The sequence below is a fragment of the Buchananella sp. 103232 genome (genome assembly GCF_058725725.1).
Genome location: NZ_JBZXJM010000010.1, coordinates 1 through 48,231, shown reverse-complemented (window position 1 = coordinate 48,231; position 48,231 = coordinate 1). Strand labels below are relative to the sequence as shown.

Annotated in this window: 34 protein-coding genes and 1 pseudogene; 13 read left to right on the top strand and 22 right to left on the bottom strand. The window is 67.7% G+C overall.

The genetic code is table 11. From position 1 onward, the window contains the following. Positions 1-90: 90 nt before the first annotated feature. Together AC4PWQ_RS01585 and AC4PWQ_RS01580 are read left to right on the top strand one after the other, a co-directional pair. A complete protein-coding gene (locus AC4PWQ_RS01585; RefSeq protein WP_492089579.1) occupies positions 91-1,938 on the top strand; it encodes an ABC transporter transmembrane domain-containing protein in 1,848 nt (615 codons plus the stop codon). After that, entirely contained in the window at positions 1,935-3,671 is a 1,737-nt protein-coding gene (locus AC4PWQ_RS01580) for an ABC transporter ATP-binding protein (protein WP_492089578.1), read from the top strand. The genes AC4PWQ_RS01585 and AC4PWQ_RS01580 overlap by 4 nt, the downstream gene beginning before the upstream one ends. Positions 3,672-4,001: 330 nt before the next feature. Here the strand turns inward: AC4PWQ_RS01580 and AC4PWQ_RS01575 are convergent, their stop codons facing one another. The 4 genes from AC4PWQ_RS01575 to AC4PWQ_RS01560 form a co-directional block, all read right to left on the bottom strand. Beyond that, positions 4,002-5,732, bottom strand: coding sequence for a Cys-Gln thioester bond-forming surface protein (locus AC4PWQ_RS01575; protein ID WP_492089577.1), 1,731 nt, complete (start codon positions 5,730-5,732; stop codon positions 4,002-4,004). A gap of 620 nt (positions 5,733-6,352) precedes the next feature. Beyond that, the gene (locus AC4PWQ_RS01570; protein ID WP_371163819.1) at positions 6,353-7,537 is read right to left on the bottom strand and encodes an acetate/propionate family kinase; all 1,185 of its coding nucleotides are present in this window, start codon (positions 7,535-7,537) and stop codon (positions 6,353-6,355) included. A gap of 57 nt (positions 7,538-7,594) precedes the next feature. Next, positions 7,595-9,652: a phosphate acetyltransferase gene (pta, locus tag AC4PWQ_RS01565; RefSeq protein WP_492089576.1), complete on the bottom strand. Its 2,058-nt coding sequence runs from the start codon at positions 9,650-9,652 to the stop codon at positions 7,595-7,597. A 313-nt stretch (positions 9,653-9,965) separates the two neighbouring features. Further along, positions 9,966-11,354, bottom strand: coding sequence for a class II fumarate hydratase (locus AC4PWQ_RS01560; RefSeq protein ID WP_492089575.1), 1,389 nt, complete (start codon positions 11,352-11,354; stop codon positions 9,966-9,968). A gap of 330 nt (positions 11,355-11,684) precedes the next feature. Here AC4PWQ_RS01560 and AC4PWQ_RS01555 point away from each other — a divergent pair, with 330 nt between their 5' ends. Continuing rightward, on the top strand, positions 11,685-13,382 hold the full coding sequence (locus AC4PWQ_RS01555; RefSeq protein WP_492089574.1) for a fumarate hydratase: 1,698 nt from the start codon (positions 11,685-11,687) through the stop codon (positions 13,380-13,382). A gap of 117 nt (positions 13,383-13,499) precedes the next feature. Here the strand turns inward: AC4PWQ_RS01555 and AC4PWQ_RS01550 are convergent, their stop codons facing one another. After that, positions 13,500-13,766 carry an HPr family phosphocarrier protein gene (locus AC4PWQ_RS01550; protein ID WP_371163823.1) on the bottom strand — a complete coding sequence of 89 codons (267 nt, stop codon included), beginning with the start codon at positions 13,764-13,766 and terminating at the stop codon, positions 13,500-13,502. Positions 13,767-13,836: 70 nt separating this feature from the next. Further along, positions 13,837-14,958: a GuaB3 family IMP dehydrogenase-related protein gene (locus AC4PWQ_RS01545; protein ID WP_371152687.1), complete on the bottom strand. Its 1,122-nt coding sequence runs from the start codon at positions 14,956-14,958 to the stop codon at positions 13,837-13,839. A gap of 69 nt (positions 14,959-15,027) precedes the next feature. Here AC4PWQ_RS01545 and AC4PWQ_RS01540 point away from each other — a divergent pair, with 69 nt between their 5' ends. Beyond that, positions 15,028-15,723, top strand: a complete 696-nt coding sequence (locus AC4PWQ_RS01540) for an exonuclease domain-containing protein (protein ID WP_492089573.1) — start codon at positions 15,028-15,030, stop codon at positions 15,721-15,723. A 127-nt stretch (positions 15,724-15,850) separates the two neighbouring features. Here AC4PWQ_RS01540 and guaB read toward each other — a convergent pair whose 3' ends face one another. Then, entirely contained in the window at positions 15,851-17,365 is a 1,515-nt protein-coding gene (guaB, locus tag AC4PWQ_RS01535; RefSeq protein WP_371173838.1) for an IMP dehydrogenase, read from the bottom strand. A gap of 212 nt (positions 17,366-17,577) precedes the next feature. On the opposite strand from guaB, the gene AC4PWQ_RS01530 reads away from it, so the two are divergent. Beyond that, complete coding sequence (locus tag AC4PWQ_RS01530; RefSeq protein WP_371152698.1) at positions 17,578-17,868, top strand: WhiB family transcriptional regulator; 291 nt, start codon at positions 17,578-17,580, stop codon at positions 17,866-17,868. Positions 17,869-18,005: 137 nt separating this feature from the next. Here the strand turns inward: AC4PWQ_RS01530 and groES are convergent, their stop codons facing one another. Next, positions 18,006-18,302: a co-chaperone GroES gene (gene groES, locus AC4PWQ_RS01525; protein WP_371152700.1), complete on the bottom strand. Its 297-nt coding sequence runs from the start codon at positions 18,300-18,302 to the stop codon at positions 18,006-18,008. A gap of 217 nt (positions 18,303-18,519) precedes the next feature. Between groES and AC4PWQ_RS01520 the strand changes: the two genes are divergently transcribed. Next, a complete protein-coding gene (locus tag AC4PWQ_RS01520) occupies positions 18,520-19,878 on the top strand; it encodes a THUMP-like domain-containing protein (RefSeq protein ID WP_492089572.1) in 1,359 nt (452 codons plus the stop codon). A 31-nt stretch (positions 19,879-19,909) separates the two neighbouring features. Here the strand turns inward: AC4PWQ_RS01520 and AC4PWQ_RS01515 are convergent, their stop codons facing one another. Both AC4PWQ_RS01515 and AC4PWQ_RS01510 read right to left on the bottom strand, forming a co-directional pair. Then, entirely contained in the window at positions 19,910-20,290 is a 381-nt protein-coding gene (locus AC4PWQ_RS01515) for a hypothetical protein (RefSeq protein WP_492089571.1), read from the bottom strand. Continuing rightward, complete coding sequence (locus tag AC4PWQ_RS01510; protein ID WP_492089570.1) at positions 20,287-20,430, bottom strand: hypothetical protein; 144 nt, start codon at positions 20,428-20,430, stop codon at positions 20,287-20,289. Before AC4PWQ_RS01510 ends, AC4PWQ_RS01515 begins: the two co-directional genes overlap by 4 nt. A gap of 113 nt (positions 20,431-20,543) precedes the next feature. Between AC4PWQ_RS01510 and AC4PWQ_RS01505 the strand changes: the two genes are divergently transcribed. From AC4PWQ_RS01505 to AC4PWQ_RS01490, 4 genes are all read left to right on the top strand, one after another. Continuing rightward, positions 20,544-21,962: an alpha/beta hydrolase gene (locus AC4PWQ_RS01505; RefSeq protein WP_492089569.1), complete on the top strand. Its 1,419-nt coding sequence runs from the start codon at positions 20,544-20,546 to the stop codon at positions 21,960-21,962. Positions 21,963-22,258: 296 nt separating this feature from the next. Then, positions 22,259-27,703: a tetratricopeptide repeat protein gene (locus AC4PWQ_RS01500; protein ID WP_492089568.1), complete on the top strand. Its 5,445-nt coding sequence runs from the start codon at positions 22,259-22,261 to the stop codon at positions 27,701-27,703. Positions 27,704-27,947: 244 nt separating this feature from the next. Then, positions 27,948-29,258 (top strand): lipase family protein, encoded by a 1,311-nt coding sequence (locus AC4PWQ_RS01495; RefSeq protein ID WP_492089567.1) that lies wholly within the window; start codon positions 27,948-27,950, stop codon positions 29,256-29,258. Beyond that, on the top strand, positions 29,255-34,783 hold the full coding sequence (locus tag AC4PWQ_RS01490; RefSeq protein WP_492089566.1) for a tetratricopeptide repeat protein: 5,529 nt from the start codon (positions 29,255-29,257) through the stop codon (positions 34,781-34,783). The genes AC4PWQ_RS01495 and AC4PWQ_RS01490 overlap by 4 nt, the downstream gene beginning before the upstream one ends. A gap of 65 nt (positions 34,784-34,848) precedes the next feature. Here AC4PWQ_RS01490 and tsaD read toward each other — a convergent pair whose 3' ends face one another. The 12 genes from tsaD to AC4PWQ_RS01430 all read right to left on the bottom strand — a co-directional run bounded on the left by tsaD (position 34,849) and on the right by AC4PWQ_RS01430 (position 46,407). Beyond that, positions 34,849-35,895, bottom strand: coding sequence for a tRNA (adenosine(37)-N6)-threonylcarbamoyltransferase complex transferase subunit TsaD (gene tsaD / locus AC4PWQ_RS01485; protein ID WP_492089565.1), 1,047 nt, complete (start codon positions 35,893-35,895; stop codon positions 34,849-34,851). Positions 35,896-35,990: 95 nt separating this feature from the next. Next, the gene (locus AC4PWQ_RS01480) at positions 35,991-36,740 is read right to left on the bottom strand and encodes a succinate dehydrogenase/fumarate reductase iron-sulfur subunit (RefSeq protein ID WP_492089564.1); all 750 of its coding nucleotides are present in this window, start codon (positions 36,738-36,740) and stop codon (positions 35,991-35,993) included. Beyond that, positions 36,737-38,695 (bottom strand): fumarate reductase/succinate dehydrogenase flavoprotein subunit, encoded by a 1,959-nt coding sequence (locus tag AC4PWQ_RS01475; RefSeq protein WP_492089563.1) that lies wholly within the window; start codon positions 38,693-38,695, stop codon positions 36,737-36,739. Before AC4PWQ_RS01475 ends, AC4PWQ_RS01480 begins: the two co-directional genes overlap by 4 nt. An 8-nt stretch (positions 38,696-38,703) precedes the next feature. Further along, entirely contained in the window at positions 38,704-39,417 is a 714-nt protein-coding gene (locus AC4PWQ_RS01470) for a succinate dehydrogenase cytochrome b subunit (RefSeq protein WP_371163836.1), read from the bottom strand. A 345-nt stretch (positions 39,418-39,762) separates the two neighbouring features. Further along, positions 39,763-40,959: a glycine C-acetyltransferase gene (locus AC4PWQ_RS01465; RefSeq protein ID WP_492089562.1), complete on the bottom strand. Its 1,197-nt coding sequence runs from the start codon at positions 40,957-40,959 to the stop codon at positions 39,763-39,765. Positions 40,960-41,030: 71 nt separating this feature from the next. Then, positions 41,031-42,089: an L-threonine 3-dehydrogenase gene (gene tdh / locus AC4PWQ_RS01460; protein ID WP_371152711.1), complete on the bottom strand. Its 1,059-nt coding sequence runs from the start codon at positions 42,087-42,089 to the stop codon at positions 41,031-41,033. A gap of 306 nt (positions 42,090-42,395) precedes the next feature. Continuing rightward, positions 42,396-42,842: a ribosomal protein S18-alanine N-acetyltransferase gene (gene rimI, locus AC4PWQ_RS01455; RefSeq protein ID WP_371152712.1), complete on the bottom strand. Its 447-nt coding sequence runs from the start codon at positions 42,840-42,842 to the stop codon at positions 42,396-42,398. Then, on the bottom strand, positions 42,839-43,507 hold the full coding sequence (tsaB, locus tag AC4PWQ_RS01450) for a tRNA (adenosine(37)-N6)-threonylcarbamoyltransferase complex dimerization subunit type 1 TsaB (RefSeq protein ID WP_492089561.1): 669 nt from the start codon (positions 43,505-43,507) through the stop codon (positions 42,839-42,841). The genes rimI and tsaB overlap by 4 nt, the downstream gene beginning before the upstream one ends. After that, the gene (gene tsaE, locus AC4PWQ_RS01445) at positions 43,507-44,085 is read right to left on the bottom strand and encodes a tRNA (adenosine(37)-N6)-threonylcarbamoyltransferase complex ATPase subunit type 1 TsaE (protein ID WP_492089560.1); all 579 of its coding nucleotides are present in this window, start codon (positions 44,083-44,085) and stop codon (positions 43,507-43,509) included. Before tsaE ends, tsaB begins: the two co-directional genes overlap by 1 nt. Continuing rightward, a complete protein-coding gene (locus AC4PWQ_RS01440; RefSeq protein WP_492089559.1) occupies positions 44,082-45,329 on the bottom strand; it encodes an alanine racemase in 1,248 nt (415 codons plus the stop codon). The genes tsaE and AC4PWQ_RS01440 overlap by 4 nt, the downstream gene beginning before the upstream one ends. Next, positions 45,326-45,805, bottom strand: coding sequence for a hypothetical protein (locus tag AC4PWQ_RS01435; protein ID WP_492089580.1), 480 nt, complete (start codon positions 45,803-45,805; stop codon positions 45,326-45,328). The genes AC4PWQ_RS01440 and AC4PWQ_RS01435 overlap by 4 nt, the downstream gene beginning before the upstream one ends. After that, the gene (locus AC4PWQ_RS01430; RefSeq protein ID WP_492089558.1) at positions 45,730-46,407 is read right to left on the bottom strand and encodes an NAD(P)H-hydrate dehydratase; all 678 of its coding nucleotides are present in this window, start codon (positions 46,405-46,407) and stop codon (positions 45,730-45,732) included. The genes AC4PWQ_RS01435 and AC4PWQ_RS01430 overlap by 76 nt, the downstream gene beginning before the upstream one ends. 33 nt (positions 46,408-46,440) lie before the next feature. Here AC4PWQ_RS01430 and AC4PWQ_RS01425 point away from each other — a divergent pair, with 33 nt between their 5' ends. The 3 genes and pseudogenes from AC4PWQ_RS01425 (at position 46,441) to AC4PWQ_RS01415 (ending at position 48,166) form a co-directional block, all read left to right on the top strand. Next, a complete protein-coding gene (locus AC4PWQ_RS01425) occupies positions 46,441-46,566 on the top strand; it encodes a hypothetical protein (protein ID WP_492089557.1) in 126 nt (41 codons plus the stop codon). Between the two features lie 663 nt (positions 46,567-47,229). Further along, a pseudogene (locus AC4PWQ_RS01420) lies at positions 47,230-47,925 on the top strand (alanine racemase); the annotation flags it as partial. Further along, a complete protein-coding gene (locus tag AC4PWQ_RS01415; RefSeq protein WP_492089556.1) occupies positions 47,888-48,166 on the top strand; it encodes an alanine racemase C-terminal domain-containing protein in 279 nt (92 codons plus the stop codon). The pseudogene AC4PWQ_RS01420 and the gene AC4PWQ_RS01415, both read left to right, overlap by 38 nt. The last annotated feature ends 65 nt before the right edge of the window (positions 48,167-48,231 follow it).

Sequence of the window (48,231 nt, the reverse complement as noted above, 5' to 3'; positions counted from 1 at the left end):
GTTTATGCATAGCCTGAACTTCATATGCGGCCGATATTGGCAAATCGCCTACCGTGACAACGAGTCTCTTGGGACCCATAGACGTTTTTCGTGCGCCGCTTCAGCGAGGTCACCACCACGGTCTCCTCCGACGTCAACCGGCTGGCCGATTTCGTCAGCGCCATCCCGAACCTGATCGGTGTCAACGCGGTGGCCGTGCTGGTGACGGTGTTGATGTTCCGCGATTCGCCGCAGCTGGCTCTGCTGGTGGCGATTGGGCTGCCCACGCAGATGGCGGTGTTGGCGCTGCTCTCCAAGCCGCTGCAGAGCCGCCAGGAGTTGCAGCGCAAGGCCGACGGTGACCTGACCACGCTGGCCACTGACACGGTGGCTGGTTTGCGGATCCTGCGCGGTATTGGCGGCGAGGAGATGTTCTCTGCCGGCTACCGCGCCCAGTCGCAGAAGGTGCGCCAGGCTGGCGTGAAGGTGGCCGCCCCGTTCTCCCTGCTGGTTTCGTTGCAGACGCTGCTGCCGGGCCTGTTCACGGCGCTGGTGATCTGGCGGGCCGCCCACTTGGCGGTGGCAGGGCAGCTGACGGTGGGGCAGCTGATCACGTTCGTTGGCTTCACGGTCTACCTTGCCTTCCCGCTGCAGCAGACCTCTCAGTTCGTCCGGTCCGCCACGCGCGGCTGGGTGGCCGCTAAGCGCGTGGCCGCGATCATGGCGGTCGAGCCGCTGGCGGGCAACCTGGCGGAGCGCAGCGCGATGTCCGTTGCCCCGACCGCCGCGCTGGGCGCCCAGATGGACGACGTTCCGCCCGCCGCGCCCGCGCAGTCAGCCGCCCCCTTGGCTGGCCCGAGCGACGACGCCGTGCGCGATGGATCCACCGGCACGGCACACGCTGCCGGGACGGGCGAACCTGCGCCTGCGCCGGCTGCGGGACCTCACGCAGCGGGAACGGCCAACCCCAATGGGGTGGGCGCGGTGACACACCACTTGGCGGGCATCGGCGGCGAGCTGGTGGATCACCGCACCGGGGTGCGCATCCAGCCCGGCAAGCTGACCGTGGTGGTGAGCCCCGATCCGTCCGCGAGCGCCGCGCTGGCCGCGCGCCTGGCCCGCCTGGATGACTCCCAGGGGCCGGTGACGCTGAACGGCACCGACCTGCGTGAGCTTTCGCTGCCGGCAGTGCGTGCGGCGATCGTGCACTCGCACGCCACCGCGCAGCTCTTTGCCGGCTCGCTGCGCTCCAACCTGGACGCCAGCTTCGCCGACGTCGCCCCCTACCAGACTGCGGAGTTGGTGGAGGTGGAGCGGGAGGCCGAGCACAGCGGCGAGGTCTCGCGCGACCGCGTCCAGCCCGAGCACCTGCCGGTGGACGCGGCGTTGGACGACGCCCTGGCCGCCGCCGACGCGCACGACGTGCGCTCCTCCCTGCCGCGCGGCCTGGGCGGCACGATCACCGAGAAGGGACGCTCCCTTTCCGGTGGTCAACGCCAGCGCGTAGCCCTGGCCCGCACCCTGGCCACCAACGCCCCGGTGCTGATCCTGGTGGAGCCCACTTCCGCCGTGGACGCGCACACCGAGATGCGCATCGCCGCCGCCCTGCGCTCCGAGCGTGCCGGGCGCACCACCGTGGTGATCTCCGCCTCTCCCCTGGTGCTGGAGCAGGCCGAGCAGGTGATCTTCCTGCCCGCCACCGCGCTGGCCGCCGCCGCGGAGAACGGACAAGCCGACTCTGAGCCGGCCGAGGTTTCGCAGGCCGGGGTGGAGCGGGCGCCGGCGGGAACGTCGGCCACTCCGGTGGTATCCACCCACCGCGAACTGCTAGCTGCGGCCCGGCGCGGGGAGGCCGACGGCCTGGCCTACCGCGACGTGGTCTCCAGAAGCGCGGGCGACGCCCCGGAGGGCAGCGCCACACCTGACCAGGCCGGACTGAAGAAGGGAGAAGAGCGATGAGCCAGCTACCCGTTGCAAGCAGCAAGCGTGTGCGCAAGAACGTCTCCGCGCTCCTTACCCAGTACCGGGGCAGCCTGACCCTGGTCACCGCGCTACAGATCTCGGTGGCGCTGGCGGGCCTGGCCACCCCGTTCCTGCTCGGCAGGCTGGTGGACCACGTAAGTGCCGGCGGCGATGGCGCGTTCGTGGACAGCGCCGCCCTCGCAGCGGCCGGCGCCGTCACCCTGCAGGCACTGCTGGCATTCTTCGCCAGCCGGATGGCCATGATCATGGGCGAAAGCGTCTTCGCTACCGTCCGCGAACGCCTGCTCCACGCCGTGGCGCACCTGCCGTTGTCTGAGGTGGAGAAGGCCGGCACGGGCGACCTGCTTGGCCGCGCCACCAACGACGTAGGACGAATCCAGTGGGTGGTGCGCTTCGGACTGCCGCGCGTGCTGGTGATCGCCGTGACCGTGATCTTCACCTTCGCCGCCACCATCCTGATCAGCCCGCTGCTCTCCCTGGCGATGCTGGTGGGACTGCCCGCCATTTGGGTAGTGATGCGCTGGTATCTGCGCCGCGCCGTGGTGGCCTACCGTGCCACGTCGGCCGCCTACTCCCGCATGGCCGGGGTGGTTACCGAAAGCGTGGAGCACGCCGACACCATCGACGCCCTTGGCATCGCCGGGGTGCGCCGCGACCTGACCGACCGCTCCATCACCGAGATGTGGCGCCTGGAGGTCTACACCTCCTACCTGCGCATCGGGATCATCACCTCCGTCAGCTTTTGGCTCTACGTCCCGGTCGCGGCCGTGGTGCTGTGGGGGGCGTTCCTGCTGGATCAGGGCGTGACCACCATCGGTGCGATCACCACCGTGGCGATGTACGCCAACCAGCTGCGCAGCCCCCTCGGGGAGCTGTCGTTCTGGATCGACGAGATTCAGACCTCCACCGCATCCCTCTCCCGCATCTACGGCGTGGAGGACGTGCCCGCCGACCGCACCCCGACCGGCCAGAAGCCCACCGGCTCTGAGCTGAGTATCAGGGACGTCACCTACGAGTACGTGCCGGGCCGCCCGGTGCTGCACGGGGTCAGCCTCGACCTGCGCCCCGGCGAGCGTCTGGCGGTGGTGGGGCCCTCCGGCTCCGGGAAGTCCACGCTGGGCCGCATGCTGGCCGGCATCCACGGCCCCACCACCGGTTCCGTGCGGGTCGGTGGGGTGGAGCTCACCGACCTCACCGAGGCCGAGCTGCGCAAGAACGTCGCCCTGGTCACCCAGGAGCACCACGTTTTCGTGGGCACGATCGCAGACAACCTGCGTCTGGCGAAGGCCGACGCGACCGATGAGGAGATCGAGCGCGCCCTGCGCGTGGTCGGTTCCTGGGAGTGGGTCAGCGCCCTGGAGGACGGCATGTTCACCAAGGTGGGCTCCGGCGCCAAGGAGCTGGACCCCGCCAAGGCGCAGGAGATCGCCCTGGCCCGCTTGTTGCTGCTGGACCCGCACACGCTGATCCTGGACGAGGCCACCAGCCTGCTCGACCCGCGCGCGGCCCGCTCGCTGGAGGCGTCCCTGAACGCGGTCCTGACGGGCCGGACCGTGGTGGCGATCGCCCACCGCCTGCACACGGCGCACGACGCCGATCGCGTGGCGGTGGTGATCGACGGGCGGATCGCGGAGCTGGGCTCCCACGAAGAGCTCGTGGCCGCAGGGGGCGAGTACGCCTCCCTGTGGGCGTCCTGGCAGCACGAGTAACGCAATCGGGCTGGTCGCCGCCCAGGGCCGTCGTGGGGTCCCATAGGCCCTGGGCGGTAGGTTCCCGAGACACCAGTCGGCCCCGGTCTGCACCCTTTCGGGGTGCGGACCGGGGCCTAGGCGGCGGCGCCTGCGGCGCCGCCGTTTTTCCTTCCCAGACCTGGGGAGCTAAACGGGAGAGAAAAGCTCCCCAGGTCTCCACTGGCTGCCCACTTCCGCTGCGGCCACCGCGTGAACGCGGTGTTCCGCTGGCTTCTGCACCAAATGCACCCTTCCCTTATCCTCGTGCACCCGGTGCGGGGCAGCCAGTGAAGTTCTTAGGTCCGCGCGTTAGGCGGAGCGGCGGCGGATTACCAGCCAGGCACCAGCGGTGGCTACCAGGCCAGCGGCCAGCAGCGTCTGAGACACCGCACCACCGGTCTTGGCCAGCGCCGGCGGAGCCGGCGGCGGCGGAACGGTCGGGGGCACCGACGGCGGCACGCTAGTAGACGGGGTCGGCGTGGGAGTCGGGGTCGGCGTGGGAGTCGGCGTGGGAGTCGGCGTAGGCGTCGGAGTCGGGCTCGGCTGCACGTTCGGTCCAGGCGGCGTCGGCGTGGGAGTCGGAGTCGGAGTCAGAGTTGGCGTCGGGGTCGGTGTCGGGGTCGGCGTCGGGGTCGGCGTGGGAGTCGGCGTCGGAGTCGGGGTCGGCGTCGGCGTCGGCGTCGGAGTGGGAGTCGGCGTCGGGGTCGGCGTCGGGGTCGGGGTCGGGGTCGGGGTCGGGGTCGGCGTCGGGGTCGGGGTCGGCGTCGGCGTCGGAGTGGGCGTGGGAGTCGGGGTCGGCTCCTCGCAGAAAGGCGGCGGGGTCTCCCCCGGGCCAGCCCAGTTGATGTTCAGCAGCGAGGGCTGGCCGGTCTGCGGGGCGAAGTCGGCCACGACCAGGCTCTGGTGGCCCGCCTGCACCAGCACGGTGCCGATGGAGGCATCCACGGAGAACGGCGCGGCATTCACGCCGACGTTCACGGACGCGGGCCGTCCGGCCACACCGGGGGCAACGGCCACGTAGAACGGGGCACGGTAGTTCACAGCCGCGTCGATCTTGGGCAGGTGGTTCGGCTCGGACCCACCGGCGGGGATGATCGAACCGGGCACGTCCGGGCCTTGCAGGTCGCCGAGAACGGGGGACTCCGTCTCGGGGGTGATTACCTCGTCCTGGCCGGGCTGGGTGGAGAAGATTGCCAGGCCCGATGCGGTGACGTGGACGCCGTTGGTGTCGTCCGCCAGGAGGGCAGCGGCCGCATCCGCCTCCTGCGCGCCCTCGGACTGGGCCACGTGGAACGGGCCGACCACCCAGTAGTCACCGACCCGGATGGGCTCCGCAGTCTGCGGCCCGTACACGCGGGCGCTGGCCGGCGGCGTCGTGGGGTTGTTCAGCGCGTCGTCGATCAGCAACGCGGAGAGGGTGCTGACGTACTGCTCCTGATCTGCGGGCAGCGAGGAGTCCACTCCCCCGTAACGGAAGCCGTGGGCGAAGTTCCAGATGGCCACCTGGGTAGCGGTGGCGGTCAGGGCGGCCAGCTGCTCCGGGCTCGCAGCAGGCAGTGACACGCCGTACAGGCCGGCCACCTGGCTCGGGCTCAGGTGGGGGTAGGAACGCTCCAGGATCGTGCGGACCTGCGGACCGTACTGGTTCATCACCTGGCTGCCGTCAATGGCCACCTCGTAGGTGGTGCCGAGCCAGGCGGTGACGTCCACGCAGTACGCCTTGAGGACCTCGCCGTCGGGGCCGGCCAGGCTAATGAGACCGGCCTGCACCAGGCCATTGTTGGGGAAGTTGATCTTCACTCCCTCGATCCCGTTGATGACGGTGTAGTTTTGCGCCGCGTTGGCGGAACCAGAGGAACCCGGAAGGTATGCCAGGACCAGCAGGAGGGCCGCCAACACGGCGGTGAGGCTTCCTCCCCACTTCGCGCCGGCCCGCTTGAACCACGGCGGCTTGGGACGCTGGTCGCCGTGACGCCCCGGGGCGGGGCCGCTAAAGCGTGAGGTTTGTTCTGGCGTTAGCGCGTTTGGGGAGGACAGCATTACGCAACCTTTCTGTGAGCCACCCCCAACTCTTTTACTTTGTCAAGACGCCCGCAAACACACCCAACTAAACCTGGGGAAAACTGTTTTCCACACGATTTGCCGCCCCCACTCGATACAGGTCTGCATCGACATGGGTGGTCGACTTTCCCGCGTCTTTCCAATGAGTAGGTCCGGAACAACCGCGAGGCGGCGGCTTGGTGCCCGGGCTCGCCCGCCATGCCGCCATGCGGGGCCGGTACTCCTCCGTGCTGCCTGAACGCAGCTCTACGGGGCCCGGCCCCGCTAATCCAATCTCGACGAAAGCAGCTTCAACTCGACGAAGGGGGCCCAATTTCGACGTTAACCGGGCCCGGAACGTCGAGTCGAAGACCAAAACGTCGAGTCGAGGAGCAAAACGTCGAGCTACAACAACGCGACGTTAAGCCGAACCCCAAAGCCTCCGATTGCAGCCCACAGCCCCCAGCGGACCACCGCCGCCCACTAACGCCCAGCGCCATCCCCCACCAGCCCCCAGCGGACCACCGCCGCGCAGCCCTCACCAGCGCCCGCCACCAATAGAGAAGGCCTCGGGGGCTGCTGCCCTTTGCAGCAGCCCCCGAGGCTTGAGTCGCGCCGCGTTACAGCAGCGTCAAGGCCTGGCGAGCGATGGCCAGCTCCTCGTTGGTGGGCACCGCCAGCACGGTCACCTTGGAGGACGGCGTGGAGATGACGCGAGCCCCCCTGCCGTGGTCCTGGTTGGCGGCCTCGTCGATCTCGATACCCATGAAGGCCAAGCGCTCGCACACCTCGGCGCGGATGCGAGCGTCGTTCTCACCAATTCCCGCAGTGAAGGTCAGCGCGTCCAGGCCTCCCATTACGGCGGTGTAGCCGCCGATGTACTTCAGCAGGCGGTGGATGTAGACGTCCATGGCGCTGCGGGCATTGGCATCGCCTTCGTTGATCATGCGCCACACCTGACGCATGTCGTTCTCCCCAGTCATGCCCTTCATGCCAGAGGAGCGGTTGAACAGGTGGTCGATCTCGTCGATGCTCATGCCCGCCACGCGGTAGAGGTGGAACACGGCGGCCGGGTCGATGTCGCCGGTGCGCCCACCCATCACCAGACCCTCCAGCGGGGTCAAACCCATCGAGGTGTCCACGGCGTGGCCCGCCACCACGGCGGAGGCGGAGGCGCCGTTGCCCATGTGCAGCACAACCTGCTTCAGGTCATCACGGCCCAGCAGCTCAGACACGGCGCTGGAGACGAACTGGTGGGAGGTGCCGTGGGCGCCGTAGCGGCGAATCTCGTACTTCTCCGCCACCTCGTTGTCCAGGGCGTAGCGGGCAGAAGCGTCCGGCAGGGACTGGAAGAAGGCCGTGTCAAAGACGGCGACGTGCGGAACGTCGGCCATCAAAGAGCGCGCCACCTCGATGCCCTTCAGGTGGCCGGGGTTGTGCAGCGGCCCCAGCGGGATCAGCTCCTCGATCTTGGCCACCACCTCATCGGTCACCAGCGCCGGACCGGAGAAGTGCTTGCCACCCTGCACCACGCGGTGGCCCACAGCCACGATGCCGGCCTCCTGCAGGTTCGGGCCCTCGGTGGAGAACAGCCGCAGGACCTCAGACAAGCCCACGCCGTGGTCCGGCACGCGCTCCTCGATCTCGATGGTGTCCTCTCCGTGCTTGTGGATGATCCGGCTGATGGACTCGCCAATGCGCTCCACCAGACCGGAGGCCAGCGCCACCCCGGCATCCGGGTCTACCAGCTGGTACTTGATGGAGGAGGAGCCGGTGTTAATCACCAGTACGGTGCGCTCGGTCATTACTTTCCTTTGCGAATTGCGGTTGGGGTACGACGCTGCCCGCGCCGCCTGGATTTACTAGTTGCGCTGCGCCTGAACGGCGGTGATCACGACGGTGTTGATGATGTCTTCCACCAGGGCGCCGCGGGAGAGGTCGTTGACGGGCTTGTTCAGGCCCTGCAGCACCGGGCCCACGGCCACGGCGCCGGAGGATCGCTGGACGGCCTTGTAACCGATGTTGCCGGTGTTGAGGTCGGGGAAGATGAACACGGTGGCGCGGCCGGCCACCTCAGAGTCCGGCAGCTTTACCTTGGCCACTGCGGAGTCCACGGCGGCGTCGTATTGGATCGGGCCCTCCACGCTCAGCTCGGGGGCGCGCTCGCGCACGATCCGCGTGGCCTCGCGGACCTTGTCCACGTCGGCGCCGGAGCCGGAGGTGCCGGTGGAGTATGACAGCATCGCCACGCGCGGCTCCACCCCGAACAGGGCGGCAGTCTGCGCGGAGGAGATGGCGATGTCGGCCAGCTGCTCCGGGGTGGGCTCTGGGTTGACGGCGCAGTCACCGTAAACCAGCACGCGGTCCTCCATGAGCATCAGGAACACGGAGGACACGATGGAGGTGCCCGGTCGGGTCTTGATGATCTGGAAGGACGGCACGATGGTGTGAGCGGTGGTGTGGGCTGCACCGCTCACCATGCCGTCGGCATCTCCCATGTGCACCATCATGGTGCCGAAGTAGCTGACGTCCTGCACCTTCTCCCTGGCCTGCTCTAGGGTGACCCCCTTCTTGGCGCGCAGGCGGGCAAACTCCTCGGCGTAGCGCCCCAGGTAGGCCTCGTCCTGCGGGGAGACCACGGTGGCGGAGCTGATGTCTAGGCCTAGTTCGGCGGCGCGGGCGCGCACGGTGGCCTCGTCTCCCAGCAGGATCAGGTCGGCAACCTTGCGGGCCAGCAGGGCGGAGGCGGCGCGCAAAACGCGGTCGTCGTCCGGTTCCGGCAGCACGATGCGCTTACGGTCGGCGCGGGCCTGGTCCACTAGGCGGGCCTGGAACATGAGCGGAGTGATGACCTCGCGGTGAGGAATGTCCAGGGCGGCAACGATCTTGTCCAGGGAGATGTTTTCTTCCACCGTAGCCACCGCAAGGTCGATCTTGCGCTGCGAGCCGCGAGAGATCGGGCCGTGCAGGCGCATGAGCTTGTCTGCGGTCTGGTAGGTGTCCCGGGCGGTGGCGATCACGGGCAGATTGGAACCAAAGCCACGAATCAGCTTGGACATCTGCTCCTCGGGGAGCATGCCGCCGTTGAGGACCAGGCCGGCCAGGGAGGGGAAGTTGTCTGCCTGGTGGGCCATGAATAGCGCCGGCACTAGGGAAGAACGGTCGCCGGCCAACACCGCTACCTGACCGTCCTGGAGGTGGCGAAGCACGTTCTCGGTGGTCATGCCGCAGATCAGCACGGAGGTGGCCTCGCGGGAGAGCAGCTCTTCGTCGCCGTAGATCAGCTCTCCGTCCAGGGCGGTCAGGACGTCGTGCATCGTGGGGGCGCTCAGCAGCGGCAGGTCTGGCAGGGTGACCACGAAGGTGCCCAGTCCGGCCAGGGCGGCGCGAACGTCGTCCGCCTGCCCCTCGGCGGTGCGGTTGACGATGATGGCGGCCGTGAAGGCGTGCTCCTGGGAGATCTCTGCAATGGAGAGCTCTGCGGAGGCGGCCACCTGCTCGGCGGTGCGCTCGTGGGCGGTGAGCACCAGCACCACGGGGGCGCCCAGGTTGGCTGCGACGCGGGCGTTGAAGGAGTGCTCGTCGCCGCCGGGGACGTCGGTGTAGTCGGAGCCGTCCACGACCACGACGTCGCACTGGCGCTCCAGGTCGCGGAAGCGGTCGATGATGCGGGCCAGCGCGCCCTCGGGGTCGGCGCGTAGCTCGTCGTAGGTGACGCCGACGCACTGGTCGTATTCGAGGGTGCCGCCGGTCTGGCGGATGAGCAGGTCGGTGGTTTCGTCGGCCTCGATGGACTTCACGACGGGCCGGAAGATGCCCACCTTGGCGACCTCGCGGGCCAGGAGTGTCACCAGTCCTAGCGCCACGGTCGACTTGCCGGTGCTGCCCTCTGGTGAGGTGATGTAGATACTCCTGGCCACTACTAAGTCCTTTCTTCGCCTACCGGGCGTCTTTGCCTACCGGGCGATTGTCCCACCCGCGCCCGGCGTTTGGGACCCTGGCTCCGCTCCGGGCGCACTTCGGTGGCGCGATTCACGCACAGGCAGCCCACGCCGCCAGTTTCTTTGCTTGCTGCAGGACATTTTGTGACTCCCGCTTGGCTACTTACTCATTCGCCGACGTTCCGCCGGCCGCCCCGCGAGCGCGCCGGGCCCCTTGTTCAGTCCGGGCAAAACAAAGGCGAGCCCCCGCCTGCGTCCCGATGGGGCGCAGGCGGGGGCAAGGGGAGGAGGCTCAGTAGTCGCCGGTCATGCTGCGCACGTCCAGAGCGGCGTCCAGCTGCTCCAGGGTGACCTCGCCGCGCTCCACGAAGCCCAGGTCGATCACGGCCTCGCGCACCGTCAGGTCCGCCTTGACGGAGTGCTTGGCGATCTTGGCGGCGGCCTCGTAACCGATCAGGCGGTTGAGCGGGGTGACGATGGACGGGGAGGACTGCGCCAGGCGCAGGCAGCGCTCCTCGTTGGCGGTGATGCCGTCCACGCAGCGCTGGGCCAGCACGCGGCTGACGTTGCCCAGGATCGTGGCGGACTGCAGCAGGTTCTGGGCCATGACGGGCAGCATGACCAGCAGGTCAAAGTTGCCCTGCGCGCCAGCGAAAGCAATCGCGGCGTCGTTGCCGATCACCTGGGCGGCGACCATGACGGTGGCCTCCGGCAGCACGGGGTTGACCTTGCCCGGCATGATCGAGGAGCCCGGCTGCAGGTCGGGCAGGTTGACCTCGCCCAGGCCGGTGCGCGGGCCGGAGCCCATCCAGCGCAGATCGTTGGCGATCTTGACCAGGGAGACGGCCACGGTGCGCATGGCGCCGGAGAACTCCACCAGGGAGTCCTGGGCGGCCTGGGCCTCGAAGTGGTTGTCGGCCTCACGCAGCGGCAGCCCAGTGTGCTCGGCAATCAACTCAATCACGCGCGCGCTAAACCCGGCCGGGGTGTTGATGCCCGTGCCGACGGCGGTGCCGCCCAACGGCAGCTCGGCCAGGCGCGGCAGGGCGGCCTCCACACGCTCGATGCCCTTGGATACCTGGGCGGCGTAACCGGAGAACTCCTGCCCCAGGGTGATCGGGGTAGCGTCCATGAGGTGGGTGCGGCCGGACTTCACCACGCCCGCGAACTCCTTGGCCTTGGCGTCCAGGGAGGCGTACAGGGTCTTCAGCCCGGGCAGCAGCACCTCCACCGCAGCCTGGTAGGCGGCGATGTGAATGGAGGACGGGAAGACGTCGTTAGAGGACTGCGAGGCGTTGACGTGGTCATTGGGGTGAACCTCGAGCCCGGAGGCGCGGGTGGCCAGGGTGGCGATGACCTCGTTGGTGTTCATGTTGGAGGAGGTGCCTGAGCCGGTCTGGAACACGTCGATCGGGAAGTGCTCATCGACCTCCCCGGCGATCACCTGGTCCGCAGCGGCGACGATCGCCTTGCCCACCTCGGCAGAGATCACGCCCAGCTCGGCGTTGGCCAGCGCGGCGGCGCGCTTGATGTGCCCCAAGGCGGCGATGTGGTGCGGGGTCAAGCCCTGACCGGAGATCGGGAAGTTCTCAACCGCGCGCTGGGTCTGGGCACGGTAGAGGGCGTCCACGGGGACGCGCACTTCACCCATCGTGTCGTGTTCAATCCGGTACTCAGTCATGGCTTCTCCTAGCTGCATTGATGGCGAGATCAATTCTCACCGCACACCACCCTAGGTTAGGACAACCAAAGTCCCAGATTTTGGAAAGGGGGACGACGCCCATTTAGGCCGCCTCTTACTCCCGCCGCCCTGCCGCAAAGAGGCGAGGCGGCAACGTCGTCCCCCAGCAAGGCAAGGCACACCTTGCCAACCCTTTTGGTGGTTATTTCGGCGTTTTACCGCCCTCACGCGCGCCGGGACACGCCACCCCTCACCGGGCCGGGACTGCGGTCCCCTCCCCTGCCTCCCTGCGTCCGTAGCTTGGGCCCGAATGCCAACAAAGGAGTAGAGATGGCCGAATTCCTGTACGAGGACATGCTGCCGATCGGCGAGGACACCACGCCTTACCGCTGCCTAACCACCGAGGGCGTGAGCGTGGTGGAAGGCCCAGACGGGCGCAAGTTCCTCCAGGTAGCCCCAGAGGCCCTACAAATGCTGGCCACCGAGGCCATCCACGACATCTCCCACTACCTGCGCCCCGGCCACCTGCAGCAGCTGCGCAACATTCTTGAGGACGACGAGGCCAGCGACAACGACAAGTTCGTGGCCCTAGACCTACTCAAGAACGCCCACATCGCCGCCGCCGGCGTGCTGCCCATGTGCCAAGACACCGGCACCGCCATCATCATGGGCAAGCGCGGCCAGCAGGTCCTCACCGAGGGCCCCGACGAGCTGCACCTGTCCAAGGGCATCATGGACGCCTACACCAACCTCAACCTGCGCTACTCCCAAAACGCCCCCATCACCATGTGGGACGAGCGCAACACCGGCACCAACCTGCCCGCCCAGATCGAGCTGTACGCGGACACCGCGCCCGGGCACGAGCTGGCCTACAAGTTCCTGTTCATGGCCAAGGGCGGCGGCAGTGCCAACAAGTCCTACCTGTTCCAGGAGACCAAGGCGATCTTGAACCCCGACTCCATGATGCAGTTCCTGGAGGCCAAGATCCGCTCCCTGGGCACGGCGGCCTGCCCGCCCTACCACCTGGCCATCGTGGTGGGTGGCACGTCCGCTGAGTTCGCGCTCAAGACCGCCAAGTACGCCTCCGCCCGCTACCTGGACTCCCTGCCCACTGAAGGCTCCATGGCCGGCCACGGCTTCCGCGACCTCGAGCTGGAGGAGCGCGTGCTGGACCTGACCCGCAAGATCGGCATCGGCGCCCAGTTCGGCGGCAAGTACTTCTGCCACGACGTGCGCGTGATCCGCCTGCCGCGCCACGGCGCCTCCCTGCCCGTGGCGATCGCCGTGTCCTGCTCCGCAGACCGCCAGGCCAAGGCCAAGATCACCCCCGAGGGCGTGTTCCTGGAGCAGCTCGAGTTCGACCCGGGCCGCTTCCTGCCCGAGACCACCGACGCGGAGCTGGACGCCGCCACCGACGGCGTGAGCGGCACCGGCAAGGGCGCTGCCGTCAAGATCGACCTGAGCCGCCCGATGGACGAGATCCGCGCCGAGCTGTCCAAGTACCCGATCAAGACGCGCCTGTCCCTGACCGGCACGCTGATCGTGGCCCGGGACATCGCGCACGCCAAGATCCGCGAGCGCCTGGAGGCCGGCGAGGAGATGCCGCAGTACCTGAAGGACCACCCGGTCTACTACGCGGGCCCGGCCAAGACCCCGCAGGGCATGCCCTCCGGCTCGTTCGGCCCCACCACCGCCGGGCGCATGGACGCCTACGTGGACCAGTTCCAGGCCGCCGGCGGCTCCATGGTGATGCTCGCCAAGGGCAACCGCTCCCAGGCCGTCACCGACGCGTGCGCCAAGCACGGCGGCTTCTACCTGGGCTCCATCGGCGGCCCGGCCGCCCGCCTGGCCCAGGACTGCATCAAGAAGGTGGAGCTGCTGGAGTACCCCGAGCTGGGTATGGAGGCAATCTGGAAGATCGAGGTGGAGGACTTCCCGGCGTTCATCGTGGTAGACGACAAGGGCAATGACTTCTTTGCCCACACCGGCGAGGTCACCCTGACCATCGGCAAGCGGCCGTCCTGCTGAGGTAGTCCAAAACAAGGGGTTGGGGCGGTGACTTTCCAGTCACCGCCCCAACCCTCTGTCTTGGTCGTTGCGTCCCGCGTTGCCGCCGCTGAGGCACTAGCGGGGCTGTGCCGCTACTCAGGCGTCCAGGTCGGTCTCCAGCAGGGCCACCAGCTCGTCCAGCACCGGCTCGGCGCCCTCGTCGTCGCTGGAGAGCACAACCACGTCACCGAAACCGGCACCCAGGGTCATGACGCCCAGGATCGAGGAGGCGTCCACGGGCTCGCCGCCCTCCAGGGCGATCTCGATGTCAAAGTCGTGCTCGTTTACGGCGGCGACGAACGTGGCGGCCGGACGGGCGTGCAGGCCAACCTTGGACCCAATCTTGGCGGTGCGCTGTGCCATATCTGCTCCTATCGAAGGGGGCGGGCACGTTCGGATGCACCCGCGAGCGTTGGAAAGAGTCTAACCGCCGTTACCCGGCCCGGTAGGGCGCAACGACAACATCAATTCGCTGCAATTCCTTCAGGTCGCTATAACCGGTGGTCGCCATGGTCTGGCGCAGGGCGCCCGTCAGGTTTAACGAGCCGTCCGGCTGCGTGGCCGGACCCAGCAGGATCTCCCGCATGCTGCCCACCGTGCCCACGTGCACGCGCTCGCCGCGCGGCAGCCGCTTGTGGTGCGCCTCGGCACCCCAGTGCCAGCCCCGCCCCGGCGCCTCGGTCGCCTTGGCCAGAGCGGAACCGAGCATCACCGCATCGGCGCCACAAGCAAAAGCCTTCACCAGGTCACCGGAGCGTCCCACCGCACCGTCGGCCACGATGTGAACGTAGCGGCCACCCGACTCATCCAAGTAATCGCGGCGGGCGGCGGCAACGTCGGCGATAGCGGTAGCCATCGGCACGTGAATACCAAGCGCGCGGCGGGTGGTGTGCGCAGCACCGCCCCCGAATCCCACCAACACGGCCGCAGCGCCGGTGCGCATGAGGTGCAGCGCGGCGGTATAGGTGGCAACGCCACCCACCACCACCGGCACGTCCAGCTCATAGATGAAGCGCTTGAGGTTGAGCGGTTCCGCGCGGGAAGAGACGTGCTCCGCGCTCACGGTGGTGCCGCGGATGACAAACAGATCCACGCCCGCGTCCACCACTGCCTGCCCGTAGCGTTGGGTGTGCTGCGGAGAGAGCTTTCCCGCCACAGGCACACCAGCCGCGCGCACCTCTGCCAGACGCGCAGCGATCAGCTCCTTCTTGATCGGCTCCGAGTAGATCTGCTGCAGGCGCCGCGTGACCTGCTCCTGCGGCAGGTCCGCGATCTCCGCGAAGAACGGGGTGGGGTCCTCGTAACGCGTCCAGAGCCCGTCCAGGTCTAGCACCCCGATGCCGCCCAGGCGGCCAAGCTCGATAGCCGTCGATGGGCTCATCACGGAGTCCATCGGGGCCGCCATGATCGGCAGCTCCACGTGGTAGGCGTCGATCTGCCAGGAAATCGACACGTCCTGCGGGTCCCGGGTGCGCCTGGAAGGAACCACCGCGATGTCGTCGAAGGAAAACGCCCGCCGCCCGCGCTTACCGCGGCCAATCTCAATCTCGTTCACGCCTCCAGCCTAGCGGGGGCCAGAAATGTGGGTTGCAGGTGGCACCATTGGGGGCGGAAAGGGGAGGCAATGGACTTTCAGGGCGTACTGGTTGGCTTCGACACGGAGACCACCGGCGTGGATACAGGTAGCGACCGAATTGTCACCGCCGCCGTGGTGGTGCGTAGCCCGGGGCGGCCTGACGAGGTGCTTACCTGGCTCGCTGACCCCGGCGTGGAGATCCCGCAGGCGGCCTCCGACGTCCACGGCATCACCACCGAGTACGCGCGCGCCCACGGCCGGCCCGCCGCAGAGGTGCTGGACGAGATCGCCTCCACCCTGGCCGCCCTGGTGAGCACCGGCGGCACCGTGGTGGCCTTCAACGCCTCCTTCGACCTGGCGATCCTGCGCGCCGAGCTGGTCCGCTACGGCCTGCCCACCCTGGAGGAGCGCCTGGGCGGGGAACTGCGCGCCGTGCTGGACCCGCTGGTGATCGACCGGGCCGTGGACCGCTGGCGCAAGGGCAAGCGCACCCTGGGCTCCCTGGTGGAGCACTACGGGATCGCCGCCCCGCAGGGGGACCTGCACACGGCCGACGTTGACGTGGCCGCCACTCTGGACGTGCTGGGGGCGATCCTTGCCCGCCACCCGGAGGTGGGCGCGCTCAGCGAGGCCGAGCGCTTCGAGTGGCAGCGCCAGGCCCACCGCAAGTGGGCCGAGAGCTTCAACAACTGGCTGCGCCGCCAGGGGCGAGGCAACAACCTGGCCTCCACGCAGTGGCCCTGACGCCTGCGGGCGCAGGGCGCTAGGAGGCGGGCGCAGGGCGCTAGGCCACGCTCTGGAAAACAGAGGCGGTGGCCGGGCAGTTGAACTGCCTGGCCACCGCCTCTATCTGCTACCAGCTCAGCCCTGTTCAGGAACGCCCGGTGTAGTTGGGGGCCTCCACGGTGATCTGGACGTCGTGCGGGTGGCTTTCCTTCAGTCCAGCTGCCGTGATGCGCACAAAGCGACCGTTGTTCTTCAGCTCGGTGATGGTGCGCGCGCCGGTGTAGAACATCGACTGCTGCAGGCCGCCGACCAGCTGGTTCATCACGGCGCTGAGGGAGCCGGAGTAGGGCACCTGGCCCTCGATGCCCTCGGGCACGATCTTGTCGTCGCTGTCCACGTCGGCCTGGAAGTAGCGGTCCTTGGAGTAGGACTTGCGGCCGCGCGAGCTCATGGCGCCAAGCGATCCCATGCCGCGGTACTGCTTGTACTGCTTGCCGTTGGTGAACACGAGCTGGCCCGGGGACTCCTCGCAGCCGGCCAGCAGGGAACCGACCATGACGGCGTCGGCGCCGGCCACCAGGGCCTTGGCGATGTCGCCGGAGTACTGCAGGCCACCGTCGGCGATCAAGGGCACGCCGGCGGGCTTGCAGGCCATGGCGGCCAGCTGGATGGCGGTGATCTGCGGGACGCCCACGCCAGCCACCACGCGGGTGGTGCAGATGGAGCCCGGGCCCACGCCCACCTTCACGCCGTCGGCGCCGGCGTCGATGAGGGCCTGCGCGCCCTCGGTGGTGGCGACGTTGCCGCCGATCACCTGCACGCCCGCGAACTCCGGGTCTGCCTTGATGCGGGAGATCATCTCCAGGGCCAGCTTGGCGCCGCCGTTGGCGGTGTCCACCACCAGCACGTCCACTCCGGCCTCACGCAGGGCGGTGGCGCGCTCCCAGGTGTCGCCCCAGTAGCCCACCGCGGCGCCCACGAGCAGGCGGCCGTCGGCGTCCTTGGAGGCGTTGGGGTACTGCTCGGTCTTAACGAAGTCCTTGACGGTAATCAGGCCCTGTAGGTGGCCATCGTCGTCCACGATAGGCAGCTTCTCCACGCGGTTCTTAGCCAGCAGCTGCTTGGCCTCCTCGCGGTCGATGCCAACGTGGCCGGTCACCAGCGGCATGGGGGTCATGCACTCGCGCACCTGCGTGGTGCCCCAGGTCTCCGGCGGCACGAAGCGCAGATCGCGGTTGGTGATGATGCCAACCAGGATGCCCGACTCGTCCACGACCGGCAGGCCGGAGACGCGGTAGTGCCCGCACAGGGCGTCCAGCTCGGCGATTGATGCCTCCGGCCGCACCGTGACGGGGTCGTTGACCATGCCGGACTCCGAGCGCTTGACCTGGCGCACCTGCTGGGCCTGCTCCTCGATGGAGAGGTTGCGGTGCAGAATGCCGATGCCGCCCTGGCGGGCCATGGCGATTGCCATGCGGGCTTCGGTCACGGTGTCCATCGCTGCGGAGAGCATGGGAATGTTGAGTTCGATCTCCCGGGTCAGCCGCGTGCGCGTGGAGACCTCAGAGGGGATCACATCGGTGAGCTCCGGCAGGAGCAGGACGTCGTCATACGTTAGGCCAGTTAGCGGCTCCAGGGCCGCACGGAAATCGATGCTCACCACAGCGATTCTAGCGCCGCCCTCCCGCCCCAATCGCCCGCTGCGGGCGTGGCAATCGGCACGTATGGCCGCCCGGCGGGGGCGGCTTTTTTCGCTATATCACGCGGTTCCTGGAAGCAGCCTGGGAAGAACTTGCAACTTTGCTGCAATTTTGAAATTACGGCGATTTCGTTGGTAAGTTCGAGGCAGTGAATCTGTCGATTGGAGTGAATATGGCTGAGTTGACCCGCCTGCCTGGTCCCGCCCTGGACGCCTGGGACTGGCAATTCGAAGGAGCCTGCCAAGGTATGGACTCCTCCCTGTTTTTCCACCCGGACGGCGAGCGCGGCATGTCCCGCCGCCGCCGCATCGCCGGCGCCAAGGCGATCTGCGGCACCTGCCCCGTGATGATGGAATGCCGCGAGCACTCCATCCAGGCCCGCGAGCCCTACGGGGTGTGGGGCGGCCTGTCTGAGGACGAGCGCGCCCTGCTGATCTCCCAGCGCCAGCGCCGCAGCGCCTGATAGGGGGACGACGCTCCGCCAGCCGCGCGCTACCGCTTGGCCGCCCGGCGCACCGGCCCAAGCGGGCGGGAAGCACAAAAGGTTGTGGCGGGCACCTAGAAGGTGCCCGCCACAACCTTTATCTATGAGCCGTTGGCTCAGCGCTCCACGACGGCCAGCAGGTCGCGGACGGAGATGATCAGGTACTCCTCACCGCCGTACTTGACCTCGGTGCCGCCGTACTTGGAGTAGATGACCAGGTCACCAACGGCGACGTCGACGGGAACGCGGTTGCCCTTGTCGTCAACGCGACCCGGGCCCACGGCCACGACCTCGCCCTCCTGGGGCTTCTCCTTGGCGGTGTCCGGGATGTGCAGACCGGAGGCGGTGGTCTGCTCAGCAGCGTGGGCCTTGATGACCACGCGGTCCTCGAGCGGCTTCAAAGTAACCGACATGCAGGTTCTCCTAGCTTGAGTGATCTACAAAGTCTGTAGGCCGCCGTCGCGGGGGCCGGCCTGCACGCAGCGCCTAGGCGCCACGGACTCAGATTAGGGCGGGGCTGGCACTCGGTCAAGGTGAGTGCCAACCGGGCGGCGCCAATGCGCTCTCAGCGCATTTTGCGGGGGCCCACTCAGCCACCGGCGCGCCGCGCCGCTCTGAAAGAATGTCGCCATGGTTGAGCTTCATCCCGCGCTTTTCACCGCCACCGGCCAGGCCCTGCTGGCGCAGCTGCCGCAGTACACGGGGGCCGGCGCGGCGGGGTTGAACAAGAAGTTGCGCGAGCGCGGCCTGGAGCCGGCCCTGGTGGCGAGCCTGCTCACCCAGTCGCGCCTGCGGGCGGCGGCGGCCACCAAGTTCGGCCCGTTTGCAGATCGCCTGCTGCTGACCTCGGACGCCCTGCAGCAGGCCACGCGCCTGAGCGTGGCCGCGCACCACGCGCAGCGCTTCGCCGCCGCCGGCGCCACGCACGTGGCGGACCTGGGCTGTGGCATCGGGGCCGACTCCCTGGCTCTGGCCGCCCGGGGGCTGCAGGTGACCGCGGTGGAGCGCGATGAGGTCACCGCCGCCTGCGCCACGGTGAACCTGGCCCTGTTCCCGTCGGCCCGGGTGCTGCACGCGGACGCCACCGCACTGGACCTGGCCGCGCTGGGGGCGGACGCGCTCTTTGCCGACCCGGCCCGCCGCCGGCCAGGCGGCGGGCGCCTGAGCCGCCCCGAGGACTGGTCCCCCTCCCTATCCACCGTGTTTTCGTGGCGCCGGCACGTCCCGGCCCTGGGCGTGAAGGTGGCCCCCGGCATAGACCTATCCCTGCTGCCCGCCGACTCCCACGTGCAGTGGGCCAGCGTGGACGGCGAGGTGGTGGAGGCCGCCATCTGGTGCGGCCCCCTGGCCCTGGAAGGCCCCGGCCGCAGCGCGCTGGTGATCCGGGACGGCGCCGCCCACGTGCTCAGCGAGGCCGGCGACCCCAGCCGCCCCCACGAGCAGCTAGAGCCCACCGCGCTCGGCGAGTACCTGTTCGAGCCCGACGGCGCCGTCATCCGCGCCGGCCTGATCCCCCAGATCGCCGCCAGCCTGGACGCCGCCCCCATCTCCCCCGCCATCGCCTACCTGACCGGCCCCAGCCTCCCGGCCGGAGTGGACGACGCTGCCGCCCCGCCCCCGGCCCCCGCAGGCCGCAGCGAGGAGCGGGCCGAGGAGAAGGAACGTGGGGCGGCGACGTCGGCCACCCGAAGCGCGCCGGAGGGCGGCGCGGAGAAGGCTGCGGAGGGGGCGGCGGCGCAGGGGGCGTCGGCCAGCCCGTTCTACCGCTCCTACCGGGTGCTGGAGGTGCTGCCGCTCAAAGCGGCGGCGATCTCCAAGTGGGCCAAGGCAAACGATGTTGGCGCGCTGGAGATCAAGAAGCGCGGCGCGGACCTGGACCCGGCCACGCTGCGGGCGGCGGCCAAGCTGCGCGGGTCCGGGGCTGCCACGCTCATCGCTACGCGCGTGGAGGGGCGCCACCGGGCCATCGTGGTGGAACCGCTCGGCTAGGGGCGGCTAGCGCGGCTGCGGCCAAATCTGGCTAGCGCGGCTGCGGATTAGGGCGGGTGAGGCGGCGCACCAGCTGGCCGGCCCCCTCCCCCACCAACGCCGGGGCAAGAAAACCGGCGGCGTAGACCGCGACGGCGTCGGGCTGGTCCAGCAGGAAGCCGTAAACCGCAGCCACCGTCACCGACAAGGCCACGGCCGCCACGATCGGGCGCAGCACGCCCCAACCGAAGCGGTAGGACTCCACCAGGCAGCACAGGAACGCGGCCAGCGGGGCGGCGGCCAACAGGGCGGACAGGCCCTTGGAGTCACCGACCATCTGAGCGAACCCGTCCACCCAGCGCAGCGCGGCGGTGTAGGCGGCAACGAACACGACGGCCGCCAGCAGGGCGGGCCAGGACCGGGCGGCGCTCACGACGCGCCCCAGACAGCCCGGCTCCACAAGGAGAGGGCAAGGACGAACAGGGCGGGGATGCCCACCCCGAACAGCACCAGCAGCGCCACGGCCCTCGGAGTGAAGGGGCGCGGCTCAACAGACCGAGACGAAGTGACCATGGTCACATTCAATCATGCTTGGGGTGGGGCGGGGGGACGGCTTGCCGCGCGCCAACCCGCGCGAGTGCGCCGACGAATAAACTCCAAGCAAGGCCCACACCAAGGAGGTCCCCATGGCCCGACTCTTTGGCTCCAAGCACTCGTCCAAGCGGCAAACGCGCCCGCTCGTGGTGGTGATCCCGGGCATCGGAGGTAGCGTCCTATCCGACGAACACGGGGAACCTATCTATCGGCCAACGTGCCGAACACTGCGCGCTCGAAACAATGAACCCAGCAAAAGACTGGCAATAGATAACTGCCTCCAGCCCACAGCGCTAATCAGCAGAACGCGCATTTGCTTCTGTCACCTCGTTCCTGGTTACGACCGCCTACTTGCCTCACTGCGCAATGCGCTGGGAATCAGCGAACGCGACACGGTTACTGCGGGGCCGGACCTGCCGCGCCCCGACGCCTCCCTCGTGGCGTTCCCGTACGACTTCCGCCAGTCCGTGGACGTGATCGCCCGGCACCTGGACGCGGAGATTCGCGCGCGGGTGCAGGGGCGGCCGGTGGTGCTCGTGGCCCACTCGATGGGCGGCCTGGTGGCGGCGCACTGGTGGGCCTTCCTCAGCGAGGGCATCGAGGTCAAGGAGATCATCACCCTTGGCACGCCCTACCGGGGCGCCACTGCGGCGCTGGACAAGCTGGTCAACGGCGTGAGCGTGGCCGGGTTCACCCTGGACGGGCTGAGCGAGGTGCTTCGCGGCTGGGACTCCGGCTTCGAGCTGCTGCCGCACTGGCAGGCGGTGGAGGCAGACGGGCAGGACACCTACCCGCACCAGCTCCCGCCCGAGCTGACCGCCGCCACCCCGGACTTCGCGGCCCGCGCGCATCGCTCCTACCGGGCCAACGTGGAGCTCTCCGAGCGCGTGGCGGCGATGGTGGAGCAGACGGGACGCAACCCGTTCTCCGTCTACTACTCCCAGGGGCGCACCACCCTCTCGCGCGCCAGCCTGAGCGGAGGCCGGCTGCGCGTGTTCAAGGAGGACCCCGCCTGGCTGCCGGAGGGCTGGGTGGCCGGCGACGGCACCGTCCCCATGCTCTCCGCGATCCCGCCCTTCCTGGAGGAGGACCGCCGGTTCTGGCACCGCCTGACCCGCTCCCACCAGGAGCTGGTGGAGGAGAGCCCGGTGACGGGGCACGTGGCCGGCTACGGGGCCGAGCCGCTGCCGGAGGCCGCGCGCGGGCCGGTGCAGGACTCTACGGGGCCCTACCTGCGGCTCGATCTGGACGACGTTCTGCCCGCCCTCACCCCCACCACCGGCCGCATCGAGGTGGTGGTGGGGGACGCCACCGACCTGGAGGTACGCGCCATGGGCGGCTCCATCGGCAACCAGCGCGTGAGCGCCGAGAGGGACGGCGAGCGGTGGGTGTTCCAGCTGCCCGGCCTGCCGAAGGGGCTGCACGATCTCAAGCTGACCGCAGACACCGGGCAGGACAGCGACCCGGTCACGCTCGCCGCCAGGATCGGCGCGGTGGAGCTGGCCGGCTAGGGGCGGCGGGCTACGGGTTACGGGTTACGGCTGCATGCTGTCCTGAGAGAGCGGTAAGGAGGAGTCGGGAGCGAAGTCGGCCGGGCTGGGCAAGCGCTACGTATCTAAGCGTCCACCGAAAGGGCTTCGTTTTCCTGCCGCTCTCACCTGGACACTGTCTACTCAAATCAGCAAAACGGCGCTAATGTGAAAACCACGCCCGGCAAGGACGCCGCCAGTTTGGCTACTGAGCTCCCCCTAACGCGGTCGCCACACCGGTCCTTGCCAAGCCCCTTCAAGGAGAACGGCAGCGAGGAATGATTTGGGATTCTGTTAACGACCCGGCTGGTATTGGTGAGGCCGTTTTTCCTGGCTGGTTGCGGCTATTGGTGTCCGGGTTTGAGGGGCAGCGTTTCCCGGTTTCAGTAGGAGGCAATGTTCAGGCCAAGGCCCGGCGGGTCTTTGACGCTTTCCAACAGCTCAAGCTTGCTTACGACTGGGAGCCGCCTGAGAGCCATCCTGGGAAACAGAAGATCCGCCCGTTGAACGAGGTTGTCTCCCAACGACGCGGGACGTGCGTGGACCTGTGCACCGCATTCGCATGCGCGGCTTTGGATGCCAGGCTCCACCCTCTCATTCTGGTCATCAGGCAAGGACAACACCGGCACGCCATCGTGCTCATCCCGGTCGACAAGACTTGGGAGGGCGGCTGCCTGCCCGTGATCCAAGCCCCATACTTCACCGACAACTCCAAAGACCTAGAGGGCAGCAACCGCCCCCTGTTGACCGCACAGAAACCCGGTGACCTCAGTGCCAACTGGCTGGCCATCGACGTCCAACAAGCCACCGAACGCCAAGCGACTTGGTCCCAGGCCCTAGAGTTCGGAGCCAGCTACGCCGACCCCAACGGCCAATGGGAATGGGACGTCTGCATAGACGTCGGCGCCATCGCCGCCCAACGCGCCCCAGACGCCAACGTGCCCAGCGTCTTAAAGGCCGCAGACGCCCTCGCCCCTGCATTCACGGCCCTGCCTGATGATCCCAGTCCTTTGCAGTTACTCTCCCCGCTCTACGGGATCGTTCCATACTGCAAGAACAACCACTACACCGCCCTACGCGAATGGGTCCTGCCCTCACGGTCTTCTAACACCGCAAACAGCGACTTTGCTATCGCACTCCTGGAAGGCACGGGCGGCTCGGGCAAGACTCGCCTGGCGGCAGAACTATGCCACGACCTTGCCTCCCTGGGCTGGGTTACCGGCTTCACTTCCCAAACGACCCCCCTCACGGACGAAGAACTGCGCGCCCTGCAAGAACTCGGCACCGAACTACTGCTAGTGGTAGACGACGCCGAAAGGTACCGCGAAGCCGAGATCGCCCGCATCCTGCGCCACCTAAACCAACGCTCGGCCCCCACTCGCATAATCCTGGCCGGCCGCTCGGTGAGCATCTGGTGGGAAAACAGCCAAGAAGAGTTCACCCGCGACAACCCCACCCTGGCTCCCACCCACCACCCCGATCCCCTTGGTACCTACCAGGACTCCAGTCTGCTGTACCACAGAGCAGTTGCCGCCTTCAGCCCCTACGGCAGCGAGCAGACACGAACTAGCGTCACCCAAGAGCCCGAAAGCCTTGCCAACGCCACGGCCCTAACCATCATCCTGCACGCGCTCCTCACCACGCTAAACACCCACGCCAACGCGGCCAGCAACACGCCTGCTACCACCGTCACCCTCTACGAGCGCGTCTTGAAAGCAGAGTTCGCGCGGTGGCAAAAGCACCCCGCTCTTTCCCGCATCAGCGTCACCCACCTCGGCAGAGCAACAGCCGTACTATCCCTGCTCTCCCCCACAAGTGCTCAGGTAGATAAAGTGCTATCCCGCCTGCCTGAGTGGAAAGACGCCCACCTTGAACGCGGCAACTTTGCCGAGCTGCTCACCACCGCGCTCCTTCCCACGCCCCACGGCCAGTCCATACGACTGCAACCAGACCCCATCGCAGACCACCTCATCGCCACCATCTTTGACGGCGACACCGAGCTCCTCAACCAGGTACTCCCCCAGCCACCGCTAACACCCACAGACACCCCAGCAGCCACTCCTGCCCTTATCTCTGGGGAAACGGCAGCCCAGGAACGCAACGCGTGCGAAACCCTCACCCGCCTAACAACCAGCCACTCCGAAACAGCCACCCGCCTGGCAGCCAACTGCCTGACCTACCGCCCCCACATGTGGCAGGCCGCTTTTGAAACCGCACTGGCCCAAGGCGGCCCGTTTGTCACCGCCCTTCAGACACTCGTCGAAAACAACGCCGACCTCCCACTAGAAACAATCCTCAACGCCATCCCCCTTGGGCACTCCTGGCTACGCCAACTCGCCTTGCAGATAGCCCAAAGACTCACCTACCAGCCAGGCCAAACTCCCGCCCAACACGCAGCACGGCTCTACAACCTCGCGACCCACCTAGCCGAGACCGGCAACCACCCAGCCGCACTCACCACCGCTCAGGAAGCAGCCGACCTCTACCGGAAGCTAGCCGCCCAAACCCCCGCCGCATACACACCGGGCCTCGCCATGGCGCTTAACAACCTCGCGGTCCGCCAAGCCGAGACCGGCAACCACCCAGCCGCACTAACCACCATTCAGGAAGCAGTCGACCTCTACCGGAAGCTAGCCGTCCAAAACCCCGCCGCATACACACCGAGCCTCGCCGGAGCGCTTAACAACCTCGCGGCCCGCCAAGCCGAGACCGGCAACCACCAAGCCGCACTAACCACCGCTCAGGAAGCAGCCGGCCTCTACCGCGAGCTAGCCGCCCAAAACCCCGCCGCATACAACCCCGACCTCGCCATGGCGCTTGACAACCTCGCGGTCCGCCTAGCCGAGACCGGCAACCACCCAACCGCACTCACCACCGCTCAGGAAGCAGCCGGCCTCTACCGGAAGCTAGCCACCCAAAACCCCGCCGCATACAACCCCGACCTCGCTGGATCGCTCAACAACCTCGCGGCCCGCCTAGCCGAGACCGGCAACCACCCAGCCGCACTCACCACCATTCAGGAAGCAGTCGACCTCTACCGGAAGCTAGCCACCCAAAACCCCGCCGCATACAACCCCGACCTCGCCGGAGCGCTCAACAACCTCGCGGCCCACGTAGCCGAGACCGGCAACCACCAAGCAGCACTCACCACCGCCCAGGAAGCAGTCGACCTCTACCGCCAGCTAGCCGCCCAAAACCCCGCCGCATACACACCGAGCCTCGCCATGGCGCTTAACAACCTCGCGGCCGACCTAGCCGAGACCGGCAACCACCCAGCCGCACTAACCACCATTCAGGAAGCAGCCGACCTCTACCGCCAGCTAGCCGCCCAAAACCCCGCCGCATACACACCGGGCCTCGCCAGAGCGCTCAACAACCTCGGCAACCGCCTAGCCGAGACCGGCAACCACCTAGCAGCACTCACCACCGCCCAGGACGCAGCCGACCTCTACCGGAAGCTAGCCACCCAAAACCCCGCCGCATACACACCGAGCCTCGCCAGAGCGCTCAACAACCTCGCGGCCCGCCTAGCCGCCACCGGCAACCACCAAGCAGCACTAACCACCGCTCAGGAAGCAGTCGCCATCCGCCGCAGGCTAGCCGCCCAAAACCCCGCCGCATACACACCGAGCCTCGCCGGAGCGCTCAACAACCTCGCGGCCCACCTAGCCGAGACCGGCAACCACCCAGCAGCACTCACCACCGCTCAGGAAGCAACCGACCTCTGCCGGAAGCTAGCCGCCCAAAACCCCGCCGCATACACACCGAGCCTCGCCGGAGCGCTCAACAACCTCGCGGCCCACCTAGCCGAGACCGGCAACCACCCAGCCGCACTCACCACCGCCCAGGAAGCAGCCGGCCTCTACCGGAAGCTAGCCGCCCAAAACCCCGCCGCATACACACCGAGCCTCGCCGGAGCGCTCAACAACCTCGCGGCCCGCCTAGCCGCCACCGGCAACCACCCAGCAGCACTCACCACCGCTCAGGAAGCAGCCGGCCTCTACCGCCAGCTAGCCGCCCATAACCCCGCCGCATACACACCGAGCCTCGCCGGAGCGCTCAACAACCTCGGCAACCTCCTAGCCGAGACCGGCAACCACCCAGCCGCACTCACCACCGCCCAGGACGCAGCCGACCTCTACCGCCAGCTAGCCGCCCAAAACCCCGCCGCATACACACCGAGCCTCGCCGGAGCGCTCAACAACCTCGGCAACCTCCTAGCCGAGACCGGCAACCACCCAGCCGCACTCACCACCGCCCAGGACGCAGCCGACCTCTACCGCCAGCTAGCCGCCCAAAACCCCGCCGCATACACACCGGGCCTCGCCGGAGCGCTCAACAACCTCGGCAACCGCCTAGCCGCCACCGGCAACCACCCAGCCGCACTCACCACCGCCCAGGACTCAGCCGACCTCTACCGGAAGCTAGCCACCCAAAACCCCGCCGCATACACACCGAGCCTCGCCAGAGCGCTCAACAACCTCGCGGCCCGCCTAGCCGCCACCGGCAACCACCAAGCAGCACTAACCACCATTCAGGAAGCAGTCGCCATCCGCCGCAGGCTAGCCGCCACCTATCCCCAGGTCTTCACCCCTCAGCTAATCTCGACCACTCTTTTTCTCGCTAACGAGTTGCGAGAACTAGGCCGAAACAACGATGCTCGCAACGTATTCACGCCAGTAGCGGACCAGCTACCACCCTCCGTACAGGCACAACTATTGCTCGTCAGGGCACGATGGGACGAAAGCACCGCTCCTACTGACCTGGTAGCCGCCGCCCTCGAAGCAGATATGCACGACCACCCCACCATGCTGGGCCCAACCCGCCGCGCGGTCGCCACCGCCATCCGCAAACACGGAATAAGCTCCCCGAGCCTGCCCGATTGGGCTCACGCGGCCCCCACCATCGAACACGAGCAAAAGCTAGCCCGCTGGAACAACACCCAGGACCTCGAGGAAAGAGCAGAAACACTCGAATCAGACTGGCCCGAGCCAACCAGCCACGACGTCTCTACCCTAAAAACGATCGCCAAACTCTATGTAGACATCCCCGACATCGCATCGCTCTCCGTCTTTGTCGAGGAGATCGCTGCCAGAGGCATCAACGCAGTCACCAACGAACTGCGAACCCTCAACCGAGCGCACCAGATCCTTGCTGCCTGGCAAACCGCACAAATTACCGACACCATCCCCGCCTTCCTTCAGACCTACAACACCCCCCAACACACCCCCAACGACGCTCCTGTCCCCGTGGAGCAGCAAAACCTCCAAACACCCCAAATCCGAGACGCCCTCTTGGCACTAGCCGAACAACACCTGAATCCAGACGCCCACACCGAACTGGAAACCGCACTCACACTCAGCGACCTCTGTGAACCCCACCTAACGGCCGCGCTACTCGGCTCAATCAACGACGCCGCAGACGCCCTCGAAATCCTCTTCAAGAACAAAAACTGGCGCGCCCAAGCCCTCGCGCTAACCCGCCTACCCGAACTGGAGCGCACCCACTACGGCACCTTCGCCGCAGCCCTCGCCACCGCGCACCAAGACAACAACCCAGACCAGGCAACCACACTCCTGGAAACCGCGTGGAACCGCGCAGACCGATACGACCGTCAACAAATCCTGGCCAACCTAACCGCAGCAACCAGCCAATCCCCAGAAACACCAGGATTCGCCGCGCTCATTACCAGAGCATCAGAACTAGGCCAGGAGCACAGATAGGGAGCACACTTTCCGACAACCCCGCTACTCGATGCCAAGTCCGGATCAAACGCAAAACGCAGCAGGTAGTCATTCAACAATACGACGCCCACCCCTGCCATAGATACAGCCATTTGCCTTTAAATCGACGAGAAACACTAGCGACACCCAAATGCAAAGCCCAACGAACTACGCACACCAGCAATCATCGCAACACACCACACGCCCTCCGCTAATAGTCGTCATACCTGGCGTTCTCGGAAGCGTGCTCGTTGACCAGCAAGGTCGAACAGTTTACAACGCCCACTCCCCCAAGCCACTGCTTTTCCCAGACGGACTCCGCATTGAGAACGAGCTAATCGCAACCAAACCCATCGAGGAGATTTCCCTCTTCGGCATGCGAATCATCCCAGGATACAAGGAATTTATAAATCGCATCAAGCAGATGTGGGGAATCCCGGACAGCAAAGCCGCAAACACAGTCGACTTGAATTCTGCAGACACCCCGGATCTAATTGCATTTGCCTACGACTTCCGCAAATCAGTTAGCACAATAGCCTTCGAGCTCAACAAAATGATAAGACGCCACTTTGACGGCCGCCACGTAAGGATCTACGCACATTCCATGGGAGGCTTGATCGCAGCTCACTGGTACGCATTTCTGAGCGAAGGTATCTTAGTCGATGCTATTTCAACTTTCGGCACGCCATTTAATGGCGCCGGCGCAACTCTGGACCACATGCTCAATGGCTTCAAACTAGCCAAACTCCGCTGGGACAAAGCCACCGAAGTAATGAGGGAATGGGACTCAGGGTTCGACCTATTGCCCCACTGGCCCACCATCAGGAACGGGAGCAACTTCATCCTACCACATGAACTCAGCATCCAAGCAACAGAGTCAATCAGCAATTACAAAGCGCGTGCGCGTGACGCACACGAAAAGAACACACTCCTCTTTCAGGAACTACAGCGTAGGCAGGATGCCGGGCAGACCTTGCCTTTCACCTACTACTACTCCCAAAGTAGGCGAACAATCCACGAACTTGAAGTGTCAAGGCAGACGCTGAAAGTGACTAGCAGAGAACCAGACGACCTTCCGCACGAACTGCAGGGTGGGGACGGAACTGTAGCAACCTGCTCCGCCCTACCTAGCTTCGCACTCCGGGGAAACGATGCCTCTCACCGAGTTTCAGGCTCACACACAGACCTGTATCTATCCGAGGACTTTCTACGCAAATCCGATAATATCCTGCCGATAAGAGGCGACACCACCAAACAACCCACTCCCCATTTGATACTGGACTTCGCCGACGTAATCAATAGCGCCAACCCTTCCAATATTGAAATATCAGTTTCAACACCGGAGCACATCCCGCCATCAAAGAATAGTCCGATAGTGAGAATAGGCGGAATGAGAGTTTCTACCACCCCTACCTCTACAGGCTGGATAGCAAATTTACCTCCGCTCCGGACAGGAATTCACAGAGTTTCTGTGAGACACCAATGGCACCCGAGCCACAACCCCCTTGAGGTGAACACATTTATCGGCTCCCTGTCTTCAGCGAGTGAAGCATGATTTGGGATTCTGTTAACGACCCGGCTGGTATTGGTGAGGCCGTTTTTCCTGGCTGGTTGCGGCTATTGGTGTCCGGGTTTGAGGGGCAGCGTTTCCCGGTTTCAGTAGGAGGCAATGTTCAGGCCAAGGCCTGGCGGGTCTTTGACGCTTTCCAACAGCTCAAGCTTGCTTACGACTGGGAGCCGCCTGAGAGCCATCCTGGGAAACAGAAGATCCGCCCGTTGAACGAGGTTGTCTCCCAACGACGCGGGACGTGCGTGGACCTGTGCGCCGCATTCGCATGCGCGGCTTTGGATGCCAGGCTCCACCCTCTCATTCTGGTCATCAGGCAAGGACAACACCGGCACGCCATCGTGCTCATCCCGGTCGACAAGACTTGGGAGGGCGGCTGCCTGCCCGTGATCCAAGCCCCATACTTCACCGACAACTCCAAAGACCTAGAGGGCAGCAACCGCCCCCTGTTGACCGCACAGAAACCCGGCGATCTCAGTGCCAACTGGCTGGCCATCGACGTCCAACAAGCCACCGAACGCCAAGCGACTTGGTCCCAGGCCCTAGAGTTCGGAGCCAGCTACGCCGACCCCAACGGCCAATGGGAATGGGAGGTCTGCATAGACGTCGGCGCCATCGCCGCCCAACGCGCCCCAGACGCCAACGTGCCCAGCGTCTTAAAGGCCGCAGACGCCCTCGCCCCCGCATTCACGGCACTACCCGATGATCCCAGCCCGCTTCAACTTCTCAATTCCAGACACGGAGTGGTGCCCTACTGCAAGAACACCCACTACACAGCACTACGCGAATGGGCCTCCACACCGAGCGCACCAATCGGCTCAGCCAGCAAAGCGGATTTCTCCATTGCTCTGCTCGAAGGACCAGGCGGTGCCGGCAAAACCCGCCTTGCAGCCGAACTATGCAAGGACATGGGCTCTTTGGGATGGGTTACTGGCTTCACCACCCAAACCACTCCGCTGACTGACCAAGATCTAGACGGCCTGAAGGAGCTGGGCACCGAGCTGCTGCTGGTAGTGGACTATGCCGAGAAGTACAACCAGGACCAGATCGCACGCATCATGCGTGCTTTGAATCAGAGATCAGCACCCACCAGGCTTCTACTAGCGGGACGCTCAGTAACCTCCTGGTGGGACGCAATCGAACACAACATCCTTCAGGACAACCCCAGTATTAGGAATATCCACAAGACCGACAAACTCGGCCCATATCGAGAATCCAGTTTTCTCTACCGCAGAGCCCTCAAAGCATTCGCCGAAACTCTTCACAAAAGCACATACGACGCCCCAACCACTTCGACAGATCTTTCTGAATCTACAACTGAGATACCCGCACATGTTTTCGACGGAGCCTCCGCTCTGACTGTAACTTTGCATGCACTACTCGAGGCGGTGGGACAAACGCCCATCTCTAGTACTGCCAAAGAGCGTAGTGCAGACAATAGCGAAGATGCTGCGGGTACAGACAAGATCCAGACGACACTCTTCCAAAGAATTCTGGATCTAGAGTTAGCACGCTGGCAGAAACACGACTCACTCAGCAATGCCAGCAAGATCTCTCTCAAGCATGCTGCAGCTACAGTCGCTTTGCTCGCCCCAACGACGGGTCACCTGGAAGACGTTCTGAGCAGGTTGCCCGAATGGGAGCATAATCACCAGGAGCGAACCAAGTTTGCAGAACTCCTCACCACGGTACTCATCCCTACTCGCGAAGGCAACCAAGTCCGCTTCGAACCCGACCCAATCGCAGACTACCTAGTAAGCGACGTCTTCACGTCAGAGCCGACTCTCCTGAACCAAATACTTCCACACCAACCCCAAAACAAGAATCGAAACACGGTTCAACCGCGTCTAGTCACCGAGCAAGAAGAAGCCCTCCGCACCAATTCAAAAGCCCAGGCAAGCAACGCCTGCCAAACCATCACACGGCTCTCCACCGCCTATTCGGTAGCGGCCACGGAACTGGCCGAAGCATGCCTGCACTACCGCCCCCACATGTGGAAAGCAGCATTCGAAACCGCCCTGACCCAAGGCGGCCCGTTTGCCACCGCCCTTCAGACACTCGTCGAAAACAACGCCGACCTCCCAGTAGAAACAATCCTCAACGCCATCCCCCTTGGGCACTCCTGGCTACGCCAAGTCGCCCTCCAGATCGCCCAAAAACTCACCGACCAGCCAGGCCAAACTCCCGCCCAACACGCAGCACGGCTCAACAACCTCGCGGGTCGGCTAGCAGAAACCGGCAACCAGCCAGCCGCACTAACCACCGCTCAGGAAGCAGCCGGCATCTACCGGAAGCTAGCCACCCAAAACCCCGCCGCATACACACCGGGCCTCGCCATGGCGCTCAGCAACCTCGCGACCTTCCTAGCCGAGACCGGCGACCACCAAGCCGCACTCACCACCATTCAGGAAGCAGTCGACCTCTACCGCGAGCTAGCCGCCCAAAACCCCACCGCACACAACCCAAACCTCGCCATGGCGCTCAACAACCTCGCCAACCGCCTAGCCGAGACCGGCAACCACCCAGCCGCACTCACCACCATTCAGGAAGCAGTCGCCATCCGCCGCGAGCTAGCCGCCCAAAACCCCACCGCACACAACCCCAACCTCGCTGCCTCCCTCAACAACCTCGCCAACCACCTAGCCGAGACCGGCAACCACCCAGCCGCACTCACCACCATTCAGGAAGCAGTAGCCATCCGCCGCGAGCTAGCCGCTCAAAACCCCGCCGCATACAACCCCGACCTCGCCATGGCGCTCAACAACCTCGCCAACCGGCTAGCCGAGACCGGCGACCACCCAGCCGCACTCACCACCATTCAGGAAGCAGCCGACCTCTACCGGAAGCTAGCCGCCCAAAACCCCGCCGCATACAACCCCGACCTCGCCATGGCGCTCAACAACCTCGCCAACCGGCTAGCCGAGACCGGCAATCACCCAGCCGCACTAACCACCGCTCAGGACGCAGTCGACCTCTACCGCGAGCTAGCGGCCCAAAACCCCGCCGCACACACACCGGGCCTCGCCAGAGCGCTCAACAACCTCGCCAACCGGCTAGCCGAGACCGGCAACCGGCCAGCCGCACTAACCACCATTCAGGAAGCAGTAGCCATTCGCCGCGAGCTAGCCGCCCAAAACCCCGCCGCGTACACACCGGGCCTCGCCATGGCGCTCAACAACCTCGCGACCTTCCTAGCCGAGACCGGCGACCACCAAGCCGCACTAACCACCATTCAGGACGCAGTCGACCTCTACCGCGAGCTAGCGGCCCAAACCCCCGCCGCATACAACCCCGACCTCGCCATGGCGCTCAACAACCTCGCCAACCGCCTAGCCGAGACCGGCAACCACCCAGCCGCACTCACCACCATTCAGGAAGCAGTAGCCATCCGCCGCGAGCTAGCCGCCCAAACCCCCGCCGCATACAACCCCGACCTCGCCGGAGCGCTCAACAACCTCGCCAACCACCTAGCCGAGACCGGCAACCACCCAGCCGCACTCACCACCATTCAGGAAGCAGTAGCCATCCGCCGCGAGCTAGCCGCCCAAAACCCCACCGCACACAACCCCAACCTCGCTGCCTCCCTCAACAACCTCGCCAACCGCCTAGCCGAGACCGGCGACCACCCAGCCGCACTCACCACCATTCAGGAAGCAGCCGACCTCTACCGGAAGCTAGCCGCCCAAAACCCCGCCGCATACACACCGGGCCTCGCCGGAGCGCTCACCAACCTCGCTAACTTCCTAGCCGAGACCGGCAACCACCCAGCCGCACTCACCACCGCTCAGGAAGCAGTCGACCTCTACCGCGAGCTAGCCGCTCAAAACCCCGCCGCATACACACCGGGCCTCGCCAGAGCGCTCAACAACCTCGCCAACCGGCTAGCCGAGACCGGCGACCACCCAGCCGCACTCACCACCATTCAGGAAGCAGTAGCCATTCGCCGCGAGCTAGCCGCCCAAAACCCCGCCGCGTACACACCGGGCCTCGCCAGAGCCCTCAACAACCTCGCGGCCCGCCTAGCCGAGACCGGCAATCACCCAGCCGCACTAACCACCGCTCAGGACGCAGTCGACCTCTACCGCGAGCTAGCGGCCCAAAACCCCGCCGCATACAACCCCGACCTCGCCATGGCGCTCAACAACCTCGGCAACTTCCTGGCCGAGACCGGCAACCGGCCAGCCGCACTAACCACCATTCAGGAAGCAGTCGACCTCTACCGCCAGCTAGCCGCCCATAACCCCGCCGCATACACACCGGGCCTCGCCATGGCGCTCAACAACCTCGCGGCCCGCCTAGCCGAGACCGGCAACCACCCAGCCGCACTAACCACCATTCAGGAAGCAGCCGACCTCTACCGCGAGCTAACCGCCGACTATCCCCAGGTCTTCACCCCTCAGCTAATCTCGACCACTCGTTTCCTCGCTAACGAGTTGCGAGAACTAGGCCGAAACAACGATGCTCGCAACGTATTCACGCCAGCAGCGGACCAGCTACCACCGTCCGTCCGGGCGCAACTTCTGCTCGTCAGGGCACGATGGGACGAAAGCACCGCTACTACGGACCTGGTAGCCGCCGCCCTCGAAGCGGACAAACACGACCAACCCGACATGCTGGGCCCAACCCGCCGCGCAATAGCCGCCGAGATCCACAACCACGAAGCCACCTCCTCACGCCTGCCAGATTGGGCGCGGGTCACCCCAACCGAAGAACAGACACAAAAGCTAGCCCGCTGGAACAACACCCAGGACCTCGAGGAAAGAGCAGAAACACTCGAATCAGACTGGCCCGCGCCAAACAGCCAAGACGTCTTCACCCTAAAAGCGCTCGCAAAACTCTATGTAGACATCCCTGCCATTGCACTGCTCTCTGCGTGTATAGAAGAGATCGCCGCCAGAGGCATCAAGGCAGTCACCAACGAGTTGCGCGCCCTCAACCGAGCGCACCAGATCCTTATTGCCTGGCAAACCGCACAAACAACCAACACCATCCCCACCTTCCTACACACCTATAACACCCCCAACGACGCCCCTGCCCCCGTGGAGCAACAAAACCTCCAAACCCCCCAGCTCCGCGACACCGTCTTGGTACTCGCCGAGCAACACCTGAATCGCCCCGCCCACACCGAACTGGAAACCGCACTCACGCTCAGCGACCTCTGTGAACCCCACCTAGTGGCCGCGCTACTCGGTTCAATCGACGACGCCGCAGACGCCCTCGAAATCCTCTTCAAGAACAAGAACTGGCAGTCCCAAGCCCTCGCGCTAACCCGCCTACCCGAGCTCGAACGCACTCACTACGGCACCTTCGCCGCAGCCCTCGCCACCGCACACCAAGGCAACAACCCAGGCCAGGCAACCACGCTCCTGGAAACCGCATGGAACCGCGCAGACCGATACGACCGTCAACAAATCCTGGCCAACCTAACCGCAGCATCCACCCAATCCCCAGAAACACCGGGATTCGCCGCACTGCTGGCGCGAGCGCAGGAACTGGCGGGTGAGCAGTCGTAGTGCCGGCACGCCAGCCAGCGCCCGGGCAGCCGCCGGATACGGGTTACGCCCTACACCACTTCGGCCTAGGGCAGCAGGCTGGCCTGGGAGAGCGGTAGGGAGGAGTCCGGGGCGAAGTCGGCCGGGCTGGGCTCCACGCCGGCGCGGGCCAGGATGGAGCCGAGCGCGGCGATCTGGGCGCCGTTGTCCGTGCAGTACTTCAGCGGCGGGAAGCGCACCTCCACGCCGTACTTCTCCTGACCGGCCTTGAGCAGCTCGCGCAGACGGGAGTTGGCGGAGAAGCCGCCGCCCACGATCAGCGCCGGGGCGTCGAAGGCCTTGACGGCGGCGAAGGCCTTGTCCACCAGGACCTCGTTGACGGCCTCTGAGAAGCCGGCGCAGATGTCCTGCACAGGCAGCTCCTGCCCCTTGGCCTCCAGGGCCTCGATGTGGCGGGCCACGGCGGTCTTCAGGCCGGAGAAGGAGAAGTCGTAGGGGTGGGCGGCCACGTGCTTGCCGGTGGACAGGCCACGCGGGAAGCGGATGGCCTGCTTGTCGCCCTCGCGGGCCAGGCGGTCCACGTGCGGGCCGCCCGGGTAGGGCAGGCCAAGCAGGCGGCCCACCTTGTCGAAGGCCTCACCGGCAGCGTCGTCCAAGGTGCCGCCCAGCTCCACGACGTCGCGGGCCATGTCCTTCAAGTGCAGCAGGTTGGTGTGCCCGCCGGACACGATCAAGCCAATAGAGCCGGGCGGGATCTCCCCGTCCACCAGCTCGTCCACGGCCAGGTGGCCCAGCACGTGGTTCACGCCGAAAAGCGGCTTGTCCAGGGCAAGGGCCAGGGCCTTGGCGGCGCACACGCCCACAGTGAGGGAACCGATCAGGCCGGGACCGGCGGCCACCGCGATGGCGTCCACGTCCGCCAGGTTCACCTCGGCCCGCTCCAGGGCCTCGTTCAGGGTGGGCTCGATGGCCTCCAGGTGGGCGCGGGAGGCGATCTCCGGGATGATGCCGCCGTAGCGGGCGTGCTCCTCCATGGAGGTGGCGGTGACGTCGGCCAGCAGGGTGCGGCCGCGCACCAGGGCCACACCCGTCTCGTCGCAGGTGGATTCAATGCCAAGGATCAAGGGTTCCACACCCTCCAGCCTAGCGCTGTCCAGCCTCCCCGGAAAAACGCCGGGGCGGCGGGCCCGCTCACGCGAACCCGCCGCCCCTGACGCGGCATTCCAGCTCAGACGCGCACGCCGGCCCAGCGGGCGCGGCCCAGCTCACGGTTGAGCATGGAGATGGTCTCCAGCGGCACGGACTTGGGGCAGACCGCGGCGCACTCACCAATGTTGGTGCAGCCACCGAAGCCTTCCTCGTCGTGCTGGTTCAGCATGGATACCACGCGGGCCATGCGCTCCGGCTTGCCCTGCGGCAGCAGACCCAGGTGGGTGATCTTCGCTGCCGTGAAGAGCATGGCGGAGGCGTTGGGGCACGCGGCCACGCAGGCACCGCAACCGATGCACGCGGCGGCCTCGAAGGAGCGCTCGGCGTGCGGCTTGGGCACCGGGGTGGCGTGCGCGTCCGGCGCGGCACCCGTGTTGACGGAGATGTAGCCACCGGCGCGGATGATCCGGTCGAAGGCGGTGCGGTCAACCACCAGGTCCTTGATGATCGGGAACGCGGTGGAACGCCACGGCTCGATCGTGATGGTGTCGCCGTCCTTGAAGGAGCGCATGTGCAGCTGGCAGGTGGTGGTGCGCAGCGGGCCGTGGGCCAGACCGTCGATCACCACACCACACTGGCCACAAATGCCCTCGCGGCAGTCGGAGTCGAATGCGATCGGCTCCTCGCCCTTCGCAAACAGCTCCTCGTTGAGTACATCCAGCATCTCCAGGAAGGACATGTGGTCAGAGATGCCCTTGAGCTGGTACTCGTGGATGGCGCCCTTGGCGTCCGGGCCGTTCTGTCGCCAGATTCGAAGGTTGATGTTCACTTGTAGCTCCGCTGCTTCATCTCGACGTACTCGTAAACGAGGTCTTCCTTGTGCAAGATGGGCGCCTGCCCGTCGCCGCCAAACTCCCAGGCCGCCACGTAGGCGAACTGGTCGTCGTGACGCATGGCCTCGCCTTCCTCAGTCTGGGACTCGGTCCGGAAGTGGCCACCGCAGGACTCGCGGCGGTGCAGGGCGTCGATGCACATGAGCTCGCCCAGCTCCAGGAAGTCGGCCACGCGGCCGGCCTTCTCCAGGGACTGGTTGAGCTGGTTGCCGGTGCCCGGCACGCGCACGTTGCGCCAGAACTCCTCGCGCAGCTTGCGAATCTCGACGATTGCCTTCTTCAGGCCCTCCTCGTCGCGGGCCATACCGCAGTACTCCCACATGATGTGGCCCAGCTCCTTGTGGAAGGAGTCCACGGAGCGCTCGCCGTTGATGGACAGGAGCTTGTCGAAGCGCTCCTGGGCGTCACGCAGCGTGGCAACGACCTCCGGGTGGGACTCGTCGATCTTCTCGAACGGGCCGTCGGCCAGGTAGTCGTTGATCGTGTTGGGCAACACGAAGTAGCCGTCGGCCAGGCCCTGCATGAGGGCGGAGGCACCCAGGCGGTTGGCGCCGTGGTCGGAGAAGTTGGCTTCACCGGTCACGTACAGGCCGGGGATGGTGGACTGCAGGTCGTAGTCCACCCACAGGCCACCCATGGTGTAGTGAACCGCCGGGAAGATGCGCATGGGCACCTCGTAGGGGTTCTCACCGGTGATCTGCTGGTACATGTCGAACAGGTTGCCGTACTTGGCGCTGACCGCGTCGCGGCCCAGGCGCTCGATGGCATCGGCGAAGTCCAGGTACACGCCCAGGCCACCGGGGCCAACGCCACGGCCCTCGTCGCACATGTTCTTGGCCTGGCGGGAGGCGATGTCACGCGGCACCAGGTTTCCGAACGCGGGGTAGATGCGCTCCAGGTAGTAGTCGCGGTCCTCTTCGGCGATGTCGCGCGGGTCCTTGGAGCAGTCCTCAGCCTTCTTGGGCACCCAGATGCGGCCGTCGTTACGCAGGGACTCACTCATCAGGGTGAGCTTGGACTGGTAGTCACCGGAGACGGGGATGCAGGTGGGGTGGATCTGCGTGAAGCAGGGGTTGCCGAAGTAGGCGCCCTTGCGGTGCGCACGCCAGATGGCGGTGCCGTTGCAGCCCATCGCGTTGGTGGACAGGAAGAAGACGTTGCCGTAGCCACCGGTGGCCAGCACCACGGCGTCGGCCAGGTGCGTCTCGATCTCGCCGGTGACCATGTTGCGGGCAACGATGCCGCGGGCGCGGCCGTCCACCACGATCAGGTCCACCATCTCGTGGCGCTTGTACTCCTTGACGGTGCCGGCGTTGACCTGGCGCTCCAGGGCCTGGTAGGCGCCGATCAGCAGCTGCTGACCTGTCTGGCCACGAGCGTAGAAGGTGCGGGAGACCTGCACACCACCGAAGGAGCGGTTGTCCAGCAGGCCACCGTACTCGCGGGCGAAGGGCACGCCCTGGGCCACGCACTGGTCGATGATGGCGGCGGAGACCTCAGCCAGGCGGTAGACGTTGGACTCGCGGGCGCGGAAGTCGCCACCCTTAACCGTGTCGTAGAACAGGCGGTAGACGGAGTCGTTGTCGTTGCGGTAGTTCTTCGCGGCGTTGATACCACCCTGCGCGGCGATGGAGTGCGCGCGGCGGGCGGAGTCCTGGTAGAAGAAGGCCTTGACGTTGTAGCCCATCTCGCCCAGGGAGGCTGCGGCGGCGCCGCCGGCCAGGCCGGTACCGACCATGATGACGGAGAGCTTGCGGCGGTTGGTGGGGTTGACCAGGCGCGCGTCGAACTTGCGCTTGCTCCAACGCTCGGCCAGCGGGCCCGTGGGGCACTTGGCGTCCACTAGGGCCTCGCCCTCGCGGTACAGGCCGTCGATCAGTTCTTCAGTCACGTCTAACCTCACTTAATAAAGCCAAGCAGGATGGCGGTGGGGGGAGCCATGAAGCCGACCAGGATGCCCAGGGCGGCCAGGGAGGCGACCAGCTTGGTGCCGTCGAGGGTGGTCTTGCGCACCCACCCCATGGACTGCATGGCGCTCCACACGCCGTGCCAGATGTGCAGGCTCAGGGCCAGGATGGCGATGAAGTAGATGACCCAGACCCACCAGAGCTGGAAGGCCATGACCATGCGGTCGTAGGGGCCCACTCCCTCTGCCAGGTAGTCGCCGCCCCACTGGATGTGCAGGGTGGTGAACTGCAGGATGTGGGCGACGATGAACAGGGCCAACACCACGCCGCCCCAACGCATGGTGAGGTGGGCGTAGCGGGAGGCTGGGGAGGCAGAGATGGACTTCTTCACCACGTAGCGGTCGCGTCCGCGCGCCTTGGCACCCAGGTGCCACATCTTGAAGGCGGCGTAGAAGTGGACCACGAGTGCCAGCAGCAGCAGGGCCCGGAAGGCGTAGAGGAACCAGCCCGGCGGGATCATGTGCGGCAGCGGGTCGCGCAACCAGTGGGCGTACCCGTCGAATGCCTCTTCGCCGAGGAACATCTTCAGGTTGCCGTATGAGTGCATCAGGATGAAGAAGATGAACAGGAAGCCGGTGACGGCCATCGTGCGCTTGAGCGCGACGTTGGTGCGTCCGGCGGTACGGGGAGTTACTTTCTTGGCCACGTGCCGAACGCTACCGAGCCGCCGCGTGCCCTATTAGGACTTATGGCGCACCCGGGCGAGGTTTGGGAGTTTTTGGCTAGATTGCTGGGTTTTGAGGCCAGACGCCGCCCCTGCCTTTAGTCAGAAAGAGCCGGTGTGAAGCGAATTACGACACGATTTTAGTTACCGGCCCGTCCGGTAATGGCTCGCCCCCTTTGTGCGGCCCGTTAGGCCCGGCTCGCTGCCCTGCCTGCGCGGCGGCCTGTGCCCCCTTGGTTGGGCGCCGTACCGGCCTTCTTTGGTGTCCGACGTCGCCGCCCCACCGCCCCGCGAGCGCGCCCGACCCGCAACCGGCCGGTGCGCTCCTCAGCTGGTGCTCACCGCAGCGCGGGCGGCCTCGAAGGCGCTCACGCAGGCGCGAACGTCGTCCTCGCTGTGCGCGGCGGAGAGCTGGACGCGGATGCGGGCCTTGCCGCGCGGCACGACGGGGAAGGAGAAGGCGGTGACGTAGACACCCAGCTCCAGCATCTTGGCGGCGATCTGGCCGGCCAGGCGGGCACCGTCCTCGCCGGGGAACATGACGGCGTGGATCGGGTGGCTGCCCGGCAGCACCTCGAAGCCGGCCTGCTCCATCAGGCCACGGAACAGGGCGGCCATCTTCTCCAGGTGGTCGCGTTCAGCGTCGGCCCCCGCCGCCAGGCGCAAGGCCTCGCGGGAGCCGGCCACGATCGCCGGGGCGAGGGTGTTAGAGAACAGGTAGGGGCGGGCCTTTTGCCGCAGCATGTCGATCACTGCGGCCGGGCCGGCCACGTAGCCGCCGCTGGCCCCTCCCAGCGCCTTGCCGAGGGTGCCGGTCAGGATGTCCACGCGCTCCTCCACCCCGAACAGGGCGGCGGTGCCGCGCCCGCCGGGGCCCACGAAACCGGTGGCGTGGGAGTCGTCCACCAGCACCAGCGCCTCGAACTCCTCCGCCAGGTCGCAGATGCCGGGCAGCGGGGCGTAGGAGCCGTCCATGGAGAACACGCCGTCGGTGACGATCACCACCTGCTGCGCTCCCCCGTCGCGCGCGGCCTCCAGCTGGGCGCGCAGGTCCGCCAGGTCAGCGTTGCGGTAGCGGAAGCGGGCGGCCTTGCACAGGCGGATGCCGTCGATCAGGGAGGCGTGGTTGAGCTCGTCGGACACGATCGCGTCCCCCGCCCCGAACAGCGCCTCGAACACACCGCCGTTGGCGTCGAAGCAGGAGGAGAACAGGATCGCGTCTTCCTTACCCAGGAACGCGGCTATCTCCCGCTCCAGGGCGCGGTGCTGGTCCTGGGTGCCGCAGATGAAACGGACGGAGGACAGACCAAAGCCCCACCTATCCAGCGCCTCCTTGGCGGCCTGCGCGGGGCGCGGGTCCCCGGCCAGGCCCAGGTAGTTGTTGGCGCAGAAGTTCAGGGACTGCCCAGCGGACGTCTCCACGCGCGGGCCCTGCTTGCCCAGGATCTTGCGCTCGGACTTGTAGAGCCCGGCGGCCCGGATCTGCTCCAACGCCTGCTCCAGCTGCGGGGTGAGGGTGTCCACTGTTTACTCCTGTGCTCGTTTCGGGTGGCGGGGGCGGGCGGTGCCCGCGCCTGGGTACGGCTAGGCGTTCCTTAGCGCTCCCAGTCGATGATTACCTTCCCGGCACTCCCGGAGGCCGCCACCTGGAAGGCGGCCTCCCATTCCTCGGGGGCAAACCGGTGGGTGATGATGGAGCGCACCGTTTCCCGCAGGCGGGCCGAGGTCTGCATCATGTAGGTGGCCAGATACCAGGTGTCGAACATTTCGCGCCCGTAGATGCCCTTGATGGTGAGCATCGAGGTGATCACCTTGCCCCACTCCACCGGGAAGGGCCCCTTGGGCAGCCCCAGCAGGGAGATGGTGGCGCCGTGGGTGCAGGAATCGATCAGCGTAGACAGGCCACCCGGTGCCCCGGACATCTCCAGGCCCGCGTCGAAGCCCTCGCGGATATCCAGGGCGGTCATCACGCTGGCCAGCGAATCGGTGGTGATGTCCACGGCAGCGTCGGCCCCGGCGCGGCGCGCCAGCTCCAGGCGATCTGCCTGCATGTCTGTGATAACGATGTTGCGGGCGCCGGCGTGCTTGGCCAGGGCCACGCACATAACCCCAATTGGTCCCGCGCCGGTGATGAGCACGTCCTGGCCGGTCAGCTCCAGCGGCTGGCAGGAGTGCACGGCGTTACCCAGCGGGTCAAAGAGGGCGCCCAGCTCTACATCGATTTCCTCCGGCTGCACCCACACGTTGCGGGCCGGCACCACCACGTAGTCGGCGAATCCGCCGTCCCGGTTCACGCCGATGCCGATGGTGCGGATGCACATGTGGCGCCGTCCGGCCCGGCAGTTGCGGCAGCGCCCGCACACGATGTGCCCCTCGACGCTGACGCGCTGGCCCACGTGCAACTCGTCCGGGCCGTAGCCCTCCACCACACCCGGGCCCACCTCCACGATCTGCCCGCAGAACTCGTGCCCGAGGGTCTGCGGTGGGGTGAGGGAGCCGGGCGCGCCGCCGTCCCAGTTGTAGAGGTGGACGTCCGTGCCGCACAGGCCGGCGCGCTGCACGCGGATCTTGACCTCCCCGTAGCCGACCATCGGTTCGGGGATCTCGCACAGCTCCAGCCCCGGGGCCGGCGCAGTTTTGCGGAGGGCACGCACTTACGTCTCCTTTGACAGTTGGCTCTGCAACGTCGGCAGCGAGGCCAGGTTCACTTTGCGCAGTCCCATTTTGCCCCGCTCCGCTTGCCGTGCGCGCCGATTTTGGGGCGTTGGTAGTTGTCTACGTGTTGCTGGCTGGGCCGGTGGTTGCGGCCAGTCCCGCGCTTTGTGGCCTCGTGGGCGACGCTGCCGCCGGCCACCCCTCCCACTGTGCACGCCACTGCTGCCCGGCCCCGCCGCGCCGCCGCAAGCAGGACGCGCCAGACACCCCGCGCGCACTCGTAGGCGCCCTGCCCCTGCTGGGCTCTAGAGCGGCTTTTCCATCACCAACGCGTCGTCCGTGGGCAGCCGGTAGTAGCGCCTCCGCACCGCGATCTGCGTAAAGCCGCGCGACGCGTAGAGACGCTGGGCCGCCTGGTTCTGGGAGCGCACCTCCAGCAGCACGCGCACCGACCCGGCCGCCCGCGCGGCCTCCAGCAGCGCGTCCAGCAAGCGCCCGGCCTGGCCCTTGCCCTGCCAGGGCGGCAGCACCCCAATGGTCATCAGCTCGGCGTCCTCACACAGAGAGATCCCGCCAAAGCCCCACAGGGTCTCGCCCTCCACCAGGCCCAGGTAGGTGCGGTCGGGGTTGGCCAGCTCGCTCTCGAAGGCTCCTGGTCCCCAGGCCTCGGCCCCGAACAGCAGCTGGTCCATCACGGCCAGCGCGTCGGCGTCCTGCGCCTCCAGCGGCACTATCTCCAGGGAGCTACTCACTGGCCGTGGATGTCCGGGCGGCGCAGGTAGGCCGGCTCCAGGCCGCCCACCGTGCCCGCCGCGTAGCGGGCGGCCGCCAGGCGCGCGAAGGCACCTGCCTCCAGTTGCCCGGCCTGCTCCCCGCGCGCCTCCAGGGCCTGGTCGTAGAGGCCCACGCCGGGGCCGGTCACCCCGGCCACGCCCGCGCCCTCACCGGCCAGCCAGGCCCACACGGCAGCCGGGGTCTCCACCGCCAGCTCGTGCACGCGCGCAACGTCGTCCCCGTCCGCCCGGTAGGTGGCCCAGTAGACCTCGCGGCGCCGCCCGTCGGTGGCCACCAGCACCTCCCCGCTCGCCCCGGCCGCGAAGGCCTGGACGGCAAGCACGTCCAGCGGGCACACGCCGGTCACCGGCACCCCGGCGGCGCTGGCCAGCAGCCTGGCCGTGACGATCCCGGCGCGCAGGCCCGTGTAGGGGGCGGGGCCCGTACCGACGGCCACGAGGTCGACGTCGGCCAACTTGGTACCGGCCTCAGCAAGCACCTGGCGTACCAGCGGGGACAAGGACTCGGCGTGCTGGCGGGGGCTGGCGTTGGTGGCCTGGGCGAGCACGCCGGCGCGCCCGCCGTCCACGTCCACCAGCGCGGCCAGAGAACCGGCAGAGGAATCGATCACCAAAACGCGCATCACGCCTCCAAAACCGAGAAGTCGACGTTCTCCCAGCGCGGACCAAAGCCGCGCAGCCGCACGAAGCGGGAACTGGCCAGCGGCTCCGCATCCGCCTCCGCGTCGCCGCCCGCGCCGCCTTCACCGTTCTCGCCGCTCTCACTGCCCGGCGCGGCGCCCCGCCCGCCGTCCTCGCCCAGGTCCAGGCCGCCCTCGGGGCGCGAAAGGGTGATCTCCAGGCGCGAGTCGGCCAGGGACTCCACCTTGCCGCTGCCCCACTCCACCACGGTGACGGCCTCGTCCAGGGTGGCGTCCAGGTCCAGGGTCTCCAGGTCGTCCAGGGAGGTGATGCGGTAGGCGTCCACGTGCACCAGCGGGGTGGGGCCGGGGTGGACGCGGGCGATGATGAACGTGGGGGAAGAGACGCGGCCGCGCACCCCCAGCGCCTGCCCCAGGCCCTGGGTCAGCGTGGTCTTGCCGGCACCCAGCGGGCCGGAGAGCACCAGCAGGTCGCCCGGGCGGGCCAGCCGCGCCAGGCGGGCCCCAAAGGCGCGCGTGGCCTGGGCGTCCACCAGCTCTACGGGTCCGTATTCGTTCACTCTTCCTCCTCCACGCGCGGCACGCGCACGCCCACGCGGGTCACGATCTCGTAGCCAATGGTGCCGCACGCGGCGGCCCAGTCATCGGCGCTCGGGGCGGGGGCGGCGCCGAACAGCACCACCTCATCCCCCGGGACGGCTGGGGGCTCGCCGCCGGTGACCGGCCCCAGGTCTATCACGAACTGGTCCATGCACACCCGACCCACCTGCTGGCGCAGCGCGCCTGCCGCCCACACGTGTACGGCATTGCTAGCGTGGCGCGGCACCCCGTCGGCATAGCCCAGCGGGACCGTGCCCAACCACCGCTCGGTGGGGGCCTGCCAGGTGCCGCCGTAGCTGACGGGCGTGCCGGCAGGGACGCGGCTGACCTGGAGCAGCGGGGCGCGCAGGCTCATCGCCGGGCGCAGCGCAGCGCGCACCCGGTCCCACCGCAGCGCGGCCTCAGCCAGCGCACCGGCCGGGGCGGCAGCGTCGTCCATCCCGGTGTACTCCGCCTCCCAGTGCGCGTTGGGGGCCAGGCCGTACAGGGAGATGCCCAGGCGGACGCGCTCGAAGGCGTAGTGCGGGTAGTAGATCGCGCCGGAGGTGGCCAGGGCGTGCCGGACGGCGGCCGGGAAGTGGGCGCGCACCCGCTCTGCGCAGGCGGTGAAGCTCTCCAACTGGGCGCGCGTGGCGGCGACGGCGCCGGGTTGCGGGGAGTCGGCGCGGGCCAGGTGGGTCCACACGCCGCGCACGTCCACCAGGCCCTCCCCCGCCAGCGACCGGGACTGGCTCAGAGCCTCGCCCAGCTGCTCGGGGCGAAAACCGGCGCGGGTCATGCCGGTGTCCACCTGGATGTGCACGCGGGCCGGTAGGCCGGTGGCGCGGGCGGCGGCGGCCACGGCCCGCCACTGCCAAGGGGCGGAGACGGTCAGGTCCACCCCGGCGCGCACGGCAGCGGAGAGGTCCGTGCCGGGGGCGTAGATCCAGGCGAGCATGGAGCCGTCGGCGGGCAGCGGGCAGCCGGTCTCCTCCAGGCGCTGGAGCAGTTCGAGCGCCTCGCTGAGCTGCGCCACGGCCAGGTGCTTGACGCCCGCGCGCAGCATGGCGGCGGCAACGATCGCGCCGCCGTGCCCGTAGGCGTCGGCCTTCACCACGGCGACGGGCTGCGCGCCCGGGGTCAGGCCGGCCAGCAGCGCCAGGTTGTGGCGCAGGGCGGGCAGGCTGATGAGGGCGCGGCCGGGGAATACGGGCGCGACGGTCATGGGGTCATTCTTCCACGCCCGCGCCGGGACGAGATTTGCGGTGCCGCGCGCCACGCCGCCGCACGCCCTGGCCGCCCGGGGTGGGCGGGGAGGGCGGGACGCCCGGGGATGGCCGACGTTCCTCCCGCCGCCCTGTCCAGTGGGCCGCCCGGGGGCGGGACCGGCAAGGTGGCCGACGTTCCTCCCGCCGCCCTGTTCGACGCACCGCCCGGGGGCGGGGCCGGGTGGGCCGTCAGGAGCTCGGCCAGGGTGGCGGGCAGTTGCCGGGCCACGGCCAGGGCCCGCAGGGGACCGCCCGGGTTGGCCTGCGCGGCGGCGCGGGCGTGCACGTGGGCGGCCAGGGCTGAAAGGCAGGCCAGCTCGGATTGGGCGGCGGCCGGGTCGCTGGCGCAGAGCTGGCTCAGGTGCTCGCCGCGAGCGCTGAGGAGAGCGCCCAGCAGACCGGAGAGCACGTCTCCGGCCCCGGCTGTGGCCAGCCAGGCCGGCGCGCCGGTGGCGGTGAGCAGGCTGCCGTGCGGGGGCGCCGACCACGGTGACCGACCCCTTCAGGAGCACCACCGCCCCGGTCAGCTGCGCGGCCCCGGCGCGCCCAGTGGGCGGGGCGGGCCTCCACCTCGGCGCGGTCCGGCGCGGCACCGGGCAGGCGGGCCAGCAGCTGGGCCAGCTCGCCGGCGTGCGGGGTGAGCACCGTCAACGGCGGCAGTGGGATGGACGACGCCCCCTCCACCGCCCCCAGCCCGGTGGCGTCGATTACCAGCGGCAGGCAGTCGGCGCGGGCCGCCTCGATGAGGCGGCCGGCGGCGGGCAGCTCGGCGGCGCTCAGGCCCGGGCCCAGCACGCGCGCCTGCAGACGCGCCCCTCGCCGGGCACGGCCTCGGGGCAGGCGGCCAGCACGGCCTGCGCGGCCTGGGGCTGCGCGGAGTGAGGTTGCTCGGGGCCGGCCTGTGCTGGGCGGGGCTGCGCGGGGCCGGCCTGGGCTGGGCGGGTCTGCGCGGGGCGGGACTGCTCCGGTGCCGGCCGCCTCATCGAGGCGGCCCGCGCCGACTGCCTGCCGCTGGTAATCGACGCCGCGGGGCATGGTGGTGGAGGGGGCGTCGTCCCACTGCCGCCGTTGACGGTGCTCACCCCGCACGCCGGCGAGCTGGCCCAGCTGCTGGCCCGCCTGCCCGGTGCCGCGCCGGACCGCGCCGAAGTGAGGCCCGCCCCGCCCACTGGGCGCGCCGGGCCGCGCAGTTGAGCCGGGGCGGTGGTGCCCCTGAAGGGGTCGGTCACCGTCGTGGCGCCCCCCGCGCGGCAGCCTGCTCACCGCCACCCGGCGCGCCGGCCTGGCTGGCCACAGCCGGGGCCGGAGACGTGCTCTCCGGTCTGCTGGGCGCCTCTCCTCAGCGCTCGCGGCGAGCACCTGAGGCCAGCTCTGCGCCAGCGACCCGGCCGCCGCCCCAATCCGAGCTGGCCTGCCTTTCAGCCCTGGCCGCCCACGTGCACGCCCGCGCCGCCGCGCAGGCCAACCCGGCGGTCCCTGCGGGCCCTGGCCGTGGCCCGGCAACTGCCCGCCACCCTGGCCGAGCTCCTGACGGGGCATCAGGGCGGCAGGAGACGTCGGCCCCCGGTCCCGCCCCCGGGCGGCCCACTGGACAGGGCGGCGGGAGGAACGTCGGCCATCCCCGGGCGTCCCGCCCTCCCCGCCACCCCGGGCGGCCAGGGCGTGCGGCGGCGTGGCGCGCGGCGCGCAAATCTCGTCCCGGCGCGGGCGTGGAAGAATGACCCCATGCGGCCCGTCGCGCCCGTATTCCCCGGCCGCGCCCTAGATGGCCTGCCGCCCTGCGCCACAACCTGGCGCTGCTGGCCGGCCTGACCCCGGGCGCGCAGCCCGTCGCCGTGGTGAAGCTACGGGCACGGCGGCGCGATCGTTGCCGCCGCCATGCTGCGCGCGGGCGTCAAGCACCTGGCCGTGGCGCAGCTCAGCGAGGCGCTCGAACTGCTCCAGCGCCTGGAGGAGACCGGCTGCCCGCTGCCCGCCGACGGCTCCATGCTCGCCTGGATCTACGCCTCGGCACGGACCTCTCCGCTGCCGTGCGCGCCGGGGTGGGACCTGACCGTCTCCGCCCCTTGGCAGTGGCGGGCCGTGGCCGCCGCCGCCGCCGGCCGCCCGGCCTACCGGCCCGCGTGCATCCAGGTGGACACCGGCAAGACCCGCGCCGGTTTTCGCCCCGGGACGGCTCTGAGCCAGTCCCGGTCGCTGGCGGGGAGGGCCTGGTGGACGTGCGCCACGTGGACCCACCTGGCCCGCGCCGACTCCCCGCAACCCGGCGCCGTCGCCGCCACGCGCGCCCAGTTGGAGAGCTTCACCGCCTGCGCGGGTGCGCGCCCACTTCCCGGCCGCCCCATCCCCGGCACGCCCTGGCCACCTCCGGCGCGATCTATACCGCACTACGCCTTCGAGGCGCGTCCGCCTGGGCCACGTCCCTGTACGGCCTGGCCCCCAACGCGCACTGGGAGGCGGAGTACACCGGGATGGACGACGCTGCCGCCCCGGCCCTGGCTGAGGCCGCGCTGCGGTGGGACCGGGTGCGCGCTGCGCTGCGCCCGGCGATGAGCCTGCGCGCTGCTCCAGGTCAGCCGCGTCCCTGCCGGCACGCCCGTCAGCTACGGGCGCCTGGCAGGCCCCCACCGAGCGGTGGTTGGGCACGGTCCCGCTGGGTCATGCCGACGGGGTGCCGCGCCATGCCGTACACGTGTGGGCGGCAGGCGCGCTGCGCCAGCGGCGTGGTCGGGTGTGCATGGACCAGTTCGTGATAGACCTGGGGCCGGTCACGGCAGGCGGCCCAGGGGGATGAGGTGGTGCTGTTCGGCGCCGCCCCAGTGAAGCGGCGCACGAAAAACGTCTATGGGTCCCGTTGTA

What these genes read in the sequence shown, in the direction of transcription:
- AC4PWQ_RS01580 (WP_492089578.1), top strand. Translation starts at nt 1,935, where the DNA reads ATGAGCCAGCTACCCGTTGCAAGCAGCAAGCGTGTGCGCAAGAACGTC.
- AC4PWQ_RS01575 (WP_492089577.1), bottom strand. Translation starts at nt 5,732, where the DNA reads ATGCTGTCCTCCCCAAACGCGCTAACGCCAGAACAAACCTCACGCTTT.
- AC4PWQ_RS01570 (WP_371163819.1), bottom strand. Translation starts at nt 7,537, where the DNA reads ATGACCGAGCGCACCGTACTGGTGATTAACACCGGCTCCTCCTCCATC.
- AC4PWQ_RS01560 (WP_492089575.1), bottom strand. Translation starts at nt 11,354, where the DNA reads ATGACTGAGTACCGGATTGAACACGACACGATGGGTGAAGTGCGCGTC.
- AC4PWQ_RS01555 (WP_492089574.1), top strand. Translation starts at nt 11,685, where the DNA reads ATGGCCGAATTCCTGTACGAGGACATGCTGCCGATCGGCGAGGACACC.
- AC4PWQ_RS01550 (WP_371163823.1), bottom strand. Translation starts at nt 13,766, where the DNA reads ATGGCACAGCGCACCGCCAAGATTGGGTCCAAGGTTGGCCTGCACGCC.
- AC4PWQ_RS01540 (WP_492089573.1), top strand. Translation starts at nt 15,028, where the DNA reads ATGGACTTTCAGGGCGTACTGGTTGGCTTCGACACGGAGACCACCGGC.
- AC4PWQ_RS01530 (WP_371152698.1), top strand. Translation starts at nt 17,578, where the DNA reads ATGGCTGAGTTGACCCGCCTGCCTGGTCCCGCCCTGGACGCCTGGGAC.
- groES (WP_371152700.1), bottom strand. Translation starts at nt 18,302, where the DNA reads ATGTCGGTTACTTTGAAGCCGCTCGAGGACCGCGTGGTCATCAAGGCC.
- AC4PWQ_RS01520 (WP_492089572.1), top strand. Translation starts at nt 18,520, where the DNA reads ATGGTTGAGCTTCATCCCGCGCTTTTCACCGCCACCGGCCAGGCCCTG.
- AC4PWQ_RS01510 (WP_492089570.1), bottom strand. Translation starts at nt 20,430, where the DNA reads ATGGTCACTTCGTCTCGGTCTGTTGAGCCGCGCCCCTTCACTCCGAGG.
- AC4PWQ_RS01505 (WP_492089569.1), top strand. Translation starts at nt 20,544, where the DNA reads ATGGCCCGACTCTTTGGCTCCAAGCACTCGTCCAAGCGGCAAACGCGC.
- AC4PWQ_RS01500 (WP_492089568.1), top strand. Translation starts at nt 22,259, where the DNA reads ATGATTTGGGATTCTGTTAACGACCCGGCTGGTATTGGTGAGGCCGTT.
- AC4PWQ_RS01490 (WP_492089566.1), top strand. Translation starts at nt 29,255, where the DNA reads ATGATTTGGGATTCTGTTAACGACCCGGCTGGTATTGGTGAGGCCGTT.
- tsaB (WP_492089561.1), bottom strand. Translation starts at nt 43,507, where the DNA reads ATGCGCGTTTTGGTGATCGATTCCTCTGCCGGTTCTCTGGCCGCGCTG.
- AC4PWQ_RS01440 (WP_492089559.1), bottom strand. Translation starts at nt 45,329, where the DNA reads ATGACCGTCGCGCCCGTATTCCCCGGCCGCGCCCTCATCAGCCTGCCC.
- AC4PWQ_RS01430 (WP_492089558.1), bottom strand. Translation starts at nt 46,407, where the DNA reads ATGCCCCGCGGCGTCGATTACCAGCGGCAGGCAGTCGGCGCGGGCCGC.